The sequence below is a fragment of the Microcoleus sp. w1-18aA5 genome (assembly GCF_036701705.1).
Lineage (GTDB): Bacteria > Cyanobacteriota > Cyanobacteriia > Cyanobacteriales > Microcoleaceae > Microcoleus.
Genome location: NZ_JAUPTE010000001.1, coordinates 57,672 through 115,342, shown reverse-complemented (window position 1 = coordinate 115,342; position 57,671 = coordinate 57,672). Strand labels below are relative to the sequence as shown.

Below are 57,671 nucleotides of genomic sequence, written 5' to 3'. Positions count from 1 at the left end.
GATCGAGCATCAGCGTGACAGAAACCGGGTTTCCTGCCGCGGGCTCACCTGAGTGCCTAAGTCTTTTATCAAAAAACCCGGTTTCTTAAATCCCGCGCGGGTTGAGAATGCTGCCCTTGAGTCAAATCGAACTTTCATCAACTGCAAGAAATCATCACAGAGGCGAAATATGACACTAGCACTAACCAGAGATAACGTCGAAACAGTTCTCGATGAAATGCGCCCCTACCTGATATCGGACGGTGGCAACGTCGAACTCGTAGAAATTGACGGCCCAGTGGTACACCTGAGACTGCAAGGAGCTTGTGGCTCTTGCCCGAGTTCCACAATGACTCTGAGGATGGGTATTGAACGTCGCCTGCGCGAGGCTATCCCAGAAATTGCCGAAGTCGAACAGGTAATGTAATTAGTCAGTTGGCAATTGGTAGTTGGCAGTTGACGGTTGACAGTTGACGGTTGACAGTTGACAGTTGACTTTGACTGTTACCAATTACCAGTTGACCGTTGACAGTTGGCAGTTGGATGTTAACAGTTGACTGTTACCAATTACCAGTTGACTGTTGACTGTTTCCAATTACCAAATTTAATTGCCAATTACCAATTACCAAATTTAATTACCAATTACCAAATTTAATTACCAATTACCAATTACCAATTACTAAATTCAATGTCTCATCCCCTTTATGTAGCCTTCATTTGGCACCAACACCAACCGCTCTACAAATCCAGAGTATCAGCTAGCCCAGGAGCAGCTCAGTACCGACTGCCTTGGGTGCGCTTGCACGGAGTCAAAGACTACTTGGATTTAGTGCTCCTCCTGGCAAAATATCCCAAGCTTCATCAAACCGTAAACTTGGTTCCCTCCTTGATTTTGCAGATAGAAGACTGCATCGCAGACAAAGCATTAGACCCTTACTTGACGGTGACATTAAAGTCAGCAGAAATTTTAACCCTCCCAGAAAAAGAGTTCATTTTAGAACACTTTTTTGACGCCAATTACCACACTCTTATTCAGCCGCACCCCCGCTACGCTCAACTCTACACTCAGCGGCAGGAAAAAGGCATTCAGTGGTGTTTGGGAAACTGGAAATTGCAGGATTTTAGCGACTTGCTGGCCTGGCATAATTTAGCTTGGATTGACCCGCTGTTTTGGGACGACCCGGAGATTGCAGCGTGGCTGAAACAAGGACAAAATTTTAGTTTGGTAGACAGAAAAAACATCTACTCAAAACAAAAAGAAATCCTCGCTCGCATCATTCCCCAGCACCGTAAAATGCAAGCTGAGGGACAGTTGGAAGTCTCCACAACCCCCTACACGCACCCGATTTTACCGCTGCTTGCCGACACTAATGGCGGCCGCATAGCTATTCCAAACATGACGCTGCCACAACACCGGTTTCAGTGGGCAGAAGATATTCCCCGACACCTGAGAAAAGCCTGGGAAATGTATCAAGACCGGTTTGATTGCCAACCGCGCGGTTTGTGGCCGTCGGAACAAGCAGTTAGCCCGGAAATTTTGCCCTACATTGCCAAACAAGGCTTTAAATGGATAGTCTCGGACGAAGCTGTATTGGGGTGGACAATTAAACACTTTTTCCACCGCGACGCGACAGGGAATGTCTACGAACCAGAATTCTTATATCGCCCTTACCGTTTAGAAACTCCTGACGGCGATTTAGCTATAGTATTTAGAGACCACAGATTGTCCGACTTGATCGGGTTTACTTACGGTTCGATGGAACCGGAAAAAGCAGCATCAGATTTAGTGGGACACTTAGAAGCGATCGGCAGAACTCTCAAACACCGACAACCCGACGGTCAAACCGCTTTAGAAAATCCCTGGTTAGTGACGATCGCCCTAGACGGCGAAAATTGCTGGGAATTCTATCCCCAAGACGGCAAACCCTTCTTAGAATCCCTCTATCAAACTCTCAGCGATAATCCCGATATCAAATTAGTCACCGTCTCAGAATTTCTCGACAAATTCCCAGCAACCGAAACAATTCCCGCAGCCCAACTGCACACCGGTTCCTGGGTGGACGGTTCCCTCACAACTTGGATCGGCGATCCCGCGAAAAATCGTGCTTGGGACATATTAGGGCCCGCCAGACAAATGCTGGCAAACCATCCAGAAGCCACAGAAGAAACCAACCCAGAAGCTTGGGAAGCGCTTTATGCGGCTGAAGGTTCCGACTGGTTCTGGTGGTTTGGCGAAGGCCACACGTCGAACCAAGATGCCATGTTCGACCAGCTATTCCGCGAACACGTAGCGACAATTTACGAAGCTCTCGGCGAGCCCGTACCCCCGGAAGTGCGGCGACAAGTAGAGGTGCACGAGGTTCAAGGCGACCACCTGCCGCTGAGCTTTATTCACCCGGTGATTGACGGTATCGGCAACGAACAGGATTGGGACAAAGCCGGTCGGATTGAAGTTGGGGGAGCAAGGGGTACGATGCACCGGAGTTCGGCAATTCAGCGTCTTTGGTACGGGGTTGACCACTTGAATTTTTACATTCGCGCCGACTTCAAGGTAGGCGTGCGGCCGGGAATTGATTGCCCGCAGCAGTTAAATTTGTTCTGGTTTTATCCCGATCGCACGATGAACAACAGTCTGATCCCGCTGTCAGGTTTGCCTGACGAAGCACCGCTAAACTATAGATACCACCATCAGTTAGAGATTAATTTGCTGACGAAATCGATTTGGTTTCAGGAAGCAGAAGAGGGCGATCAGTGGCAGCCCCGCATTAGCCGCGCTCAAGTGGGAGTGGATAAATGTTTGGAGGTAGCAGTGCCCTGGGCGGATTTGCAGATTATGCCCGACTGGCAGGTGAGGCTAATTGCGGTTTTATCGGAAGGAAGTCGTTACTCTAGCTGTATGCCGGAAGATGCTTTGATTCCGATCGGAATGCCGTAAAAAGTCATTAGTCCTTAGTCATTAGTCATTAGGCTGTAGGGGCGGGTTGCACCAGCTTTCATAGAACTGCCAACCCAAATAAATATAAACCCGCCCCCTGAATTAGTCCTTAGTCCTTAGTCATTTTTTGAACCAACAAACAATTAAATAATTATCAAATTATATTAAATTGGGGCTTCAACTCTGGCTACTTAATGCCTTAATAACTTCGATCGCGTCCGGTCTATCTAAGGCTATAAAATTTGTTGTAGTGAAGGCTTCATTGCCTCCTAGAAAAGAGGACTTAGGTCCTGACTACCAAACATATAATGGTTAATTTACCGGACATCATATCATTAGTCATGGGGAAATTAACAAACTAATGAGCCGCATTTTACTCTTGGTCGATCGCCACCAACAACTTAATTTGCCGATCGCCCACCTCAACACCGAGCATGAGGTGATCGTACTCGATCGCGCTTTAGATCCCAACTCCGAATTTCCCATTCCCCAAATCGCTTTTGACTTGTGCATTCTTGACGAGGCAAATTTCGATCGCATCGGGCCGCTGGTAGAATCATTAAAAACAGCCGCCGAGCCGATATTTTTACCGTTCTTGCTGGTTAGTAAATCCCAAACGCCTGCTCTTGCTGAGCAGCTATTTTCGCAGCAGATCAAACAACTCGAACGCAGAATAGACGATGTGATAGTAAGTCCTGTCGAACCCACCCAACTGCACTTGCGGGTAGAGAATTTGTTGGCCCGAAGGCGACTGTCGGTAGAACTCCACAGACTTCAAGAAGTAATTAAAGAACGGAATTTTACAGAAAGTTTGTTAAAGGACTCGCTGCAAACGGCAAACGAAAACCTGCAACGGGAAATCGCCAAGCGGGCGGAGGTAGAAACTGCACTGCGAGAAAACTCCTATCTCGACTTGCTGATGAATGCCATGCCAGATATTGTCTGTTTCAAAGATGGCGAGGGCAGGTGGCAGGAGGCAAATCAAGCGATATTGGAAGTGTTCGAGCTAGAACAAATAGACTACCGTGGTCTTAAAGATTCTCAGCTAGGAGAACTCAGCATTTTTTACCGCGAGGCGCTACAGGCGTGCGAGGTGAGTGATCAAGAAGCGTGGGAAAAAGGTGAGCTTTCTAGGGGAGAAGAAGTGATTCTCCGCTCAAACGGTACTGTGAAAATCTACGACGTGATTAAAGTACCCGTATTTCACCCCGACGGCAGACGCAAAAGTATAGTGATTTTGGGTCGCGACATTACCGAACACAAGCAAACTAGAGACGAACTCGTGCGCTTGGCGTCGATTGTCGAGTCTTCCGACGACGGCATCGTCGGCAAAACCCTCGCCGGGACAATTCAGAGCTGGAACGCAGGAGCAGAGAAGATTTATGGCTACTGTGCTGCGGAAATCAAGGGGCAGTCGATCGAGATTTTAGCCATACCCGAACGCCCCAAGGAAATGCCCCAAATTTTGGAAAATATTAGGGCTGGAGCCACCATCGACCATTACGAAACCGTACACTTGCGGAAAGATGGTCAACAGATAGATGTGTCCCTGACGATTTCTCCGATTAAAGACGCGACTGGAGCGGTAACGGGGGTTTCGACAATCGCTCGCGACATCAGCGACAGCAAGCGAGTCGAAAAAGCCTTTGAACAACTCCGCCACCAAACAGAAATGATTTTGTTCTCCGCAGGAGAAGGAATTTGCGGGTTGAACAAACAGGGAAAAGTAACTTTTGTCAATCCTGCAGCGGTGAGAATGGCTGGGTGCGAATCGAAGCAATTGATCGATCGACCACTCTATGAAAGTTTACACCGTTCACAGCAAGAATGCTCAAGGGCGATCGAGCAACTCTCACCTGCAACAGACATCTATTCAGGCTCTGAACTTGTCCCACACTGCGCCGCACCGCAGGCGGACAAACGGCTGCCGCCGAGGGTAAGTTCTCAAAGGGTAAGTTCTCAAATTTTAGCCACATTGGAAGACGGAGAGGCGCGCCGCGTCACGGATGAGGTTTTTTGGCGGCGAGACGGCAGCAGTTTTCCGGTTGAGTACGTTGTCGCTCCGATGCGAGAAGAAGGCGAAATTATTGGAGCTGTGGTGACTTTTAAAGATATCACGGAGCGGCTTGCCGTCGAGCGCATGAAAGATGAATTCATCTCTGTTGTCAGCCACGAACTGCGGACGCCCATGACCTCGATTCACGGTGCCCTGGGCCTCCTCAACAGCGGCCTGCTTGACGCTTACCCCCAGAAAGCTAAGCGGATGCTGGAGATTGCTGTCACTAACACTGACCGTTTGGTGCGCTTGGTCAATGACATCCTAGATTTAGAGCGGATGGAGTCGAGTTACAGCACTGCCATCAAACAAACTTGCAATGTGGCTGACCTGATGTTGCAGGCGGCTGACGAGATGCAGGGAATGGCTCAGCAGGCGGGAGTTACTCTGTCGGTGAAGCCTGTGGGGGCGCAATTGCAAGCTGTTCCCGATCGGCTAATTCAAGCCTTGACAAATTTACTCAGTAATGCTATAAAATTTTCCCCCTCCGGCGCTACGGTTTGGCTGAGCGGGGAGTTGACCCACAATCCCGATTTGGCAGAAAAAGCAGCGCACAAGTCGGTGTCGTCTCCGTCTTTGTTATCTCCTGAGCCTGCCGCCGCGCCTCCGCATTTGCCAGTTCCGAGCTCGTGGTACATCGTGATTGCTGTGAAAGACCAAGGGCGGGGTATTCCGCCAGACAAACTGGAGATGGTTTTTGAACGCTTTCAACAGGTTGATGCTTCTGATTCTCGCCAGAAGGGAGGTACTGGTTTGGGGCTGGCTATTTGTCGCAGTATTGTGCAGCAGCACGGGGGGCGGATGTGGGTGGAGAGCGTTGTGGGGGAGGGCAGCACTTTTTTCTTAAGTCTGCCACTTCTGAGGGAGGGGCTTGCAACTGAAAGTTAATTTCTACCTAGGTGTACCCAAAGTTACTGATTTGGTGCAGATTGTTCGATCGAGTCATCGACAAACAATCTCAGCCTTTTCGGCAGTTTGGGGACTGGGGGCAAAAAGCACAATTTGAGGTCGAAAAGTGGCTGTTTTTGGGTGGGATATTTTACAGCAACCGCGCCAGACGGTTAGGATGTTCTTAGTTGAAATCCTGCAGCTCGATTGCAACTTCGGTCTTCCTTGTTCCTTCTTCCTTCAACATCTGCTATACAGTTTTGAAAATTTACTGTAAAGTCCGATCGGGTAAGATAATTTGCTTTACAAAATATTCGCATTTCGCATCTAATCTATGATCAGTTCTCATTCATAAAAAAATGTTAATTTTGACTGCCAAGCGCATCTTGGTTATTGACGATGCGGAAGATATTCGGGAAGTAGCTCAAGTCAGTCTTGAACTGGTGGGGGGCTGGGAAGTCCTGACAGCGAGTTCGGGCCGCGAGGGTGTTGCTAAGGCTCTTGCCGAACAGCCTGATGCTATTCTATTGGACGTGATGATGCCCGACCAAGACGGGCCTACTACTTTTATACAGTTACAAGCTAATAAGGCTACGCAGCACATTCCGGTAATTTTATTGACAGCTAAGGCTCTGGCTGGCGACAGGCGGATGTTCGCGGATTTGGGGGTGGTGAGTGTGATTGCTAAGCCTTTTGAACCGATGTTTTTGGCGGCTCAGGTCGCTGAAGCTTTGGGCTGGGAGCAAGAATAGATCGATCGCCCGCATTGAATTGTGCAGCTTTTCAAGCAGTAGTTTTGCAGGCAAAGAGAGTTAAAAAAACTTGGTTTCTTTGCTAGGGTTCCTTAGAGAAAATCCGGTTGATCGGACAGGATATATGTAGCGACTTAGGCGCCGTGCCTATCGTCCTGTCAGCTTCAGACTAAAAACCGCAGTCCCGAAGGCGTTTAGGCGTTTCAACCCTGCCGATATTTGAGGTGAAATTGACACAGATAGATGATGCCTAAGTCCCTATTTCTAGTGCGTTCATTTAACCGAATTCGGCCTCAGCCATGAGAACAGTATTCCTACTGATGTATCGGGAAAATATAAGCTAGCAGGATTATTTTACTTTTTGTAACAACTCACTCGTCTTCATAAGTTCTTCAGGTTTTAGTTTTATGTTTAAGCAGAACGTCAGGGATCGCTCCTGACTGTTGGCAGACACATTGGGAGAAGACGACTATGCCCTCAGCTTACATTTTGCTACTAATAGTTTCTCTGGCAGCAGTCTGGGTTTACTGGCAAACCTCTCAAGATATTTTTGTTCTTGTGGCTTGGGCCGGGTTGGGTTGTTTTATTTGGGGTTTCTCTTGGGCTCCTTGGAGCGTTCAGCTTTTGATTGTGGTGTTACTGTTGGGCCTCCAAAAGTGCTACTTGCGCGACGCTCAAAGCTGTGAGTGAAAGAGATTTTTTATTTTTGTGCCTGGAATTGAGATGTGCAGGCATTTGTGAATCTCTCTAATGATTTGGTTATCGCTCCATATCTTCAAAAAAGGTTTAAAATATCATGAATAGTTGCCCTTGTTGCTCCTCTAAATTGCTCCGCCACGCTCGCCACAATCGCGTTTATTGGTTCTGCTCGCACTGCTGGCAGGAAATGCCGGATCTGTCGGAGATGATTTTACTTAAGGGGGGGCGGACTAACAAACGCGACGGTTTGGTGAAACATCCGGCTTTGACTCCTAAATTGAGGATTTTGGATTCCGTAGGAATTGCTTAGTTTGCTGGAGTTAGTCTCGCGATAAATATTGAGACGGAAAAGATTTTTGATTGTGCCATTTGTTGGATTTTTTGATTAAAAATGCAAAAGCCCCCTCCGTGTGAAGTGAAGGGGACTTATTAGCGGGGGGCTTTTGCACTTGTGATGGGGTCGATCGCCTGAATTTCAGCTATTAGTATGCAGTTAAGCTGATTACATCAAACCGATTTGAGAGAGAATGCCTTGACCGGTGAGGAATTCGGTAGCTAAGCCGATAACGAAGCCCAACATTGCCAAACGGCCGTTCCAGGTTTCAGCAAACTCAGTGAAGCCAACTTTTGCGTTTTTGTTTTCCATGACCAGAAACCTCGTTTAATTTCAACCTTATGTAACTAAACTTAACACAGCAGTACAAAGTTTGCAACATATTTTTACATTTACTGTTCAAATGCCGGAGATCAGCGGGATGATCCCGCAGGGAGATGGGCTCGCGGGCGATCGCATCGGAGGCGAGAAACCCGGTTTCTACGAGATTTTGCGACGAGCCACGAAAAATACAAGAAGAAACCGGGTTTCTGAGGTCAGGGCGCGTGGGTCGAAGGATGTCAGAAAAATAATTTTTAGTTAACATAAAATAGCAAAAATCTAGTGACACTCCGCCTGGGTTGCCCCGGAAGAGCAAACCCTAATTGTTTCGCACACAGCATAATTCCGGGGCACCATGCAATCTGAATCTATTAGATGCGAAGGTATTTCACAAAAATACTCATCACCTCACCACTTTTAGCAGTTGGTAGCAGGGGACTCCAGACACCAACCTCAGCGTACCCGCGCGCGTGGAGTAGGTAAATTGTACTCCTGACAGCTTGGGGAGAACCTATCAGCAGATGTTTGAGGGGTTCTTTCTCAGGATTTGCTGTGTCGGGAGTTAGCTGGGACGCGGGAAGTTGAATGGCGTCGCTGCTGGAATTGGATAAAAAACTCTGTGTCACAGTGATTAAAGGCTTTTGCTAGTTGAGTGCTACATCCAAAAAATACAACACCCAGCCCGCTTGACGCCACCAATTCAGTGTAAATATTCCCCTATTTTCTTAGATTTGTTTTTGATTCGTTCTAGTACCTCCTCCAAAAAATCTTCATTTTTGCCAGCAACCTCTATCATCTCTCGCAGCGTGTCAGCGTATGACAAGGTACGCTTGTGGTGGTCTGGCATTTTTTCAAAACTCGGCCCCCACCGCTTGACGGCATCAATATTAACGCCTAAAACCTTTACCAGAAGCAGGTTGCAACGCGCTTTGTAGCCTCTGGCTTTTTCTTCTTCTTGTGTGGCGTGGAACCACCGACGGCAAAAATCCCAAGCTTCCATTGACTCACTCAGCCAGCTAAACCATTTGTCGCGTCGCGACGTTCTGCAAGTTCGCAACATAGGGTAAAAATTACACTGTTTTAGGATTATGGTATCATCCCATTTGGTGTAAAATTTCCCCTAATAGACTATAGCTGAGAATTGAGACTTACCCACAAGTAGCCAGAAACCGGGTTTTTTTGCGAAAATACTTCGCTGCATCCCGCAGATTCGATAAAAAACCCGGTTTCTTTTGTCGGATCGCATAAGTCCCGTTCATAAAATCAAGCTCAAAAAATAAATCAGATTACCCATTGACATTTTAGAATTAATGTGCAAGCATCAAAGTAGTATAGCTGAGATAAACACCCTCATTCAAAAGCAAGGAGTGTTGGTTAAGTCGTCTCAGCGAGGATGATGGGTTTATTTCGGCTGGCACAACATTTGTTTAAATGTGTATATCAACGGGTTTTTAGAACCCCTAGCCGAAGTTTACACATCGTATCGCTGAGACGCTAACCAAACAACTACAAACTAAATTCATAGTTTCTTACTAGAGCCATTTGTTAAATGGGCGAGCTCATTTTTGAGCGAACCCAAAAACAATACTTCGTGCTAGATGGGTAATTTATTGATGCTGTCTGCTCACCCTTTTTTAGGAACGATTCAATGACAGACAATCATCGAACCACAGGCCAACAAAAAAGCCAGTCTCAGCCTTTAGTTTCCATTTATTGGGATCATCAGAACATCCCAGATAAAAAGCTAGCAAACAACTTCTTACTTTTGGGAAATTCATTGGGATATGTAGTCAACAGAAAAGCTTACGACTATTGGGAAAAAGACCACAAGGTTTATCAAGAAAAAAAAAGAACCTTAGTTAATCTTGGCTGGGAATGTGTTAATGTATATCAGACAATCAGAAATGCTGCTGACTTTAGTTTGTTGTTCGACTGTTCTGGTGAAGCAGCAATTAGTCCATATTCACATACATTTATCATTGGGTCTGGAGACGGCTATAACGAAATCTTGATTCCTAAGCTGCAAGACAAGGGTAAAAAGGTGATAATCGTGGCTCGACGAGATAGTGAAAATAAGAATCTGGAAAGGCTCGCCAATGAATTCTACTTTCTGGATGAATTACCGAAGTTGCTTGAAAGCTACAAACTAGCAGCCTAAATGTCCCTGAAATTTACCTCGCCGCAGATAGCAAAAATCTAGTTTATTTGATAAACTAGATTCTCCCAACCTACCGCTATTTGCGGCTCTTTCATGTCCACATAATAACACCAAAGTCCACAAACAATAACCCTTACAAAACTCCCATGCAATTAACTAACCCAACAAAAGAAATACAAATGACCATTCCCGAATTCAACAATGAAAAACTGCTGCGCCAAGCACTAACCCATCGTTCCTACGTCAACGAAAACCCCACATTCCGCGAAGAAGACAACGAACGCTTAGAATTTCTCGGCGATGCTTTGCTGACTTTTCTCAGCGGCGAATATCTCTATCAGCGTCATCCAGAAATGGGAGAAGACCAACTGACTCGCCGGCGTTCTGCATTAGTAGATGAAAAACAATTAGCCAGATTTGCTACTGAAATAGGTTTAGACTTAAAAATGCGGCTCGGAAAAGGAGCTTATCGAGAAGGTGGGATTACTAATCCAAATTTGCTCAGTAGCACTTTTGAAGCATTTATTGGCGCTTACTATCTCGACACGCAAGACATGGACAAAGTTCGCAGCTTTGTCCAACAAATGTTTGATTCTGTTCCCGAAAATGTAGTGGAAACTCGATCGACTGTAGACTCGAAAAATCGCTTCCAAGAATGGGTACAGGCCAATGGTGACACGACTCCCCCCAAATACGTGACTATCCAAGCAGGAGGCACACCCCACAAGCCGGAATTTCTCGCTAAAGTTTATGTTGCAGAGAAACTCTATGGAGAAGGTAAAGGCAAAAGCAAAAAAGATGCTGAGAAAAATGCGGCAGAAGATGCACTAGCAAAGCTGAAAAAACGCGGATTGATCTAAATTTGAAAACATCGGTAAAAACTACTAACTTTTTTGTGCGATACGGGCATTGGCGAAGTCCTCGAAGACGATCGCCCGAATTGATTGCCAGAGCACACAATGGGCTATAATCAGAACTTGTGCAAGTGTTACCGCCGTCGATCGAGGGTCGCAATGGCAGAAATTCGTTGACGAGTACCCCAGTGTCGATCCTAATTTTGGGAAATATCAGAGCAATTCATGTCTACTCAAAACCCGACTACCCTAACTGTTGAAGAAGCACAGCAAATCCTCAAAGATTTCACTTGTCTGGATATGCAATCTGTAGCATCGCCGTTGGAAAAAAAGGCACTCCGTCAAGCGATTTTGCTGGTAGCAAGTTTGTCGGATTATCAAATGTTGGGAGTGTGCGCTTCTTCGATGGATGAGGGGTTTTTAGCTTTAGAAGCTTATTTAAAAGCTTTGGGATATCAAGCTGTTTTAGAGCCCAATGCTGTCTCGACCTTTGCGGGTTCCGTTTATATTAAGTTCAATACTTTGAAGGGGTCGTATTATGTTGACGGCTATCCCGGAACTTACCGGGGCGTTTTGATTTCGTGTCAATCTGCCTCAGAAGATGGAGTTACTGGCACTTATGGTCATTTACCTCTCGATTTATTTGATTAATTGGTCATTAGTCAGTAGTCATTAGTCAGTAGTCAGTCGATCAACTAAATTGAATCAAAAACCGACTGAAAGCATCCAGGATACAAGCCCCCGAATTTATCCGTGGGGTCAATGCTTCAATCTAAAATCTAAAATCTAAAATCTAAAATCGATTGACTGACTGCGGACTAAGCTGTAGGGTGCGTCAGCCGATCGCCCTTCGATTCAGTCGAATCAAACACCGACTGACGCACCTTACTAAGATTAACCCTTACCAACGATCAATTCTGGCTCTTGTTCCGGTGCGATTCCTTCGGGTGGCAGTCCCAAAATATCGCTGTACAAGTTGACGTATTTCCGGGCCGAAATATCCCAGCTAAAATCTTCTCTCATGCCGCGCTGTTGCAGTTCTCTCCACTTATCTTTGTAGCGGAAACCTTCCCAAGTTCTGATCATGCAGGTGAACAAGTCCAGGGGTTCGTAGCGATCGAAACAGTAACCGGTACCGGTATTGTCGATCGGGTTGTTGTGGGAAACGGTATCGACTAAACCGCCGGTGCGACGAACCATTGGCACGCACCCGTAGCGGAGGGCGAGCATTTGACTGATGCCGCAGGGCTCGAAACGGCTGGGCATCAGGAAGCTGTCGCAGCCTGCGTAAACGCGCCGGGAGAGGGCCTCGTTGTAAAGTAGTTGGGTGGACATCCGACCGGGATAGCGGGCTGTCATTTGCCAGAGTTGGGTTTCGTAGTAGCGATCGCCCGTTCCGAGTACAATAAATTGAGCGTCGGTATAGGCCATGAACAGATCGAGCATTTGAATTATCAAATCCAATCCTTTCTGTTCTACCAGCCGCGTCACCATGCCGATCAAAAAGGCATTTTTATTTACTTCCAAACCGACTTCTTCTTGCAGCGCAATTTTATTAGCGGGGCGCTTTTCAATAGTATCAACACTAAATTGTTGATGGAGGTACTTGTCAGTTGCTGGGTTGTAAGATTCTGTATCAATTCCATTCAAAATGCCCGATACTTTACCGCCGAGGTAAGACAGCAAACCTTCCAAAGTTTCCCCATAAGCTGGGGTTTTGATTTGCTCGGCGTAAGTCGGTGAAACTGTATTTACTCGATCGGCAAACTGTACTGCGGCAGCCATTGTATTGTGACCTTGCATATACCAAGGACACCAAGTCATCTGCTCCAAACGCCAGCGCCACGGCCCTTGATAAGCTAAATTGTGAATAGTAAAAACCGTGCTGATATCGGGGTCTTGGCTCATCCAAACAGGTATCATCCCCGTATGCCAGTCGTGACAGTGAATAATTTGAGGCTTCCAATGATTCCAGGCAAATTCAGCCGCAGCATTGGCAAAGAAAGTGAACCTCCAATCTTCATCTACACCGCCGTAAACGCGGCGCGGCAAGAAAGATGGATGTTGTAATAAGTATAAAGGTACATCGGTTCCCGGCAAAACAGTTTCAAACACCGAGAAGCTTTGGAACATGGCAGACCCATCCCAAACAGGTTTTTTGGGAACGTCCATTTTGTCGGGGACGAAACCGTAGTAGGGCATGAAGATGCGGACATCGTGGCCCATGCGCCGCAGAAATTTCGGCAAAGCGCCGACGACATCGCCCATACCGCCGACTTTGGCGAGGGGTGATGCTTCGGCGGATACAAATAAAATACGCATTATTTTTTTGTGTTCCTTGAGATTGTTAGTCTAGATTAAGTTTAAATGGCGAGTGGCACAATATTAACGCGCCTGCCAAAAACAAGTATAAATCTGAGTTGCTGTAGCGATCGCAGTTTACTCAAGAATGCGATCGCCCTTTTTCCATCCGCGTCGCTGTGCAGTGAAAAAAATAGTCCTCGCCCCGACTCCCCTCCCGCGACAATTTTCAGGTTCTAATCAAATTTATATGTCACTTTCTGAATGACGGTAAACATCAAAAATGGTATGCTGTTTGAGATTTTTTACGCATTAGTAAAACTGAACGCAAAGCCCTCAATATGTAATTCAGTATGTAATTAAAAAAATAGCGATCGCCTTTTCCATCCCCTCTGAGAACAAGGGCGATCGCCCGAATCACATATTACGGATAACTCCCGACTAATTCTGAGAATTCTCCTCAAATGTCTCCTCAAATCCCGCTAGAAAATCATCCAAAGCTTCAGAGGCGATCGCCAAATTAATACTGTCGGCATCTTCCAATCCCCAGGTATTCACACCAACCACTTGACCAGCCATATTAATCAACGGGCCGCCAGAATTTCCCGGATTAATCGCCGCATCAGTTTGCAACACCTTCACCTCAGCAACATCATCTTCATCGTCGCCTTCCTCATATTCCTCTGGTTCGCGAATTGCACTCACAATACCTTGAGTTACAGTTGAAGCAAACTGCCCCAAAGGATTGCCGACGGCAATTACTCTATCTCCCACTTTCACATCAAAAGACAACTCTAGGGGAGGATATTCTTGGGGAGAGTCCACTTGTTCCCCTGTATTCGGGTCGAAGGTAAAATCGCTAATTAAGAGTAATGCTAAATCTTCTTCAGCATTACCAGTAAACACCACCTCGGCCAATCTCAATTTTCCGTCGTGAGTTTCGACTAAAACCTGTTCGATTTCATCTTCTTCATAGAAGTAATCTTGATCGGCAATATCTTCTACGACGTGATAGTTCGTAACAATTATGTCCGGCGATACAAAGAACCCACTTCCTGAAGAAATCTCTTCTTCTGTATCCCAATCCATGACGTAAATTGAAACTAAGGACGGCAAGACTTGCTCGACTACATCAGAAAAATTTCCTGCTTGAGTTTTGAACTCTTTCAATTGCTTCTGCAAAGCTTGTTGGTCTGCTTGCATTTTTCTATATAGTTGCTGAACCTTTTTCAATTCCAGCTTTAATTGAATTTCTCTAGCGCTCATATTGGGCCTTTACCTGAAATAAATTGCTGATTAATTTTGGATGTTTGATTGTAGATTGTGGATGGGGATGTTAAGAATTATAGGACTTACGAAAAAAAAACCGGTTTTTACCATAAATCTTGGGCTATACAGCGAGACTTACATCAGAAACCGGGTTGCTTAACACCCGTGCGGATCGTCCTAAATTAGTCAGATATTTTTGAAATCTATCGCACAAGTCCTACCTAAAATCCCATCAAAAATCTACAATCAGACTGCTACTCTACCTGTGAAAGCCAAAGCAAACCGCCTGTTATTTTTATTTTACAAAAGGCGATATATTGCGTCTCAAAGCATTTACAAACAGATGCGAATCGGTTTTATGAACCACGTTGAACTTCGACAAATATTTCCTCCAAAATTGCACTAGCACCCTGTTGGCGCAGTCGGTGAGCGAGGTCAATTCCCAGCATTTCAGCAGTCTCGGCGGCGCCGGAAACAGTATCTTTGACGAATCGCTGGCCGTCGAGACTCGATACCATTCCGGTTAAGGTTAATTGACCGTTTTCTATTTTGGTATTGACGCCGATCGGCACTTGACAGCCGCCTTCTAATTCCCGCAGAAATGCGCGTTCAGCATAACATCTTTGGGCGGTTTCCGAGTGTTCAAGAGCTTTAATCACTGCCATGATTTCGGTGTCTCCGGCGCGGCATTCGATGCCCAAAGCACCTTGTCCGACGGCGTGAAGGGAGATTTCAGCAGGGATAATTTGGTGGATGCGATCGCCCATTCCCAATCTTTCGAGGCCGGCAACTGCTAAAATAATCGCGTCGTAACCTCCCTCATCTAATTTAGCGAGTCTAGTATTGAGATTGCCGCGAATATCTTTAAATTCAAAATGAGGGAAATGGTGTCGCAGTTGAGCTAGCCGCCGCAGGGAAGAAGTGCCGATTACTGAACCTTCTGGGAGGGTGTCGAGTTGCTTGTCTTTGTGCTTGGAGTGAACTACCAGGGCGTCAGCGGGATTTTCCCGTTCGGTGACGCATCCTAAAATTAAACCTTCGGGCAAATTGGTAGGCAAATCTTTGAGGGAATGAACGGCAAAGTCCGTTTCATTGTTAATCATCCCCGTTTCTAATTCTTTGGTGAAAAGTCCTTTATCGCCAATTTTAGCGAGGGCGACATCAAGAATTATGTCCCCTTGGGTGGACATGGTGTGGACTTCAAAAGTGTGTTGCGGGAAGTGTTTCTGTAGCTGTTCTTGCACCCAGTGGGTTTGCACGAGAGCGAGTTGGCTTTTGCGGGAACCGATGCGAACGGTTCGGGAAGGGGCAGATGTGGTTGGGGACATAAGATCGATCGGAGGATAGCTTGAAATCAGCCAATATATTCACCTGATCTAGCGTACCGCAGGTGGGGACTTTAATTGCTGGTTGGGATAATTCGGGCGATCAAATAGAAATACCAGATTTTGACCGCCTGTTTGAAAAAAGGATGCAACGGTAGGCAAGCTCCAAACCTTTACATAATAAGCCCTTGCCAATCTAAAATCTAAAATCTAAAATCTAAAATCTAAAATGGTATGACCGCCAGTAGCAGTGAGCGTTGATGATGTTTCCCATCCAGCATTGGGCGTCGCTGGCATGGGGGCGATCGACATTCCGAAGCAAAGGCTGCCGATGATGTACTATTCACTGAGAGGTTGCACCATTGTCAATAAGCCTTTTAGGAACTGGCAAGATGCCCGTTCCACAAGAAAATCTACTCTTTGTGGAACAGGCATCTTGCCTGTTCTTGAGAATGGTGCAAGATGTACGATTTACCTAGGGTCGATCCGGATGAACCTGGTTGGCATGACGAGTTAGCTCAGCAGCAGCGAGAAAGAATTAGCTCAAAGGTTGCGGGATTTGGGGAGAGAAATGTAGTTGCGAGGGGAAAAGGGCGATCGTAATTGCGATCGTACTTCTAAAGCCACCAAATAGCTTAGCATCAAAAGTGAATTTGTCAAATTACTAAAATCCTAAAACTATGAAAAGTGCTCTTGACGTAGCTCGTTACTTTTTATGTCGTGTCGATCGAGAAGCAGGCGATACCATTTCTCCTCTGAAACTGCAAAAGCTCGTGTATTATGCACAAGCTTGGAGTTTAGTCTTTAGAAGCCAGCCGCTATTTGAGCAAGATATTGAAGCTTGGGTTTCCGGCCCCATTGTCCGCGATGTTTGGGATGAGTACAAAGCTTACAAATATAGCGATATTCCAGCTCCAGATAATTTTGAAGAAGAATTTGATGAAGATGAGATCGAGGTTCTCGAAGAAGTTTGGAATGCTTATGGAGAATTAAGTGCTAAACATCTTGCAGAATTGACGCAATCAGAGACACCTTGGCTCAACGCCCGCAAGGGATTAGAACCTGCCGAAACCTCAACTAAAATCATCTCCCGCGAGGATATGAAATCCTGCTATGCACCTTTGGTGGAGGCGTAAGTGGGGAAAAAAAGTCAAATACCAAAGCCATCTCAAAAAAAGCAACAAAGTAGAATTCCAGAGCAAGCAACTCAGTTAAATCGACCAAGCAGTACAGATGATGAGCATCCTAGCTTCAGATTTACCTATGCAGATAAAAATCGTTGGCTTTTGTCTGACTGGACATCATCAGAAATCAATGACCTAATTGAAGGACTAAAGAAAATTGATAAATATACTTGGGGCCAAATCAAAGGTCACGGATCAAAAAAACGAGGTGAATCAGTGGGAACTGGTTATAAGTTGATTAACCTTCATCCGACTTTGCCTGACAATATTCCTGAAGATGAGAGGTTATCCGAAATGCGAATTGATGAGAAAAAACGGATATTTGGGTTTCGCGTTCAGTCTGTTTACTACATCATTTGGTTTGACCGCGACCATTCAGTTTGTCCAGAATAAAGTTTATGAGGAGTGAAAAAGGTCGATTCCCTACCCTGCGGGAACGCACGCGCGTTCGGGATAGCTTGGCTCGCCCGTACCTTTTCCATTTATCACCCAAATTTAACGTTGGCCTGCTTGAAGTGCAGAATTTGCTATCTGGACAACTTCTTGCTGCCGTGCGTTTTTCCTTGTGACTCGGTACAGCACCCCCAGCCTTTGCCACTCAACAAAAGCAGTGCAGTAAGCACCGCAATTATTGAAATAAATCCCCCTGAATCCGCCCGCCAATTCAACGCTTCTGTAAGTATCCTGCGGCAATCGGGAAGGAGGCGAAAACGGTTCATTTCTTTTAGCTTCGATTGTGCCGAAATAACAGGCTCCGGCGCGGCATCCTTTGCCTAAATACATTCCCACAATGTAACCGTTGGCACCGGCTTGCACATCAAAATCAAGTTGCTGAATGTCTGATAAAGGAAGTCTACTCGGAAGAAAAACAGGCACTCGCGTTTTGCCTTTGATTTGTCTGAAGATGTTACTCGCAGGAAAACGACTGTTAGCCTGTTTTGCGCCTGAATAATCGGGGATTGAGGGAAACTTTTGCACAAACTCTCTCCACTGCACAACTCTATTTTTAGCAATGTTGAGAGTGGGAATCGAGTATTTTTCTAGTGCAAAAGAAGGGCGACCGTTGTTCAGGTTGAAGTTGCGGCGAATCACTGTAATTTCGGGTTTTCCTAAGCCGTAAGCTGTGGCTATGGAACGGGCGAGATTGCAGGTAATTTTGAAGCGTCCCATCTCAATACTGCCATTTTCTGCTTGATAAGACCAATTGTAACCCTCAGAAGCACGATCGCGATCGCACAAAAAACGCGAAATCTCAAACATCTTGGCAATATGAACATCGTACAACCGCAACTTGCGGCTGCCGGCAGATGTTGCAGTGTTGCGATCGGGTACAATAAATTGTATCGGTTGCCAGCTATCTTCAGGGGAATAATTAAACCAGCGGATTTCTGTAATCGGGACTTGAGTCCTTGCTAACGCTGAGTTTGGTGTCAAAGGTGCGTGAAGCGAAGCTATCCCGTTCCCCGCAGGGGTTCCCGAAGGGTAGGGAATCGTAAAAGCAGTCACCACACCAGTAAAAATCGCCGCCAATAGCCATTTTCCCCTCATCCTCATTTCTCCCTAAGTAGGTAAGCGCAAAAAAATATAGCATCTTGTAAGGGGCGAGTGCGAGTTAAGATATATCATACAATAAACGTAAGGTGCGCCCTTACGCACCCTACATATAGAAGTTGTGCCTCTCCGACTGCCAAACTTAACGCTTCCCACCTTGAATAGCAGAATTTCCTATTAAAATTAAATCAGATTCTCGTCCGTTCTTAATGGCGACGGTATACATAAAACCCTGAGTTTTCCATTGAAGAGTTGCTGTGCAGTAAGCCCCGCAACCGTTATGATAAACTCCTTTCACTCCGCCCGCAAGTTTGACATTTTTTAACGTCTTAGTTACCCCTTCTAGTTTTGTAGTAAACTCCCCGCCTTTTTGACCTAGAATTGACCCAAAAGAGCAAACTGTCGTACCGCCGCAATCTGGTTTATGATCGATTGAAATAGCATAGCTGTTTGCTTGTGCTGTAGTTGGATAGTACATTTTTCCCGAAAGCGGAATCCTGCTGGGAATAAAAATAGGCACTTGCGTTTTGCCTTTTAACTTTTGCAAAATTTGATTTACCGGAACCGCAGTGCCTCCTTGAGCAATTTGTGTTGTTCCCGATTGTCGCTGCGACAATTGCGAAGAGCCAAAAACAACCGAGAGAGGTACTAAAGCAGTCAATACACCAGCAGAAGTAGCCAAAAGTAATAATTTCTTCTTCACGGTCTTTTTCCTTAATATTCCAAGAGTTTAGTTGGGCGGCAAACCGCATTCACCTATCTACAACCCTAATTCAAAATACCAAATTAACACTCGCTTTTCCGGGAAAAATGTTTTTTGACTATCTTGACAAGGTTGCCAGAATATGAAGTCATCTATAATATAGAGAAGGCGAGCAATTTAGGAGTCGATCGTGGAACTGCAAGAGTATTTGCGCCAGTACGGATTGGAAACTTTGTCCGAAACTTATCATATCAAAGTTACCCGCCACCGCCAATATCCCGATTTAGTCTGTCTGAAATACTCGCAGATAGAATCTCCCCTGGGCGAAAAAATAGTCCAGCAGTGCCGAGGCATTATTTTAGATTCATCTCAAAATTGGCAGATAGTTTCTTATCCCTACGACAAATTTTTTAATTACGGAGAAATTCACGCCACTGCAATTGATTGGACAAATGCCAAAGTTTACGAAAAACTAGACGGTTCTCTGACTGTACTGTATTTTTACAAGGGAGAATGGAGAGTGCAATCTAGCGGCACTCCCGACGCCGCCGGCGAAGTTAATGGTTTTGGGTTCAGCTTTGCCGAACTTTTTTGGAAAGTCTGGCAAGAATTGGGATATCAATTGCCACAAGAAACCGACCAGTGTTTTATCTTTGAGTTGATGACGCCTTACAATAGAATAGTTGTCCAGCAAACTAACAATCAAATCGTCTTACACGGCGTTCGCAACACTCAAACACTGCTAGAAACCGACCCCAGTCTTTGGGCCAATAAATACGGCTGGGAATTGGTAGCATCCTATCCTTTAACTAGCTGGAAAGAAGTTATAGAAGCGGCTCAACATTTAGATCCGATGAATTCGGAAGGGTATATTATCTGCGACGCTAACTTCAACCGAGTTAAAGTTAAGTCTCCGCAATATGTCGCAATTTCCCATCTCCGCGAAGGGTTTTCGACGCGCCGCCTGATAGAAATTGTTTTAACTAATGAAGGAGAAGAGTTTTTAGCTTATTTTCCTGAGTGGAGTGAGTTGTATCAACAAGTTAAGGACAAATATCAATCTTTGGTTGAAGAAATCGAGGAAGCTTACCGACAGCATGAACATATCGAAGTTCAGAAAGATTTTGCCTTAGCTGTGAAACATTTGTCGTATTCCGGGATTTTGTTTTCTTTGCGGGCCAGAAGAGTTGCGGGAGTGAAAGAAGCTCTCCGCGATGTTACTATTCATAAAATAGAGGATCTATTGGGTTTAGATTACATCCATCTAGGTTTGTAGAAGAAGGCACGACACGGATTTTGACACGGATAGACGGATTAATTATCGAGCGTGAGGCAGATGTTTAAGGAAGAGGGAAAAGGGAAGTTCGGCAACGGATTATGTAACGGATGTAACGGATGTCAGGAAGAGGTAAGTATTTAAACAATGCCCAATGCCCAATGCCCAATGCCCAATGCCCACTGCCCAATTACCAATTACCAATTACCACTTACCAATTGCCATGAAAAGAGTTATTGTACTTGTCGGTTTACCTGCTTCGGGAAAATCTCAATTTGCTAGGGAATTGCTGCTGTCTGAACCTGCCAAGTGGGTGCGTAGCAATAAAGATTTGCTCAGAGAAATGGCTCACGCTTCTCATTGGTCGCCGGCAAATGAAAAGTTTATTGTGAAATTGAGAGATACGATTATTTTGATGGCTTTGGAAAGTGGCAAACACGTCATTGTTGATGATACTAATTTTGATCATCACATCGAGCATATCAAGGAGTTGGTTAAAGGTAAAGCTGTTGTCGAAGTTAATGATTCTTTCCTGCAAGTTCCGGTTGAAGAATGTATTAAACGGGATTTGAAAAGGCTTAATTCGGTGGGCAAAGATGTGATCATGAAGATGTACAATAAGTATGTGCGGGTTCCGGTTGGGCCGCCGGAATATAACCCGGATTTGCCGGATGCAATTATTGTTGATATGGACGGTACGCTGGCACTTCTCAACGGCAGAAATCCTTTTGATGCTTCAACGTGCCATCGCGATTTACCGAATCAGCCCGTCTTAGATACCGTTCGCAAGTGGCAAACCAGCGCCCATATTATTGTAGTGTCGGGCCGAACAGATGACTGTCAGCCTCAAACTGAAAAATGGTTGCAGCAGTATGAGGTTAATTATGCTGCCCTTTATCTGCGGAAAACCGGAGATATGAGGAAGGATGCGATTATGAAAGAAGAGTTGTATCGGCAGCATATTGCAGGGAAATATAATGTTAAGTTTGTGTTGGACGATCGCCAGCAAGTTGTTGATATGTGGAGAGGCTTGGGATTGACGGTATTCCAAGTAGATGAAGGGGATTTTTGACCTATGGTTTTTCTGACAATTGTCCCATGCCTAATGCTATAATCAAAGTAACATTACAAAAAATTTTGTTATGATAGCCATTCCCCAAGCACCCCAAAAAATGACGGTTGAGGAATACCTAGAATGGGAAGCTCAACAAGAGATTCGCCACGAATATGTCAACGGCGAAGTTTTTGCCATGACAGGCAGTACAATTCCTCATAACGATCTGGCACTTAACTTTTACAGGAACTTGTACCCGCATCTGCGTTCCAGAGGCTGTCGAATGAACGTGTCAGATGTTAAATTGCAAGTTAACTTTCAAAGCCGTTACTACTACCCGGATGTGATAGTCAGTTGCGATCCAGAAGACATTAATTCACGCAATTTCATTCAGAATCCTAAAATCATTGTGGAAGTTCTTTCTCCCAGTACAAGTGCTAAAGATCGGGATGAAAAATTCACTTGTTACCTAAAAATTCCGACTTTGCAAGAGTATATCTTGATTGATTCACAAAAGATTTTTGTTGAGCGTTACTGTCGGGGCGAGGGCAGAATGTGGCTGTACTATTCTTACACTGCTGGGGAGATTATCACTTTATCAAGCATTGAGTTTGATTTGCCGATCGCACTTTTGTATGAAGGTGTGGGATTTGAAACAGAAACAGAAACAGAAGCATAAAAACACACCTCAATTTTTCACCTTTTTTATGAACAGGCATCTTGCCTGTTCCACAGAGAGTGAATTTTATTTTGTGGTGGGCTTCGACGCCGCCCATAAACGCCGATAATGAACAGGCAAGATACCTGTTCCACAATTATTTATCTATCGCGTCCAAGCCAGCCAGCGATTAAACAAATTTTTCACCAACGGCGTCAAACGAGTGCGATTGTAAGCATCTCCTGCTTTCCGAATTGCATCAGCTTGTGTCGGATACGGGTGAATTGTGCTAGCAATCTTTCCCAAACCAATATTGTTAACCATTGCCAAAGTAATCTCGCTGATCATATCCCCAGCGTGTCGGGCTACAATAGTTGCACCTAATATTTTATCGCTGCCTTTTTTGACGTGAATTTTTACAAATCCTTCCTCTTCGCCGTCAATAATTGCCCGATCGACTTGACTGAAAGGAATTAAAAATGTATCGATATCAATGCCTTTTTCCTTAGCCTCGTGTTCCCCAATTCCGACGCGCGCAATTTCCGGGTTTGTGTAAGTACACCAAGGTATCGTCAAAGCGCTGAGTTTTTTGCGCCCTAAAAATAGAGTGTTTTGAATCACCATCCTCGCGGCAAAATCAGCAGCGTGAGTAAATTTATGTTTCATGCAAATATCACCTGCGGCATAAATGCGGGGATTAGTAGTTTGCAAATTGTCGTTGACAAATACGCCAGTTTGTGTATCGTATTCGACGCCGATCGCCTCCAGATTCAGCCCTTCCACATTGGGCGATCGCCCTGTACTCACAATAATTTCATCTACTGTTACCGATGCTTCCTTACCCTGAGATTTATAATAAATTATTTTGCCTGCATTTGTTGGCTCAACGCGCTCTATTGTGGATTCTAGTATTAGTTGAATTTCTTCGCGTACAAAAGCCTGCTGCACGATTTTAGCAGCATCCGCATCTTCTTTGTCTAAAATCTGAGCATTTTTGTGCAGCAATACGACTTCCGAACCCAGCCGCCGAAAGGCTTGACCCAATTCGCAGCCGATCGGCCCTGCGCCAATTACTGCCAAACGCTGAGGTCTTTCCGTCAGGTTAAACACAGTTTCATTTGTCAGATATCCAGCTTCTTGTAAGCCGGGAATTTGTGGTTGTAGCGCCCTTGCACCTGTGGCAATTACTGCTTTTTTAAAGCGAAGAGTTTGACCTGCAACTTCTATGGTATTATTGCTAGTAAAACTACCCGAACCTAAAAAAACATCAACTCCTAATTTGTACTGGTAGCGTTCAACAGAATCAACATCGCTGATTCCCGCCCTGATGCGGCGCAGCCGTTCCATCACAGCGGCAAAATCCACTTCTACACTGTCAGAAACATTAACACCAAATTTATTGGCTTCCCAGATATCGCCAACAGTGCGAGACGATCGAATTAAAGCTTTTGACGGCACACAACCGACATTCAAACAGTCGCCGCCCATCAAATGTTTTTCAATCAAAGCAACTTTCGCGCCCAAACCCGCGGCACCGGCAGCAACAATTAATCCAGCGGGCCCCGCGCCAATTACTACTAAATTATAAGAACTAGCCGGCTGCGGATTTACCCAATCGGGGGGATGCAAATAGGAGACTAATTTTTGGTTGTGCTCGTCCATCGGGGGGACAGTTACGCGATCAACTTTTGACTGCGACATTGGCCAATTCTCCTAATTAAATACTTTTTTCCAAAGCTTTTCTGGCTATGCGAGTGATCAAGATAGTAACAGCGACAGTAGCAAGAAAACTGATAATATTAATCAACCATTTTACTGCGGAATCTTGAGGACTTGCATACACAGTTGCCGTGCCTATCGCAGCCACCTCTCCCACCAAAGAACCGGAGTAAACGTACATAATTGTACCCGGTATCATGCCAAAGGAACCTAATACGTAATCTTTCAAAGAAACTTGAGTGATTCCCAGAGCGTAATTCAATAAATTGAAAGGAAATAAAGGACAAAGACGAGTCAAAAAAACTATTTTTAATCCTTGTTGGGAAACTGCGCGATCGAGAGCTTTAAACTTGGGGTGAGATTCCATATATTTTACCACGCGATCGCGGCACAAATAGCGCCCGATCGCAAAAGCAAATACAGCACCTAAAATGGACGCCGCAAAAACGTAAACAGAACCCCACCACAAACCAAAAATCGCCCCCCCTCCCAGCGTCAGTAGCGAACCCGGTACAAACAGCACAGTAGCCAAGTTATAAGTAGCTACAAAAGCCACTGGCCCCCACCACCCTAAATCCTCGATCCGCATTAACAGAGTTCTCAAAACATCTTGAACGTAGGCAGATCTAGTTGCTACAATTAAGATAGCAAGCAAAAGTGCGATCGAAAAAAACAACAGTATGCGTTTAAATTTTACCCTAGCATAATCTTGGATTCGTGCTTTTGCCATGATTCACCCGCAAATATTGATCAGCATTATACTCCAAACTTAAATTATTACTGTCAACTACCATAAAAGCGATAGGTTATGACACCAAAAGCCCAACTCCCAATCCCCGAACATTTTGACCCCAAAAAAATAGGCGAAGTCTGGCGAGTCCCCTACCAAGAACGCGCCACCCAAGCGAAAGATTGGGCAAAGCAGCACAACATCCAACCAGCATCCAGCGACAAAAACCGCATTTGTTTGATGATAATCGATGCCCAAAATACCTTTTGTCTGCCCGAATTTGAATTATTTGTGGGCGGGCGTTCGGGTAGCGGTGCTATCGATGACAACCTGCGGCTGTGCGAATTTATTTACCGCAATTTAAACGCGATTACAACCATTGCGCCGACAATGGACACCCACACCGCCATGCAAATTTTTCATCCAATTTTTTGGATAAACGAAGCTGGCGAACACCCCCTACCCGCCGCAACTTCTATTACACTTGAAGATGTCGAAAAAGGCATTTGGAAAGTCAATCCAGCCGTCGCCGCTAGCATCAGCGGGGGCAATTTTTCAGCACTGGAAAAACAGGCTTGCCACTACGTCAAAAAACTCAGCGCCGATGGGAAATACCCCCTGACAATTTGGCCCTATCACTCGATGCTGGGTGGCATCGGACACGCGCTGGTTTCTGCGGTGGAAGAAGCAATATTTTTTCATACTATAGCCCGCAACAGCCAAGCACTTTTTGAAATCAAAGGGGGGAATCCACTGACAGAAAACTATTCGGTTTTGCGGCCGGAAGTTTTAGATGGATTCGACGGCAATCCGATTGCGGAAAAGAATGCTAAGTTTATTGATAAATTACTCGATTTTGATGCGGTAATTATTGCCGGACAAGCCAAAAGTCACTGCGTTGCTTGGACAATTGATGATTTGTTAACGGAAATTTTGGCGCGAGATCCGAATTTGGCAAACAAGGTTTATTTGCTGGAAGATTGCACTTCGCCTGTGGTTGTTCCGGGTGTTGTTGATTTTACGGAACAAGCAGATGCAGCTTATCAAAAATTTGCGGCGGCGGGAATGAATATTGTTCAATCTACTCAGTTAATTCTGGGGGATTAAAGACGTTTGTTTTCTGTTGAGGTTTTCAGTGCAAAAAAGTATACCTTATTCACCAGTGACGGTAATTTTTGTTAGCTGGGAAGTTTGCTGCGATCGCATTTAACGGATTACTTATGATATCATATCCGAAAAATCACTTACTGTAGAAGTGTAATCAAGGAGTTTCCTGATGGCTGCAAGCGAAATTTATAGTGTTGTTCCTTTTCGGGATGCGAGTGTGCGAGCAATTTCAAAACTCTCGGTAGCCATCGCCACGACTCTTCTGAGCACAGTTGTCACTGCAACCCAAGCCTACGCAGTTCCCGTAACCTACGATTTCACCATCACTGTTACCAAAGGCGGGTTAGCGGGCAATTCCTTCGACGGTTCTTTCAGCTACGATGATGGCAAATTGAAGGGAACGGGAGTCGAAGAATTGGGAATTACTGAGGGATTAACTACCTGCCTAAATTACCTGGGACGCACTTATCGCGAAACCGATGATACCAGTTATCCTAACTTTCCCACACTCAGATTTGAGGATGGTAAGATTACACAACTAAACTTCTGGATTCAGCCGAATCAGCGAGTTAATTGGTGGAATTTACCTGGATGGGAAGTCAAGCTGTCTGAGCCTAAAATGAGCGACTCAACTGTTCCCAATTGTCAAAAACGGTGAGGCGTACTCAAGGTGCAATCGAGGGTAAAAATATACGAGAAATTAGATGCAACTGCCTACGCTTACGGTAATTTCAGGCAGCCATGCTACCAAGGTGCGATCGCCGATCATCTGCTGGGGCGATCGAATATTTGCGATATCGAGGAACGAATGACTCAAAGATTGTTTGAAAAAAACCGCATGATTCCTCTTCTCTGTCGGTCAATAGTTCCTCTGCAGTTGACGATTTTCAATAACTATTTCCCATCTAATCTGGGGACTTCTTGCAAAAAACTGCCGCTCAACATTAACTCAGTCATTCGGTCTAATTTGCCGCTGACCTTTAACTTTTTCTCTGTTTGAAAGCGCTCGATATCTGCTTGCAAATTACCAGAATTATATCCTAATTTACTCAAATAGTCAACAGCTTGTTTGTCACTTAACAAGATATCCGCCGAACGAAAAATCGGCACGTATTCTTCGCGCCAAATCTGGGTAAAAGTTGCCCTATCTAAATAGAAAATCCTGCCCCGCGCCGGGTCTCCAATGGCAGCTACACTGTCATTCATGCCCAGCAAAGCGACCGCGTGGGGTAGCTTCCGAGGGCCGTCAAATAGCCAAACTGCTAGCACTCCGGGGCGATTAATTTGCTGAATTTGCTCCCAAGTAGGCCTTAGTTCGATCGCATTTACGCCCAAAGCTCTTGCTGCTATAATTAACTGCGGCATGGAAGTTCCCAAGCGACTCGTCCGGGCAAAACGCGCTACACTCGATTCCGTCGCCTCGATTCCCCAACGCCTTAACACTGTTGCTAGGGCCGCGGGGGCGCAACTGCTGTTAGATGTTTGCCGAAATACACCGTTTGGCTGCAAATTATCTATTAAATCATCGTAAATTGGCGCCATGAAATAGTTTTCAGCGCCTGTAAATCCTCCCAATCCCAACAAGCAAATTAAAATTACTGCGATTACTTGGGGTCGCGCTGTCAACCAACTTATACTAAAGCCAATACCGCAGACTCCCATCAACATCACTCGTAGCAAAGTCCAAGTAACTTGCATCCCGTGAAAGCGCCACTCGATCGGCAAAACAGGCATTTGAGGCATATTTAGAGCCAGTAGCAGCAAGGCAATATAAAAAACCAAAAAAGCTAGGGCGATCGAATTTCGACCCTTAAACAAATCATTAGCCGTCACTCCCGATCGAACTAACACCCGCCCAAACCGCATTCCCCAAACAAACAGCACCGAACCCAGCACCAGCGTCACTACTATTTCCATGAACTCAAAATTTTGTTGCTTAACTAGGTTGTAACATTTATGCGATCGACTTGAACCCCAATCAATAGTAGGAGAGAGGAAGAGTGGGAGAGAGAATTTGACGATGTTTGGGTTTCGTTCTTCAATTTCCCGCTACAATCGAATAAACAAGATTTATCCAACCAAAATCGCAGCAGGTAGAACAACCGTTAATCCTAAAGGCTTGGCCTGCATCGCTTGCTCGACATTAAGTTTTGCCAGGTTTTTATTGATGAGTGTGAATCAATGGTTGACAATCAGATAATTCAGCTACCTAACCCCAAAGGAGAGATTGCTATGTTTGTCAACTTAAAGCTGAGAAACCAGATGTTACTCGGATATGCAGTTCCCATTGCTTTATTTGTAGGATTAGTAGCGCCAGTTTTCTCTAGCGCCAGTAAGATAGCCGAGTCATATAAACAAACAAAAAGCTCGCTTATTGCCATAGAAGGGACAGATTCTATGAGTTTTTACATGGCCAAGATGGTGGGAGATACTAGGGGCTATATTCTGATCAAGGATGGAGATTATTTAAATGCTTATCAGAAAAATTTACAAACATTTAAAGAAACAGCAGCATCTCTAGGCAAGACGATTGAAAATCCCAGACAAAAAGAGCGATTGCAAAAATTAATGGGCTTACAAAAACAATATGATGATTTTGCTGGACAAATGATTAATTTAGTCAAGCAAGGAAAGCAAAAAGAAGCGCTAGAAGTTTTTGCCACGAAAAAAGGGACATTAATCATCAATGAATTCAACGAATTAAATCGCTCTTTTAATGAAAAAGAGCATGAAATTTTGGACGCTGCAACTTCCAAGGCAGAAGAAAATATCAGATTTTTAGTCGCTGCCGTTTTGGTTGGTGCCGTCTTAGGCATCACGATCGCCTTACTTGCTGCCTTTTTAATCTCTTCAGGTATTGCTAAAACAATTAGTGACGCAGTGAATGCGATCGCCAGTTCTTCCACAGAGATTGCGGCCACAGTGGAAGAACAGGAACGCACAGCCGCACACCAATCGAGCTCTGTAAATCAAACTACAATCACAATGGATGAGTTGGGCGCGGCTTCCCAACAATCAGCCCAACAAGCCCAAGCTGGTGCGGAATCTGCACGGCAAGCTTTAAAGAGCACTGAAAAGGGAACCCTAGCCGTGGAGCAAACCCTGGAATCGATGATAATATTGAAAGAAAATGTCGGGGCAATCGCAGCACAAATTCTGCAATTGAGCGAACAGACCCATCAGATTGGCAATATCTCTACTGATGTCACAGATTTAGCCAATCAAACAAATATGCTGGCACTGAATGCCTCAGTAGAAGCAGTCCGGGCCGGCGAAAACGCCAAAGGTTTTACTGTCATAGCCACAGAAATCCGCAAACTAGCAGACCAAAGTAAGAAATCAGCCGAGAAAATTAACCGCCTAGTCGATGATATCAAGAATGCGATAAATTCCACCGTAACTGTGACAAAGGAAGGTACTAGAACAGTAGAATTAGGAACAAAGATTAGTCAAGAAACGGCAGCAGCTTTCTCGGAAATAGCAAATGCTGTTAACAATCTGGTATTGAACAATCAACAAATTTCTCTAACTGCTCAACAACAAGCAGTGGCTATTCAACAAGTAGTGGAGGCGATGAACAGCCTCAACCTATCGGCACAAGAAACTGCTAGTGGTATTACTCAAACCAAAGTAGGCACTCAACAATTGAACGATGCAGCCCAAAATCTCAATTCAATTGTCTAAGTTAGTGGGTAGATGCTGGTTTTCTGTGGATGTCAAGTAATAATATTTATGGGAGCATCTCAATGAAAGCAGCCAAGGTAGAAATGGGAGTTGGGAGTTGGGAGTTGGGAGCCAGGAGCCAGGAGGAAAGAGTCAGAAGGAAGGAGCCAGAAGAAGTGTTTTTACAAATATGAGATGCTCCCATATTTATTATATTCCCCATTAAACCCGCCCCTAGAGTCGCTAGTGAAAAACCCTACTAAGATCGACGGATATATGCGTAAAGAAATAGGCTAATAACGCAAGTTGCTAGTTATTCCCCCTCATCCCCCATCCCGCAATTTTGCACCAGGGGATAAGGGCAGTAAGAGTAGGATTAAAGCTTCTCGCCCATCTATAAAATTTTTTCCTTTTCCCCTTGCTCTTTTAGGAGGGGCAGGCGGAGGTGGCAGAAGGCTTGGGAAGAGGGTGAATCAATGTATAGGACATAATTAGCAACTTATTTTAATAGGACTTACGCAAGGAATCATTTTTCACACTATCTATTTTGCCAAAGTAAATAACTAATCAAGGAGTAAAAAGGGCAATGTCGCAAAATATTATTCGGCTGAGTAAAGTAGTTCCGTTAGGCTTCGGCTCAATTTTTTTGTTAATGATTAGCATCGGATTGGCTACTAAATTGAGTATGGATAATTTAGCCGAAGCTATTGAGTTGCAAACGCACACCTATGTAGTCAAGACAAACTTGCAAGCTATAGAAAAAGGTTTATTGGATGCTGAAACAGGACAGCGGGGGTTTATCTTCGCTGGAAATGAGGAATTTTTAGAACCTTACAACAAGGGGAGAGTCGCCTTTTATAAAACAGTAAATGATACAAAAGAGTTAATAAAAGATAACCCGGAGCAAGTTAAAAGGTTGGAGCAAGTTGAAAATTTTGCTCAGCAAAAACTAGATGAATTAGCGGAAACTATATCCCTGAAAAGGGCTGGAAACGAACCCGAATTAAGAGCCTTGGTGATTTCAGGTAAAGGCAAGATATTTATGGATGAAATTAGGGATAAGCTGGCAGAAATGCTTAAGGTAGAAGATACTCTACTGGTTCAACGAACAAAAATAGCAAAACAGTCGGAGCAATTAGCGACGATTGTTTCTATAGGGGGTACGGTTATTGCTGTAGTATTGGGTTCATTTATTGTCTTGTTTATTTCAAATAAAATTATCCGACCAATCAATCAGGTAGCAAATACGATCGCCAGTTCTTCCACAGAGATTGCTGCTACAGTTGAACAGCAGGAACGTACAGCAGCACAGCAATCGAGATCGGTAAATCAAACTACAACCACAATGGATGAGTTGGGCGCTGCTTCCCAACAATCAGCCCAGCAAGCCCACGCTGGTGCGGAATCTGCACGGCAAGCTTTAAAGATCGCTGAAAAGGGAACCCTAGCAGTGGAGCAAACACTGGAATCGATGACAATCTTGAAAAAAAATGTCGGGGCGATAGCGTCACAAATTCTGAACTTGAGCGAACAAACCCATCAGATTGGCAATATCTCTACGGATGTCACAGATTTAGCCAATCAAACAAATATGCTGGCACTGAATGCCTCAGTAGAAGCAGTCCGGGCCGGCGAAAACGCCAAAGGTTTTACTGTCATAGCCACAGAAATCCGCAAACTAGCAGATAAAAGTAAGAAATCAGCCGAGAAAATTAACCGCCTAGTCGATGATATCAAGAATGCGATAAATTCCACCGTAACGGTGACAAAGGAAGGTACTAAAACAGTAGAAGAAGGAACCAAAATCAGTCAAGAAACGGCAGCAGCTTTCTCGGAAGTGGCAAATGCTGTTAACAATGTGGTATTAAACAATCAACAAATTTCTCTAACTGCTCAACAACAAGCAGTGGCCATTCAACAAGTAGTCGATGCGATGAACAGCCTCAACCTAGCGGCAAAAGAAACCGCTAGTGGTATTACTCAAACCAAAGTAGGCACTCAACAATTGAACGATGCAGCCCAAAATCTCAATTCAATTGTCTAAATGGCGCTCAGTCTTTTGGGGATAGCAGACGAGCAATTGATAGCATTGAGTCATGAATTGAGCTCCCTGCCCTCCCAGCTTGTCAAACAGTCGGCATCCAAGTCAAAGTGTTCGCAGGCGATCGCATCGCCAAAGCCAGGGCGATCGAATTTCTGCCCTTAAACAAATCCTAAACAGTAACGGACGATCGAACTAACACCCGCCCGAAGCGCATTCCCCAGACAAACAGCACCGAACCCAGCACCAGCGTCACAAGTATTTCCATAAGTTCAGAATATGGTCGCTTAACTAGGTTGTAACACGCTCTGCGATCGTCCGTGGGGCAGCGGAGGAGGAGGAGAGAGGGAGCATTTTTCTTTTGCCTCCTGCCTTCTTCCCTCTTTCTTCAACCACACCTAAAATTTGCAAAATGTCAAGGGATTTGATCGACTTTTCCCCACCTTAGCCACCAAGTCCCAAACAAGATTTAGCGCCGGAAAAAATCCCCCAAATCTCTTGTCACAAACGGCCACATCCGTTGTAATATAGATGTAAGTCACAGCCCGTTAAAGTAATCAACCAAAAATTAAGCCGCTCAATATATTCACGCTCCAAAAAGCGCTGAGTTGTATTGAGCGTGCCTATTAAGGAGCGATCGAAGCTCGTCAGACACCTCAAATATTCAGGAAGAATCATGCCATCAAGATCCGCCAACGATGTAGACGTAGCAGAGCAATATTGGCACTACCTAGAAATATCCAAGGTTGCAACAATCTTAGAAACCAACCTGGAAAGCGGTTTAGAACCGACAGAGGCCAACCATCGCCAACAGAAATTCGGGCCCAACGAACTAACGGTTAAAGCAGGGAAACCAGCCTGGTTAAAATTTATCCTGCAATTTAACCAACCGCTCCTGATCATCTTGCTGAGTGCAGGTTTAATCAAAGCAGTGATCGGAGAATGGCTCAACGCTAGCGTAATTTGGGGCGTAACAACCACCAACGCTACTATTAGTTTCATCCAAGAAGCTGGAGCTGAGAAAAAAATTGAAGCCCTAGCACAAGCTGTCACCACCGAAGCCACAGTAATTCGGGGCGGCAAAAAATTAAGAATTCCCTCCAAAGAACTCGTTGTCGGCGACTTAGTAACCCTGACTTCCGGCGACAAAGTACCGGCAGACTTGCGCTTAGTGAAAGTCCGCGACTTGCAAATCGACGAATCGGGACTCACCGGGGAATCAGTTGCTGTCGAAAAAGAATTAGGACAGTCTGGAGACATAGTTCTGCCAAAAGAAACGCCACTAGCAGAACGCGATAACATGGCCTATGCCGGCAGTTTTGTCACTTTTGGCCAAGCTAGCGGCATCGTAATTGCGATCGCCAATAAAACCGAAACCGGCAAAATCTCCCAACTATTAGATCGACACATCGACCTCACCACTCCCTTAACCCGCAAATTCAACCAATTCAGTCAAAACTGGCTGCTATTCGTGTTGGGAATGGCAACCTTGACGTTCGCCGTCAGATTGGGCAGACCTGTCCCAGAGGGGGTTTCAGCCTTTAAAGAAGCAGTCGAACCCGCAGTCGCCCTGATTGTCGGCGCAATTCCCGAAGGCTTACCCGCCGTCATCACCGTCACCCTAGCCGTAGGCGTTTCCCGGATGGCAAATCGCCACGCGATCGTCCGCAAATTGCCCGCAGTCGAAACCCTCGGCGGCGCTACAGTCATCTGTTCCGACAAAACCGGAACTTTGACGGAAAACCAAATGACGGTGCAAGAAATCTATTCTGGCGGCGCATCCTACTCGGTTACGGGTACGGGATACAGCCCCGAAGGTGAAATTCAACTCAACCAACTGCCAATTACTGTCAGCCAAGCTCCAACTTTGCAAGAATGTTTACAAGCTGGACTTCTTTGCAACGACTCTCAGTTGGAATTCAAAGACGATAATTGGATTGTCGTCGGAGATCCGACAGAAGGAGCGTTAATTGCTGCGGGCAAAAAAGCTGATTTGAGCCAGCAAATTTTGTCCAAGTCAATGCAGCGGCTGGATTCAATTCCCTTTGAATCTCAGTTTCAATACATGGCGACGCTGCACCGAACTCCCACTGGCAAAATTTTGTACGTCAAAGGTTCCGTAGAATCAATTCTCGGCCGCTGCGGTTCCAGTCTCGACACTCAAGGAAATCCGGTAGAAGCCGATCGGGAACAAATCCACCATCAAGTCGATGAAATGGCAAAGCAAGGCTTGCGCGTCTTGGCTTTAGCGAAAAAGCCAGTACCCGAAAGCCAAAATTCCGTCGATCACTCGGATTTGGAGTCAGGGCTGGTTTTCTTGGGACTGCAAGGCATGATTGACCCGCCGCGGGCAGAAGCGATCGCAGCCGTCCAAGCTTGTCAAACCGCCGGCATCCAAGTCAAAATGATTACCGGCGACCACATCGCTACAGCCAAGGCGATCGCCCGCCGCATGGGATTCCGCAAAACTAAACACCACAGAGAACTTGTAGCCTACACTGGCGCCGAGCTCGCCTCCATGAGCAAGCAGGAACTCGGCGAAGCCGTAGAAGCCGGCTCAGTTTTTGCCCGCGTCGCCCCCGAACAAAAACTCCGCCTGGTAGAAGCTTTGCAGCAAAAAGGCGAAATTGTGGCGATGACGGGAGACGGCGTTAACGACGCGCCGGCGCTGAAACAAGCGGATATCGGTATTGCGATGGGCAGCGGTACTGAGGTTTCTAAGGAAGCCGCCGACATGATTCTTACCGATGATAACTTTGCGTCGATCGAATCTGCTGTCGAAGAAGGGCGATCGGTTTACAAAAATCTGCTCAAAGCAATCAGCTTCATTCTCCCAGTCAACGGCGGAGAATCAATGACAATTTTGCTCAGCACCCTCCTAGGTCGAGAATTGCCGATTTTGTCGCTACAAATTCTCTGGCTGAATATGCTCAACTCGATCACCATGACAGTGCCTCTGGCTTTCGAGCCCAAGTCAGCGGGAGTCATGAAACAGCAGCCCCGACCGGTAAACGAACCTTTCCTGACTCAAAATCGGATCAAGCGGATCATCGCTATTTCTCTTTACAACTGGACTCTGATTTTCGGAATGTTTGAATGGGTACGCCAAGCTCCTTGGGGAACCTTGGAACTGGCCCGCACGATGGCGATTCAAGCTTTGGTAATGGGGAGAATTTTTTACCTGTTGAGTCTCAGCCAGTTGTTGCCTTCTTTGATTGCTAAATTTAGCGGTTCTAAGGAAGAAGTTAGTGGCGCCCCCGCCCTCGGTGTGGGAATTGTCCTGGCAATAATTTTGCAGATTATCTTTGCTAACTCTCCCTTTGTCAATCGCATATTTGAGACGGCTCCGATGAATCTGGATCAGTGGCTGATTTGCTTCGGTGTCGCTCTGCCCATGATCGGTGTTGCTCTCTCCGTCAACCGCTTTGATCCACCGAACTAATCGAACTTGTAGGTACTGCGACCGATTAGTAATTTCGGGTGCTTAGAAACCGGGTTTCTTCAAGAAACCCGGTTTCTCTGTTTTACAGAAATCGCAACTGAAAGCCCACGTCATATCATATCCGGTAAATTACTTACGATTAAGCGCCAATTTTAGTCCACCACTGAAAACCAGTTAACCCTTTGAAAATAGGCGAATCGTACAATGTTAATTTTTTCTGTATAAAAGACTACAATAGCTCTGAAGAAAAATAGACATATATTAACAAAGTAAATGTGCGGTAGCTGCGATGTTGGCAACTTATTGACAATAGAGTTGAAGGCTGCCCGATCGGCCTTCGTTACAACCTTTACCCAGCAAGTCTTAGTTTGAAGCAGTTTTGATAAGCCAACCAGCTCGCCCTTTCCAACGGTTCGTTATCGATAGCGTGATCCTAAAAGATTTACTTATCAATCAAATTTAATAATTGTTTTAGAATTTCTGCAATAGTACGGTAGAGTTAATTATCAAGCCAAGAAAATGTGCTGCTCGCTTTTTGGGAGATCGCACCGCTCGGCCGATCGTCGAGATATTGAGTTAATCAAAAGTGTAAAATCAGCAGGGATAGTTTAAAGACTTATGCTAGCTATAAATCTTTTGATCCCTCCTGCGAACCAGCGCCCAAAACAGTTCGCTAAATTCCATTAACGAACAGAAAAAAAGCGCATTGATAAACTTCAGTGATGTCGTTACAGAAGATTATGAATTGCAGCGAGGCTAGACTATGACAAAATTTTCAGAGCAATTTTCTCGGCGTAAATTTATCGTTACAGCAGGTGCATCTGCTGTCAGTTCAATACTGCTCAAAGGCTGTTTGGGAAATCCTCCAGAACCCGGTGCCACTGCTGGTGCTGACGGCGCGATACCCGCAGCTACCTCAGTAATGGCTGTTGCCAACGAGAAAAGAGTCGAAGGAATTGAAAGCACTAAAATCACATTGGGATACATCCCGATCGTCGAAGCAGCACCTTTAATCATTGCCCAAGAAAAAGGCTTTTTTGCCAAATACGGCATGACTGAGGTAACAGTTGCTAAGCAAGCCAACTGGGGTTCTGCCAGAGATAACCTAGAAATTGGATCGGCAGGCGGCGGCATTGACGGTGGCCAGTGGCAAATGCCGATGCCTTATCAAATTAGTAAAGGGTTGATTACCAAAAACAGCGTCCAAATCCCCATGTATGTTCTAGCCCAGTTGAACACTCAAGGAAATGGAATTGCGATCGCCGGAAAACACAAAGGCAAAGGCATCGGGCTCAAACTAGACCAAGCGGCCCAAGACTACATGAAAGGCCTCAAAAAAGCAGGCACGCCCTTCAAAGCAGCCTACACCTTCCCCAAAGCCAATCAAGACTTTTGGATTCGCTACTGGCTAGCAGCTAACGGCATCGATCCCGACACAGAAGCCGAGTTGCTAACAGTACCGTCAGCGCAAACCGTAGCCAACATGAAAACCGGCAGCATGGACGGTTTCAGTACCGGCGACCCCTGGCCCCTGCGGATCGTCACAGAGGACATCGGCTTCATGTCCGCCCTGACTGGCCAAATCTGGAAAGATCACCCAGAGGAATATCTCGCTATTCGTGGCGACTGGGTAGACAAACACCCCAAGGCCACAGAAGCCCTGCTAGCAGGACTGATCGAAGCGCAGCAGTGGTGCGACAAACCAGAAAATCGCCCAGAATTAGTAGCCATTACTTCTGGCAGAAACTACTTTGACGTAGCTCCGGCAGTTTTGACACCTCCCTACCAAGGCAAGTACCTCATGGGTGACGGCCAACCAGCGATCGACGATTTCAAGATGAGTCCGCTGTACTGGAAAGACGACCTCGGCAACGTTTCTTATCCCTACAAGAGTCACGATTTGTGGTTCTTAACCGAAAGCGTGCGCTGGGGTTTCTTGCCAACTAACACCTTGGCCGATTCTAAGACAATCATCGATAAAGTCAACCGAGAAGATTTGTGGAAAGCCGCAGCAAAATTAGCCGGAGTTGCTGATGCTGACATTCCGAAAAGTACGTCTCGGGGTGTTGAGAAGTTCTTTGACGGCACAGAATTCAACCCGGAAAATCCAGAAGCTTATCTCAAGAGTTTGGCAATTAAAAAAGTGTGATGGGGTCTTAGCTTCCCATAATTTACTCTCAAAGTTTAGTCTCGAAAATACACAGCACCAGACATAGGAGATTAGCAGCATGGCTGTAAGTACAAGTCGGAGAGGCGGCAATGCACAAGGAGCATTTGGCGAATTTTGGAAGAAGAATTCCCCAAATATCTTGCCGCCAATTTTAGGAGTTTTGGGCTTTCTGTTGGTTTGGCAATTCTTGTCAAGTACGGGACTGATCAAACTGCCGGGGCCGATCAGCATTTGGACTGACGAACGGACGCGGATTTTGTTGCTGTATCCTTTCATGAACTCCAAAACCTACGGAATTGGATTATTTTGGCAGACTTTGGCGAGTTTGGAACGGGTGGCAAAAGGCTACACTCTCGCGGCCGTTGTGGGAATTGGTACGGGTGTTTTGGTAGGTACAAATCCTTTTCTAAACCGCGCTTTAGATCCACTTTTTCAGTTTTTGCGGATGGTGGCGCCTTTGGCTTGGGTGCCCATTGCCCTGGCTGCACTGCAACAAAACGAACCTGCTGCTTTGTTCGTGATTTTTATCACTTCAGTTTGGCCGATTTTAATCAACACGGCTGAAGGTGTTCGCCAAATTCCCGACGATTACAACAACGTGGCGAAAGTGCTGCAACTTTCTCGTCAGGAATATTACATGAATATTTTGTTTCCGTCGGCGCTTCCTTATATCTTCACAGGATTGAGAATTGCGATCGGTTTGGCTTGGCTGGCGATTATTGCTGCGGAAATCGTGATGTCTGGGATTACGGGTATCGGCTTCTTTATTTGGAATGCTTACCAGCAAAACTACATCAGCGAAATTCTGTTAGCGGTGTTCTACATTGGGGCTGTTGGTTTATTGCTCGATCGCATGATGGCTTGGTTGCAGCAAAAGATTGCTCCTTCTCAAGGAAAGTAGCTAATTAGATATGTTGACTGTTCACAGTTGACTGTTCACAGTTGACTGTTGACGGTTCACGGTTACAGCAATTACGAACTCCCTGGCTGAGAAACCTTTTTTTTTAACTGTTGTTAATGGATTAAAAAAAGTTTTTTGGTTGATTTAAGAAACAGGTTGCTGTCTCCAGTCATATATTAACTATTAGCTGTTATATATCAACAGCGAACAGTCAACAGTCAACAGTCAACAGTCAACAGTCAAATAACAAACTTACAAAAAAGGCAAGAAAATCATGTCTGTTTTGATTGCAGTAGAACAAGTCGGAAAAGTATTTAATTTAACAGACGGCGGCACATACATAGCCCTCAAAGGCATCGACTTAGAAATTAAAAAAGGAGAATTTATCTCCTTAATCGGACACTCCGGCTGCGGTAAATCTACGCTACTAAATATGGTGGCAGGTTTGGATCTACCCACAGAAGGATTGGTGACGATCGACGGACAAAGAATTACCCAGCCAGGCCCCGATCGCATGGTAGTATTCCAAAACTATTCGCTGCTACCTTGGCGGACGGTCAGAGAAAATATTACCCTAGCCGTAGACTCGGTAATGAGCGGCTTACCCAAAGCCGAACGCCTCGAAATCATTCAAAAACACATCGATATGGTGGGCTTGACGCCCCACGCCGAGAAGCAACCCGCACTGCTATCAGGCGGACAAAAACAGCGGGTGGCGATCGCCCGTGCTCTGGCCCTGCGCCCCAAACTGTTACTCTTAGACGAACCCTTCGGCGCTTTGGATGCTTTGACTCGCGGCAACTTGCAAGAAAAGTTGATGGAAATTTGCCAAGAGTACGAAATTAGTGCTCTGATGGTGACTCACGACGTGGATGAGGCGGTGTTGCTGAGCGATCGCATTGTCATGCTCACCAACGGCCCAGAATCGAAGATTGGCGGGATTCTCGAAGTAGACATCCCCCGCCCCCGCAAACGGATGGAAGTCGTCTCACACCCCAGCTACTACGCTCTACGTAGCGAAATGATTTACTTCCTCAACCAGCAGAAGCGCGTCAAAAAACTGCGGGCGCGGAAAGTACCCGCGATCGCCCGCCACGGCCTAGAAAAAGTCAACCTCGAACTCGGCTTTATTCCTCTGGCAGCCTGTGCTCCCCTCGCTGTCGCTAAAGAAAAAGGCTTTTTTGCCAAGCACGGTCTCGATGAAGTCCACCTCGTGCGGGAAACAAGCTGGCGCGGCATCGTAGACGGCATCGCCGCAGGTTACTTAGACGCAGCCCAAATGCCCTCTGGGATGGCGATGTGGTTGAGCTTGGGGGGCCACCAAGAGCAGCCGATTCCGACGGTTACAGCCCTCACCATGAGCCGCAATGGTAACGGAATTACCCTCGCGAGGCGCTTTTACGACCAAGGGATCTACACTCTGGCAGACTTTAAAAAAATGCTCCAGAGAACGCCCGCGCAAACCCACCGTATGGGCATCGTTCACCCTTCTTCGATGCACAACCTGTTGCTGCGTTACTGGCTGGCTTCCGGTGGCATTGACCCGGATCGCGATGTGTTGCTGAAAAATATCCCACCAGCTCAAATGATCGTTGACTTGCAGGGCGGCACTATTGACGGTTTCTGCGTCGGCGAACCTTGGAACTTGCGGGCATCGATGGAAGGAGTCGGCTTTACAGTGGCTACAGATTTGGAACTGTGGCCCGGACACCCCGGCAAAATTCTCGGAGTTCGGGAAGACTGGGCAAATGCTTATCCCAACACTCACATTGCTCTAGTCAAAGCTTTGCTGGAAGCTTGTCACTACTGCGCCGATCCAAATCACGCCGCCGAGGTTTCGGAAATTGTCGCGGGAAGGGAGTACGTCGCTACTGATAAGAGTTACATCCAACTAGGCGACCCGAGATCTGTTGCTTGCAACCTCGATACTCCGATGCGGGAATACGCCCACCACTTGTTTTCTGGAGATGGGGTTAATCGCCCAAGCCGCACCGAACAACTCTGGCACATGGTGCAGATGGCGCGCTGGGGCGATACTGTGTTCCCGCGCAACTGGGTGGAAATTCTGGAGCGGGTGGTGCGAGTCGGTGCGTTCAGCACGGCTGCGCGAGAGCTGGGGATGGCTGATATTACTTATACTCGCGGTTCTCTCAGCTTGTTTGACGGCTCGGTGTTTAATGCTGACGATCCGATCGGCTATCTCAACAATCTGGCGATTAAACGCGACTTCACGATGGCGGAAGTTGTACTCGATTCCGGCCGCCGAGCTGCTTAGAGCGGTTTTTAGTTAGATAAAAACAGGGTAATTGCTAATTGTTAGTTGTTAGTTTTTAAGTGCTAATTGCTAGTGAGCAATTCCCTCTTCATGACCTCCGTTATATCCGTTACATCCGTTACATCCGTTACATAATCCGTTGCCGAACTTTCCTCGCAAATCACCCAATCACAATTTCCTAAACCCATGCTCAACACCACTAAAAACCAGACGAACACCAAAACTCAAATCCAGCCGGGAAAAGGCCGCCGCCAACCTTTTTTGGTGATGGACAATGTTTATAAAGTATACCCAAACGGTTACAGGGCTTTAGAAAACGTCAATCTGAATGTAGCTGAGGGAGAGTTTATTACTCTGATTGGACACTCGGGCTGTGGCAAATCAACACTGTTAAATATGGTGTCGGGTTTTAGCCATCCCAGCCAGGGCACCGTGTCGATTAACGGAGAGCGGATTACGAAGCCGGGCCCCGATCGCATGGTGGTGTTCCAGGGTTATGCTTTACTACCTTGGCGCACGGTGTTTGAAAATGTTTATCTGGCGGTTAATGCTGTATTTCCTGAGAAGTCGAAGGTGGAAAAAAATGCGATCGTCAAAGAGCATTTGGCGATGGTGGGATTGACAGAAGCTGCTGAGAAAAGACCGCCACAAATTTCGGGGGGGATGAAGCAGCGGGTTTCGATTGCCCGCGCTTTGGCAATTCGCCCAAAAGTGCTAATTTTAGACGAACCTTTTGGTGCTCTGGACGCAATTACTAAGGAGGAATTGCAAGAAGAGTTGCTGAAAATCTGGAACGATCACCGCTGTACGGTGTTGATGATTACTCACGATATTGATGAAGCGCTGTTTTTGGCCGATCGACTGGTGATGATGACTAACGGCCCGTCGGCGACAATTGGCGAAGTTTTGGAGATTCCTTTTCCGCGTCCGCGCGATCGGGTTCAAATGATGGAAGATCCGGAATACTACAATTTGCGGAACTACGCCCTAGATTTCCTGTTCCGTCGTTTTGCACACGATCACGATGCCTAATCGGTTGGCAAATCAAAGTTAAAGAGGAGAATTAGGAGACTTCTCGAAAAATTTGAATTCTTTTGCGGAGTAGGGGTTAGGCATCCTGCCGCCCCAAGACGAGCTTTTTTTGCAGAAGTCTATTGAAAAGTTTAAGCCCCAGTGTTCCCCGATGTCCGGGGCACATCGCTGCGGGCGCAATTTTCCCGATCCGGTTGGGTAAACTGAAGCTTAATGGTGGACGAGAAGTTTTTTCGGACGTTCGGATCTTTTTCCGATATTTTACGTCTACCAGCGAAGAGACCCGATTGCCTAGCTGTCGGTAAGCTGGCATGAACTGAGCCCACCTTCGATTCGAGGGTGGGCTTCTTCTTCATGTTATTAAAAGTTTTTGGGCGATCGGTGGTTGGTGCATTCCACCCTGGGAACTGGCACACTGCAGGAACGTTTATGGGTGTTTCATGGGTTAAGGCTGTTGTCAATATAAAGGTTTTCAGTTGAGTGAACTACAGATGCTCGGCTAGGGAAACGGCTGAGCCTAAGTCCGGCGCGGTGTTCTGTGACTTTTAACAATTGGTATAAGAGTGATGATTGTAGCAAGACTTTTTTAAATTTGTATTACTCAGGTTTGTACGGAAAACTCCTCTGGGTCAATATCCCAATTTACCCAGCGAATTGCTTCTTGAGCCGAGCGCATATCAGGTGGCACTCGCAAAGCGTGAATGAATCCCGTGCTCGGACAGGTCATTTTTAATAAATAAATATCTTCTTTTTTCGGAGCATCTCGATCCCCCTCGAAATCATCAGAATCGAAGCCGTCAATATCAGTATTAATTCTGAGCAGCGTGTATTCTTGCCAGCAATCTAACTCTGTTGCTTCCAGTTCTTCGCAAATTCTAGCATAACCAATTCCCTGAATTAATACTCGTCTTAATTCAGCATTGTCTTCTTCTAAAAACCATTGCGATCGCCAGTTGGCGGGGTGAATTTTCCCGTATTTTTCAGGTAATGTTACGCCGTGATAGGAATAGAGTTTGTAACCATCGGGGAATTCCAGTGCGCTTTCGGCATCTGCATGAAGGCGGTACTTGCTGTCAAGCCGAAACTGGCAAGGGCGCGAACACACATAACAGACATTCTCAAACGCAAAAATCCAGCCGCATTCTGCTAAAAGCTGCTTGACTGCTTCAAAAAATTTCTGTGCCTCTGGTTTGAGAACAATGCCCAAGCCAGAAACATAGAAATCTAGAAGAGTTAGAGCCTGAACTAAGTCTTGCGTAGTAACTTTAGAGCTTGAGTATTTCCAATAGTCATAAAATTCTTTATACAATTGTTGTTCTAGCTGTCCCCATCTATTGGTAAAAATATTGAACCTCGAAACTTCACTCAACAATTCATTTATTAAGGAAAAGGGGCACACCGCATCTTTTACCTGTTTGTCAAGTCGCTCGTTAAACTCAGTTTTATTTGACGTTTGCAGCATTTGTATTTGTGCTAGCGCTTCGTTAGGGCTACTGCAAAAAGTTATTTCTGGAGCTTCTAAACCGAGGAGATCGTAGGCAGCTTTAACGGCGGCTGTGGCTTTGGGAGCATCGATGGGTTTGGTAGAGTTGGCGAGAGATTCCCACGAATGACGACACTCTTCAATGAGAGCCTTCTGTTCTGGTGTAAAGTTTACCCATAGCACAGTCAAATTAGTCAGAGATTGCAGGGGCGTGATATCTGATATTTGATTGTGCCTCAGATCCAGAGAAGTCAAATTAGTCAGAGATTGCAGTGCTGTGATGTCTGATATTTGAGTATCGAACAGAGTCAGATGAGTCAAATTAGTCAGAGATTGCAGTGCTGTGATGTCTGATATTTGATTGTCGAACAGAGTCAGATGAGTCAAATTAGTTAGAGATTGCAGTGCTGTGATGTCTGATATTTGATTGTTGTAGTACAAATTCAGCTCTGTCAAATTAGTCAGAAATTGCAAGGGTGTAATCTCTAATATTTGATTGTTGAATAACAAAGTCAGCTCTGTCAAATTAGTCAGAGATTGCAGAGGTGTGATGTCTGATATTCGATCGCAGCCCACAGTCAACTCTGTCAAATTAGTCAGAGATTGCAGAGGTGTGATGTCTGATATTCGATCGCAGCCCACAGTCAGCTCTGTCAAATTAGTCAGAGATTGCAGAGGTGTGATGTCTGATATTTGATTGTCGTGCAGAGTCAGATGAGTCAAATTAGTCAGAGATTGCAGAGGTGTGATGTCTGTTCGATCGCAGTACAGATTCAGAGAAGTCAAATTAGTCAGAGATTGCAGGGGTGTGATGTCTGATATTTGATTGTGGCTCAGATCCAGCTCATTGCTACTTGACAGTATCTGGTTCGCTTCATAAATGTCAGAAGTGCCAGCTTTTTTTAACAGCATCTCAACTGTATGCCTTGCCTCTCTTGTCAGACGATTTTTGTGCTTGCACCAGTCCGCAAAGGTACTGAGATTAATTGGTTGGTTTGCTTGTTGTTCTGGCATAGTCAATTTTGATTCAAGTTTGGTAAAATGTCAGTTTTTCATGTTTGTACGCTAAACTCCTCTGGATCGATTTCCCAATTTACCCAGCGAATTGCCTCTTGAGCTGATTCTAGATCAGGCGACACTCGCAAAGCGTTAATAAATCCCGTGCTCGGACAAGTCATTTTTAACAAATAAACAGGCTTTGGATTACCCGCGTTATCAAAATCATCGTCAAACTCGATGCTTAAGAGAGTGTATTCCTGCCAACTATCTAATTCTTTCACCGCTAATTCTTGACAAATGCGATCATAAGTAATTCCCTGAATTAACGCGCGCCGAACTTCCGCATTCTGTTCCTTCAAAACCCACTTAGACTGCCACTGGTGCGGGTGCAGCCTGCCGTACCATTCAGGTAAAATCACGCCGTGATAGGCATAAATCGAAACACCGTCGGCAAATTGTACCGCTGGTTTTCCTTCGGCGTGCAAGCGGTGGTTGCTGTCTGCAGAAAGTGCGATCGGCTTTTCGCAGACAATACAAACTTTGTCATAGGGATAAATCCAGCCGCAATCCCGGACAATCGATTGAAAAACAATCCAATTTCTGGCGTAGGAATGAGGTAAATTTAGAACGGAAATGCAGAAATCCAACAAACTCCCATAAGCACCCCACAATTCTGGTTGAATGCAATTACTGAGGTGTTTTCCTAATGTTGGCCGGATTTCTCCACTCCGCTCATCGATCACCTGTTGCGGTGGCAATTGGCTTGATATTTCGCCAGCTAAATAATTTTGCTCCGGCTCCCACAATTGCGTTTTCAGTTGAGTATAAAGTCGTTGTTCCAGTTGAGTTGGCAGTTGGTTTTGCAGTTCGGTTTCTAGTTGGCTTCCCAAATAACCCCGCAGTTGTTTTTCTAGCGGGCTGCGAAGTTTTGTCTCGAATTGGCTCCGCAGTTGGCTCCTGGGATTGTCAAATCGACTGACGATTAGATCCGCAGCTTCGTAGGGGCGATCGACAAAAATGATTTCCGGTGCTTTGAGGCCGATCGCACTGTAAGCCGATTTAACTGTTTCCGCAGCTTGCGATCGATTTATCGGGCCAGTGGAAAGCGATCTCGCTCTCCACTTTTCCCGATAAACTGGAATCAAAGCTGCTTGTTCTGGCGTCAGTTTTTTAACCTTAGTCTGTGACATACCTCCAACCTTGCGGCTCATATTCCCGCTGAATTCGCACCATCCAATTACCTTCGGGAATTGCGATCGCATGGTGTTCTTCGTGACTCAATAAAGCTGTCGGTGAAAGCACCCGCAAGTACAGAGTGCCGTCTTTTTCGTAAAGTTCAGCTTGCCCCTCAATAATCTGGTGAGAATGTCCGGTGACTTCACCTTCGGCGAGAGTGAGGTGAGGTTTTTTTTCCCCTTCGATTTTCGGTACGGGGGTGAGAATCACGTCGCCTTGTCGGATGGGTTGCATAGGTTTTTTCTAAATTTTGTTTACTGGTGTCGATCGATCGAGCTTTTCTACCGTAACTCAATACTACATTGGTAATACACGGGAGTCAAGATCCACAAACCACATTCCATAACTCTTTGCTGCAGTGACAGGCGTTATCTTGGATCGTGAAAGTCGCCTGGGTGAGGGCGGGTTTATAGATATTGTCGATGTGAATGAAAGATTGTTCGTGAAACCCGCCACTACAAATATTGTGGTTAATTTATGGAATCACTTATTACTTGACATATTTGGCATTGCAACCTATTAACCTCGTCTGTGTTGACGACAGAAGCAAAAAGTTGTTCGTATTGGCTGGATATGACGAGGAAATTGAGATTGAAATTGCTCCAAATGGGGAGGTAGTTTAATGAGCCAAGTAGATTATACTGCAATGTCAGATGGAGAATTGAAGCGTTAGTTTCTTAAAAATTGCGGGAATAAAGCTGCACTACAAGCCTACTTAGACAGGCAGAAAAAGCGCTATAATTCAATCATAAAAAAAGTGGAAATTCGGTCGATACTAAGATTGAGGCAGCCATTCGCCAGCAAATGCAAGAATATAAAGGTTAGTCTTCAGTCCGCGCACTTGGACGAAAGTTGGTGTAGGATAGGTTTCAACTACCGACTCTTATCAACTAGGTTTCTAACTTGCCCTAAATTTCAAGTTGGAACCCAAAAATCCTCATAATCGATATCCTAATTCACCCAGCGAATCGCTCCCCTTGCAGATTGCATCTCAGGCGGAGCCAGCAAAGCATGAATGAATCCGGTACTCTGGCAAGTCATTTTTAACAAGTAGATTGCCTCTTTTTCAGGAACATCATCATCAGGATCGAAATTAGCAGGATCGAAGCCATCAATATCAGCATCAATTCTTAGCAGGGTGTATTCTTGCCAGCAATCTAATTCTGTGGCTTGCAATTCTTGGCAAATTCTGGCTTAACCAATTCCCTGAATTAACACTCGCCTTAATTCGGCATTTTCTTCTTCTAAAATCCAGGTAGATTCCCACTGATTGGGGTGAATTTGTCCGTATTTTTCGGGCAAGGTGACGCCGTGGTAGGAGTAGAGTTTGTAGCCGTCGCTAAATTCGATCGCGCTTTCTCCTTCTGCGTGTGGCCGATGTTCGCTGTCGAGAGAGAGTTTTAAAGGACGATCGCACACATAGCAAACCTTGTCAAACGCAAAAATCCAGCCACATTCAACTAAAAGCTGCTTCAAGCATTCAAAAGCTTTTTGTGCATCTGGGTTGAGAACAATTCTAAGTACAGAGACACAAAAGTCAGCCACACAGATTTTATCCCACAGGGATGCCCGATTAACGATCGACGTTGAGTTGTCTCTACAATAGTCCCAAAAATCCCGTTGCAATTCTTGTGTGACCTGCCGCTCCCATTCTATTAATTGTGGCAAATACGAACTACTATATCTTATTAAGTTAAAAGGCTTATAGGCTGATTCTAGCTGTTCGTAAATAAGCTGAAAAAAAGCTGTTTTTGGCTGTGGTTGCTCACTTGTTAGTGCGAAATAATACACGCACAAAAAAAATATATACCTAAACGGCAGACAGGCTGGTTCTAGCTGTTTGTAAATACGCTGAAAAAAATCATTTTTCTTAGTGGGAGATTTCAATTTTTTTAACTGTGTGATGGCCGAGTGGGGACTCGAACAAAAAATAATTTTCGGGCAAGTCTTGCCGAGAGCTGTGTAGGCAAATTCGATCGCGGCTGCGGCACGAGTGCGATCGACTCGCTCTGTGGAATTGGCAATAGCTTTCCACAGATATTGGAGTGGTGTTAAGTCTGATAAAAGATTGTTAGGCAGAGACAGCTTTTTCAAATCGATCAGAGAGTGCAGGGGGGTGAGGTCTGATATTTGATTGTTGTCCAGATTCAGCTCTATCAAATTGGTCAGAGATTGTAGGAGTGTGAGGTCTGATATTTGATTGTTGTCCAGATTCAGATATTTCAAACTGGTTAGAGATTGCAGGGGTTTGAGGTCTGATATTTGATTGTTTACCAGATTCAGATTATTCAAATTGCTCACAGATTGCAGGGGTTTGAGGTCTGATATTTGATTGTTTACCAGATTCAGATATGTCAAATTTGTGACCAGAGACTTCAGCGGTGTTAAGTTTGATATTTGATTGTTGTCCAGATTCAGATATGTCAAAATCGTCAGAGATTTCAGTGGCGTTAGGTCTGATATTTGATTGTTAGACAGATTCAGATTAATCAAACAAGTCAGAGATTTCAGGGGTGTTAGGTCTGATATTTGATTGTGGGACAGATTCAGATTAGTCAAACAGGTCAGAGATTTCAGGGGTGTTAGATTTACTATTTGATTGTGGAACAAGTTCAGATATTTCAAACTGGTTAGAGAGTGCAGGGGTGTCAGGTCTGATATTTGATTTTTTTCCAGATTCAGCTCTATCAAATTGGTCAGAGATTGCAGGGGTGTTAGGTCTGATATTTGATTGTTGCCCAGATTCAGATTAGTCAAATTGGTCAGAGATTGCAAGGGTGTTAGGTCTGATATTTGATTTTTTTCCAGATTCAGATCGGTCAAATTTGACAGTATTTCTTCTAATTTATAAAAGCCAGACTTTCGTGCTGTTAACAACAGCACCTTAACTGTATGCTTCGCTTCTTGTGAAAGGCTGCCAAAGTGCAAGCGCCAGTCAGAAGTGGTCGTAGGGTTTGGTTGTTGAGAGGACATAGGGCAATAACCTCCTAGAAAAGTTGCTAAAATCTGATGTCGGTATCTACCTTAAATAACATATCTCTGGCGTTTCGGGGATTATGCCAGCGATCGCACGCACTTATTAACCACCCGATCGCGATCGCCAGTATTGCAATTTGTAACTCGGACTGCGGGCGATGTCGCACTCACAAAACACTTTTCATCTAATCTCCCGAACTGCCTCGCCTCCATTATTTAACCGCTTCCACCCTTGAAGCAATCAGCAGACAGCGAGACAATAAATTAATATCTAAATCAGGCAATATTTCGCTTTGGTCAATTTTTTCATATCCGTGCGATCGCAAATGATACAGGCTAAATACTCCCTCCTGCCAAAACCAAACTTCGGGGAATGCCAAGGCTTGGTAACGATGCAACTTGCTTTCGTTGCTGCTAGTAAATACAACTTCGAGCGAGAGGTCTGCCATGCCTCCCGATTCTGTGCCAATTAAGTAACATTAGTCTGCTTGTGCGGAGGCTTTTCCTTCTTTTTCCTGGGTAGAACTTCGTGTGAGTAGAACTTCCTGTGGGAGTAAAAGCGATTTCTTTTTCTACAAAATACGTACCCAGCAACAGGGCGATGACACCGCTGAAGACTTCATGTTCTTGCGAAACTGCCAAGATTCATACCTCACATTTGAAATAAAAAAGTCGGAGGTCGGGGGAGTCAGAAAACCCCTGCTCGATTAGCTTGAATTGTTGCTCATCAATCCCGGAGTGAATTAGGCGCTGGTCTTTTGGTTTGTCTAAGGTTGCTGTCATGGCACGACCTCGTTTAACTATTTTATAGTAATTTGAATTCGCCCAACTTTGGAATCACATTGGTATGGTGCGTCTGACACAAAAAAATTGTTTAAATCGAAACGATAGATTTCTGACGCACCATACAAGTGGATTTAACTATTATATTATCCTTGAAATGTGGCAACCGAAACCCGATCGCGCCCTGCTTCTTTAGCCCGATAAAGTGACTCATCGGCCATCGCAATTAGCTCCCCCGGCTGCGATTTCGCCCCCGGAATGCAGCAAGCTACACCCAAACTCAGCGTCACATATTCGCTGACAGCAGACTTAGCGTGAGCTATGTGCAAACCCCGCACCTGTTGTGCGATCATTTCAGCTACGCAAGTGGCACCTTCAATATCCGTATTCGGCAAAACTACTACAAATTCTTCTCCACCGTAACGCGCTACTAAATCTGCCGCTCGCTTTACCGAATGCTGGATCACCCCCGCCACTTGCCGCAAACATTCATCCCCCGCTTGGTGACCATAAGTGTCGTTGTAAAGTTTGAAATAATCAATGTCGCACATAATTAAAGACAGCGGTGCTTCTTCCCTAGCCAAACGCCGCCATTCCGTATTGAGGTATTCATTAAAAGAGTGGCGGTTTCTTACCTCAGTCAAACTGTCGTAATTTGCCAAATACTGCAAGGCTCGATTCACTGTTTCTAACTGCTGTTTCTGCTGCTGCAACTGACGGTTGAGCTCCGCCAACTGCTGTTCGGCTGAGTGCGATCGCAACAAATTTCTCACCCTCGCCAGCAATTCCCTCTCGTCAAAAGGTTTTGAAATATAATCGTCAGCACCCGCATCCAAACTTTCGATCCGAGCGTCCATCCCCGATCGCGCTGTCAAAAAGATTACCGGAGTAGATTTCAATTCTGGCGTGTTCCGAATCTCCTTGAGCAAATCCAGTCCATTTTGTCTTGGCATGATTTGGTCGCTCACAATCAAATTTGGCTGCAAACTTTTGGCTCTTTCTAAACCTTCAACGCCGTCCATCGCCACAGCGACTCGATAGTACGGAGTTAATAAAGTTTGGAGGTAAGCCAGCAGAAAATTGTTGTCTTCTACTACCAGCAACAACGGTAATTCTCTACTGTCACTTGTTAATTGTTCCAGATAATTTTTGTCGTCAAAACTGTTAGGTTCCGGCAGCGTGGCCTGGGGTGTGGCCGCCCGGATATTTCCCGAACCCCAATCTCCGGAGCCGAATCCAGTCAGTCCAGCCAATTGGGCGATCGCCCTCACCAACTGATTCGCTTCCACCGGCTTCGACAAATGCCTCTGAAACCCCGCCTCCAGCGCTTCGGCCGAATCTTCTTCCTCAGTGCCTCCCGTCAGCGCCACGGCTGGCAGCAGTTCCCTGTGCTCGGACATTTCCATTGCTCGGATGCGGCGGATTAAATCGCCGCCGTCGGCTCCCGATACCGTCATATCGCTGACCAACACGTCGGGGCGGGACTGTTGCAACTCCGCCATCGCTTCGGCGGCGCTACCCACCGCTGTTACCTTGGCTCCAAATGCTTCGAGGCCAGTTTTGAGAAATTGCCGGATCTCGGCGCTACTTTCCACCACCAGGACTTGCTTTCCCGCTAGGGGTTTGGAAACCGATCCGGGTCTGCTTTCTCTTTGGGCGATCGCAGCAGTGTGATCGTCGGGTGCATTTTTGTTGGCAATCGGTAGCAGCACCCCAAAGGTCGCCCCCTGACCGATACCGGGACTCGAAGCCCAAACACTTCCCCCGTGCAGTTCCACCAACTGCTGCACAATTGAGAGCCCCAGCCCCAGCCGATTTTGTTCCTTGGTCTGGAAGTTGTCTGCGGGGCGGAAGTAGTCAAAGATGTGCGGCAGAAATTTCGGATCGATGCCACAACCGCTGTCGCTGACCTGAATCAAGACGCCCGACTCAGTAGGCTCGATTCGCACTTGAATTGGGTATGGTGTCGCTTCTGGGGTGAATTTTATGGCGTTTGCAAGGAGGTTCCAGACTACTTGCTGCAAGCGTTCTGCATCTGCCAAAACATAGGTGATGGCGGGGTCGAAATGTTTTTCTACGCGGAGGTTTTTGGCATAGGCGGCGGGACGGAGGGTGTCAATCGCAGATTCTATGATAGACGGGAGGTGAACTTGCCCGATGTTCAGGCACATTTTCCCTCGCAGCAACCGCGAGAGGTCGAGGAGATTGTCTATTTGTCGGTTTTGTAATTTGGCGTTGCGCTCGATGATTTCCAAAGCGTGGCTGGTGGTGGCTTCGTTTAAATTGCGCGATCGAGCTAGCTGTGCCCATCCCAAAATCGCACTCAGGGGCGATCGCAGTTCGTGGGAGGCGATCGCCAGAAATTCGTCTTTTGCCCGGTTGGCTTCGGCTTGGGCTGCTTCAACGGCTTTGCGATCAGTGATGTCGAATCCGATCGCCAAATACTGATAGGGTTTTCCCTTACAGTCCAACAGTGGAACTACTGCTGCGTACACCCAATAATCACTTCCATTCTTGGCTTTATTCTGAATATCTCCTTGCCAAATTTCACCTTTGGCAACTGTTGATAGCAGATTGTTGATGATTTCCGAAGATTTATATTCCGAATGGAGGATGCCGAAGTGGCAGCCGATGAGTTCGGCTTGCGAATAGTTGGTGATTGAGCAAACTCGTTCGCTGACATAGTTGATAATTCCTCGCGCGTCCGTCCTCACCGCAAGTGTCGATCGGTCGATCGCTCTTTTAAAATCTAAACATTCTTGTAGCGACCAATCTAGTTCTTTTGTCGTAGAAATTTGACCGAGCCGATCGGACGCTTTTTGTTGCTGGCGATCGGGCTTATCCTTACTCCGTTGTTGGATTTCCATTGCTTCTATCTTCCCCTGACGGCTGACACCTAATCTACTCGCATCCTGATTCATTATCACAATTTTCTTTCCCGCACCGGCGGGTGTAATATTTTGTATCTCTTCATCTTCCTGAAAAATTGGCAGGCACCACATCCACTCGGGAGTCACCTTAATTTTTGTTTATAGTTGGCTAAAGTTTGTCAATCTGAGGACTGATTTTTTCATGTCTAGCCGATCGTCGGTTGGTGGCTCATTCCTTTTTATCTGGTATCTTTTATATTTTACTAAGGGGAATCACTGAGAATTTTATGGTGTGGATCACACACCGACAGTTGCATTCTTGTTTGAAACGGGTATCATAACCGTCAACTTTTTGCTCACAATTACTCCTAGTATCTGGCACAAAGTCTCGTCTTCGGCAGGCTTTCGCCTCTGTGGCATTCTGCCTCATCTGCACTGAATGAGATATATGTGGATGGCTAGACAGTTCCCAAATCAGGGGCGGGTTTGGGCGCACAAAGTCCCTATCTGGCGATCGTCCCTAACTTCTTTTAAATTATTTTCTTCAACATCTTGACAAGCCTGTATATTTTTTGTATTATAAAATGTAATATGCCTTCAGAGAAGAGAATCGGCTAACTGCCTTGACGCACTCAACTATTAACAATTTGAGGAAAATCGTCTGTGAATTTAGACGCTGTACGCGAGCAATTTGAACAAAGAGCCTTTGATTATGACGGCTTAATTCCCCGCATCATTCCGCGCTATGGCGAGCAACACGATGTAATATTGCAGTTAATCCCTTCTGAAACTAATGGTAACATAAAAGTTCTGGATTTAGGTGCGGGAACTGGCATACTGTCGGCTATGATTCTGCAAACATTTCCTCAAGCAAAAGTCCTAGCCTTTGATATGGCCCAAAATATGCTGAAAACTTGCCAAACAAACTTGTCCGCTTTCCGAGAACGGCTGACCTTGCAGCAAGGAAACTTTGCCGAAGATGATTTCGGCAGCGGTTACGATTTGGTAGTTTCAGGCTTGGCAATCCACCACCTCGACAGCCCAGGTAAACAACAGCTATTTCACAAACTTTTTCACTCCATGAATCCAGGGGCAATCTTGCTAATTCGAGATATTGTGACAGGTGCTACTCCCCGGCTGACTGAGCAATACGAACAGTTGTGGCGGCAGTACATGAAAGCTAACGGAGAAGACGATGCAGCCTGGTTTCAAAAATATCGAGAAGAAGATATTCCCTCCTCTGTTGAAGAGCAGACAAAGTGGCTTGCAGAAGCTGGTTTTGCCGACGTAGGATGTCACTGGCGCTATCTAAATTTTGCTGTTTTTGGCGGAGTTATCCCAAGGTAAAAAGCATTCGGCAGAATGCAGAGTTTTTGATAATTATCAAAAGATAAATCTAGTGAAAAATCGCACAATGAAAACTTTTTCATTACCGGACGCAGAACCTAATTTTGTAGGTTCTTAATGGCCACTTTACCCCTCTAATTCGTGCGTAAAACCATTCATGTTTTGCGATATGAATAAGTTTCAACAAACCTGTAGAGGCGGGTTCCCTCAAGCGCTCTCTGGCAGTGCCAACAGATTCAATAAACCCGCCCCAACCCCACAATATAACCCGCTAGTGACATTTGGCAAAATGTGATTTAAAAGTAAATAAATAAAGTAAAATCATGAGGGATTCTCGCTTAGTCAAAATTAGCAAATACCTGAGCAGACATCTGCGCCACGCGCCAGGGCGCATCGGCGTTGAACTCAATCCAGGTGGCTGGCTTCCTGTTAGCGAACTCCTCGATGCCTGCCAAAAAAATAAATTTCCTGTTCAGCTTGCAGAACTCAAAAAAGTAGTAGCGGAAAACGACAAGCAGCGCTTTTCATTTGACTCCACAGGCACTCTAATTCGTGCTAATCAAGGACACAGCGTAGAGGTTGACTTGCAGTTAGAACCCAGTGTTCCCCCGGATATTTTATATCACGGAACAGGTAGCACAGCCGTCGAGTCTATTCTCAGTCAAGGAATTAAGAAAATGTCGCGGCATCATGTTCATTTGTCGGTGAATATTCAGACAGCGCGCCAAGTAGGTGCAAGACATGGTATCCCGGCAGTCTTTACTGTAGATGCCGCAGCCATGCAACGCGATGGTCATACATTTTACTGCTCGGAAAACAAAGTTTGGTTGGTAGATTTTGTGCCGCCCGCTTATCTAAAAATAAGTTGAGATTTTTCACTTTTTTTGTAGAATGTGTACCACAAAAGCAGTAAAATAAGAGTAAGTAGGAGTTGTGTAAAATGAGTGCGGAAGATATGGGCGATCGCGAAAACAATTTTCATCAAAACAATTCTCAAAATAGAGGTCTGCTAGGCTCTGGTTGGCGACCTTTTTACCGTCAATTTGATTGGGAACACCTGGTACATTTAGCGTCTAGCGATCCCTTAGAACTAGCTCAAAAAACTTTAGGGGTAGCTAGCGACCTTGCCGACGCAATGGGACGACACCAATATACTTGGTGGGCAAATATGTTAAATGTATTCTCGGAAAATACTCGCTACGAAATTGATGAATTTTGGGATTACATTACTCCGCAGCCAGTTTACCCGGATTACCGCTACAAAGACGTTTTAGTTACCGAAACGCCTGTGGTGCAATTAGTCAGCCGCGCTAGCATTCCCATCGACTACGTTCTCAACAAACTCCAAGAGATTACTGTTTTCAAAGTTCTGGATTTGCTAGGGAAACCGGATGCAATTACCCAGTCTTTTATGGAGCGACATTTTTCTTATCCCCCAGAGCGGTTTGTTAGCTGGGAACGCTTGGAAGTTTTGGGTACTGTTTATGCTTCTTGGGTTCGATTCGGCTGCTGGCTACAAATTGACAGCTACGACAGGGGAAGACGCTGCTACACTCTAATTTGCCAAGATATTGCGCCTCTCGTTAGCAAGGCAACTTACAATTTAGCGGTGATTCTGGGCGGGTACAAAAGCCGCGTCGGACAGGTTCACAGCCAGTTCTCAATTCGCACGTTTTCTGCAGAGGTTCAAAGTTTTACCGATACAGTTCAGCAGGCAATTTTGGATCAAAATCAGTTGGCTGTTTTGGTTAGTGGCGAACCGGGCACGGGCAAAACTGCTTGGACGCAAGCGGTAGCAAAGGAAATTTTAGTGCCGCTGGGTTATGTGATTTTTATCTTAGACCACGATGCTGTGGAAAATTTTGTGCCGCCGAGTTATTTAGAGCGGATTTGTATTATTATCAATGAGGCTGATAATTTGGCTCAAGATCGATCGACTGCTGAAGCCCAACGCACTAACAAAACTGAACACATTTTGAGTTTGCTGGATGGAACGTTGTATCAAAGCGTTATCGACGAAAACGGCATTCAATTTCAGCAAAAACTCGTAGTTTTGATGACTTGTAACACGACGGAAAGATTAGACCCTGCAATGTTACGGAAAGGGAGAGTGGATTTTACCAGTGAATTTACGCACAAATTTGTTTGAGCGCTCTCTTGCATTCTCAAGCTATTTGGCGATCGCACTGGCTACAGGATCTCATACCATGTTCGATGTGGGATTTTCAATTAAAGAATTGGGAATGACTGAGGAAGCTCATGGTTTGGCTCACGGGCCTACAGTTGCATTCTTTTGGGAACTTGTCTAAAATACCCAACAATCACTAGGAAATCTTCTGACTCTCAAAGTGTGGGGGAAAATTTCTTGAGTACCTATAGACCCATTGGTGTCACCAATCGTCTAAAACCCTTTGTATCTCTCGTTTTTGGCCTAGTGTCGCTGCCATGTTGCGCCCCGGAATAGTCGGGGCAGGCAAGAGATCACTCCAGTCTCCTCCAACGATTCCGGGGGCGCCGACGTGATCTATGCCTCATCGTCACAGAGCAGGCGGGCACTACCTTTAGCCTTAAGCTGATAGCAATGCCTATAGACATATCCCCATCAAAAATGATATCAATGATGGGTGATACCCTCTAAGGGTATTGTCCGAGAGAGCAAATCAGGGGAAAACAGCATTTTTGGTGTAAAACAGAGTTTTTCAAACTTGACAGCTATGGAGGAAATCCCAAACCGTGCAAACTAAGCCAGTTCAGCAAAAAAGTCAGGGACTGGGAAGGTACGTTGACGGGAATGTCCCTATCGCCCAACAACCCGCAGAGGCAGCAGTGTCGGAGAGTAAAGAGCGATTTCGGCGGTTTGTGGAGCGCTCCGCCGAAGCCGTGGCAATGGTAGATTGTGAAATGCGCTATCTGTCGGTTTCCCGTCGCTGGGAAACAGATTGCGGGTGGGGCGACGGCGAGGCGCTCGGCCGCTCTCATTGGGAACTGTTCCCGAATCTCCCGGAATATTGGGAGCAAAATGCCCAGGCTTGTTTGACAGGAGTTTTGGAATATAGCGAGTTTGTGGCAGGGCGATCGATCGCATCTGTATCAGGAAAAACCGCAAGCGGCTCTGTCAGCAAGTCGGTAAGATGGGTATTTCAGCCTTGGAAAAATAACGAAGGTGCGATCGGCGGTTTGATTTTGTTTGCATCTAAGATAGGTGAGGCTCCCGCTCAAACCAATTGCTATAATAAATTTCAGTCCGAGGTTAAAAGAAAGCAGTTAGAAACAATACCACAACTAACTCAAATTGCCCTCGAAAATGCTGCTGATACAATCTTTTTTAGTACCTCCGACGGTCAAATTTGCTACGCGAACAAAGCCGCTTGCCATCTTTTCGGCTACTCGGAATCGGAACTGCTAAACATGAGAGTTAGCGACATCGATTCGCATTTGCCCGCATCGGATTGGCGAGAACACTGGGCTCAACTAAAGCAGCAAACCAACCTGACTTTTGAAACCAGCTACAAAACCAAAGACGGCGCCAGTTTTTCCGTCGAAGTTAAAGTCAATTATTTAGAATACGGCGGCTGCGAATACCGCTGCGCGATCGCCCGCGACATTTCTGCTCGCCTCGCAGCAGAATCAGCGCTCGTACAGGCAAAAGAGCAACTTCAAGCCGTTTTAGACGCCGTGCCCGGATTAGTTTCTTGGGTAAGTTCCGATTTGCGCTACTTGGGAGTAAACCGACATTTAGCTAGCGCTTATAAAATGCCGTCCGAACTATTTATCGGTCAAAAAGTAGGTTTTTTAGATACAAGTCCCACATTTAACGATTTAGTATACGATTTCTTTGCCAACCATAAAAAGAAGACATCTCAAGAAGTAACAGCGAGCATCAGAGGAGAAAATAAAACTTATCTAATAGTAGCTCAAAAATACCATAACAATACGGCGGCGGTATTTGTGGGATTGGATATTACAGAAAGCAAACAGTCTCTTTTAGCTTTGCAAGAATCAGAAGAACGCCTGCGACAACAAGCGTCTAAATTAGAGCAGACGCTGTTAATTTTGCAGCAAACTCAAACTCAACTGATTCAAACAGAAAAAATGTCATCTCTGGGGCAGTTAGTAGCAGGAATAGCGCACGAAATCAACAATCCAGTTAGTTTTATTTCTGGCAATGTCAGCCACGCCACTGGCTACATTCAAGAACTGCTGCGAACGATCGACCTTTACCAAAAGTATTATCCCCATCCCGTGCGGGAAATTCAAGATTTGATAGAAGAATTAGACTTAGACTTCATCAAAAAAGACTTGCCAAAACTGCTAAATTCCATGAAAGTCGGTTCGGAAAGGATTCGCGATGTCGTGCGATCGCTCCGCTTGTTCTCGCGTACCGACGAAGCCCAAATGAAGCCTGCTGATATCCACGAAGGTTTGGACAGCACTTTGCTGATCTTGCAAAATCGCCTGCAAGCTAAAGGGGGACGACCGGGAATTTCTCTAGTTAAAGAATACGGGGATTTGCCGCCAGTTCGCTGCTATCCGGGACACTTAAACCAAGTGTTCATGCACTTGTTGACAAATGCGATCGACGCTTTGGAAGAAGGGGGGA

48 protein-coding genes (1 of these 48 only partly in view) are annotated in these 57,671 nt (G+C 45.6%); 30 read left to right on the top strand and 18 right to left on the bottom strand.

The window, feature by feature from the left end; all coding sequences use genetic code 11:
* Positions 1 to 169 precede the first annotated feature (169 nt).
* The 6 genes from Q5691_RS00510 to Q5691_RS00485 all read left to right on the top strand — a co-directional run bounded on the left by Q5691_RS00510 (position 170) and on the right by Q5691_RS00485 (position 7,619).
* Positions 170 to 406 (top strand): NifU family protein, encoded by a 237-nt coding sequence (locus Q5691_RS00510; RefSeq protein ID WP_006632519.1) that lies wholly within the window; start codon positions 170 to 172, stop codon positions 404 to 406.
* Positions 407 to 667: 261 nt separating this feature from the next.
* Positions 668 to 2,914, top strand: coding sequence for a glycoside hydrolase (locus Q5691_RS00505; protein WP_333210873.1), 2,247 nt, complete (start codon positions 668 to 670; stop codon positions 2,912 to 2,914).
* A 361-nt stretch (positions 2,915 to 3,275) separates the two neighbouring features.
* On the top strand, positions 3,276 to 5,858 hold the full coding sequence (locus tag Q5691_RS00500) for a PAS domain S-box protein (protein WP_333309898.1): 2,583 nt from the start codon (positions 3,276 to 3,278) through the stop codon (positions 5,856 to 5,858).
* A 359-nt stretch (positions 5,859 to 6,217) separates the two neighbouring features.
* Positions 6,218 to 6,610, top strand: coding sequence for a response regulator (locus Q5691_RS00495; RefSeq protein ID WP_333104178.1), 393 nt, complete (start codon positions 6,218 to 6,220; stop codon positions 6,608 to 6,610).
* 471 nt (positions 6,611 to 7,081) lie between these two features.
* Positions 7,082 to 7,300, top strand: a complete 219-nt coding sequence (locus Q5691_RS00490; RefSeq protein ID WP_190655558.1) for a hypothetical protein — start codon at positions 7,082 to 7,084, stop codon at positions 7,298 to 7,300.
* A 106-nt stretch (positions 7,301 to 7,406) separates the two neighbouring features.
* Positions 7,407 to 7,619: a hypothetical protein gene (locus tag Q5691_RS00485; RefSeq protein ID WP_333210878.1), complete on the top strand. Its 213-nt coding sequence runs from the start codon at positions 7,407 to 7,409 to the stop codon at positions 7,617 to 7,619.
* Positions 7,620 to 7,811: 192 nt separating this feature from the next.
* Here the strand turns inward: Q5691_RS00485 and Q5691_RS00480 are convergent, their stop codons facing one another.
* The 3 genes from Q5691_RS00480 to Q5691_RS00470 all read right to left on the bottom strand — a co-directional run bounded on the left by Q5691_RS00480 (position 7,812) and on the right by Q5691_RS00470 (position 9,024).
* The gene (locus tag Q5691_RS00480; RefSeq protein ID WP_333082210.1) at positions 7,812 to 7,955 is read right to left on the bottom strand and encodes a chlorophyll a/b-binding protein; all 144 of its coding nucleotides are present in this window, start codon (positions 7,953 to 7,955) and stop codon (positions 7,812 to 7,814) included.
* Between the two features lie 380 nt (positions 7,956 to 8,335).
* Positions 8,336 to 8,590 (bottom strand): hypothetical protein, encoded by a 255-nt coding sequence (locus tag Q5691_RS00475; protein WP_333210880.1) that lies wholly within the window; start codon positions 8,588 to 8,590, stop codon positions 8,336 to 8,338.
* A 74-nt stretch (positions 8,591 to 8,664) separates the two neighbouring features.
* Entirely contained in the window at positions 8,665 to 9,024 is a 360-nt protein-coding gene (locus tag Q5691_RS00470; protein ID WP_333172864.1) for a hypothetical protein, read from the bottom strand.
* A gap of 588 nt (positions 9,025 to 9,612) precedes the next feature.
* Between Q5691_RS00470 and Q5691_RS00465 the strand changes: the two genes are divergently transcribed.
* The 3 genes from Q5691_RS00465 (at position 9,613) to Q5691_RS00455 (ending at position 11,627) form a co-directional block, all read left to right on the top strand.
* Positions 9,613 to 10,122, top strand: a complete 510-nt coding sequence (locus tag Q5691_RS00465; protein WP_333210882.1) for an NYN domain-containing protein — start codon at positions 9,613 to 9,615, stop codon at positions 10,120 to 10,122.
* A 146-nt stretch (positions 10,123 to 10,268) separates the two neighbouring features.
* Complete coding sequence (gene rnc / locus Q5691_RS00460; RefSeq protein ID WP_333210884.1) at positions 10,269 to 10,982, top strand: ribonuclease III; 714 nt, start codon at positions 10,269 to 10,271, stop codon at positions 10,980 to 10,982.
* A 219-nt stretch (positions 10,983 to 11,201) separates the two neighbouring features.
* Positions 11,202 to 11,627 (top strand): DUF1824 family protein, encoded by a 426-nt coding sequence (locus Q5691_RS00455; RefSeq protein ID WP_333210886.1) that lies wholly within the window; start codon positions 11,202 to 11,204, stop codon positions 11,625 to 11,627.
* Between the two features lie 243 nt (positions 11,628 to 11,870).
* Here Q5691_RS00455 and glgA read toward each other — a convergent pair whose 3' ends face one another.
* From glgA to hemC, 3 genes are all read right to left on the bottom strand, one after another.
* Positions 11,871 to 13,298: a glycogen synthase GlgA gene (gene glgA / locus Q5691_RS00450; RefSeq protein WP_333210888.1), complete on the bottom strand. Its 1,428-nt coding sequence runs from the start codon at positions 13,296 to 13,298 to the stop codon at positions 11,871 to 11,873.
* A 420-nt stretch (positions 13,299 to 13,718) separates the two neighbouring features.
* Positions 13,719 to 14,543 (bottom strand): S1C family serine protease, encoded by an 825-nt coding sequence (locus Q5691_RS00445; RefSeq protein WP_333210890.1) that lies wholly within the window; start codon positions 14,541 to 14,543, stop codon positions 13,719 to 13,721.
* A 359-nt stretch (positions 14,544 to 14,902) separates the two neighbouring features.
* Positions 14,903 to 15,874 carry a hydroxymethylbilane synthase gene (gene hemC / locus Q5691_RS00440; RefSeq protein WP_333210892.1) on the bottom strand — a complete coding sequence of 324 codons (972 nt, stop codon included), beginning with the start codon at positions 15,872 to 15,874 and terminating at the stop codon, positions 14,903 to 14,905.
* 459 nt (positions 15,875 to 16,333) lie between these two features.
* On the opposite strand from hemC, the gene Q5691_RS00435 reads away from it, so the two are divergent.
* The 3 genes from Q5691_RS00435 to Q5691_RS00425 all read left to right on the top strand — a co-directional run bounded on the left by Q5691_RS00435 (position 16,334) and on the right by Q5691_RS00425 (position 17,448).
* Positions 16,334 to 16,474, top strand: coding sequence for a hypothetical protein (locus Q5691_RS00435; protein ID WP_333343715.1), 141 nt, complete (start codon positions 16,334 to 16,336; stop codon positions 16,472 to 16,474).
* A gap of 77 nt (positions 16,475 to 16,551) precedes the next feature.
* Positions 16,552 to 17,007 (top strand): type II toxin-antitoxin system antitoxin SocA domain-containing protein, encoded by a 456-nt coding sequence (locus tag Q5691_RS00430; protein ID WP_333210895.1) that lies wholly within the window; start codon positions 16,552 to 16,554, stop codon positions 17,005 to 17,007.
* A complete protein-coding gene (locus Q5691_RS00425) occupies positions 17,008 to 17,448 on the top strand; it encodes an MAG6450 family protein (protein ID WP_333309912.1) in 441 nt (146 codons plus the stop codon).
* Between the two features lie 102 nt (positions 17,449 to 17,550).
* On the opposite strand, the gene Q5691_RS00420 is transcribed toward Q5691_RS00425, so the two are convergent.
* A complete protein-coding gene (locus tag Q5691_RS00420; RefSeq protein ID WP_333309914.1) occupies positions 17,551 to 18,603 on the bottom strand; it encodes a hypothetical protein in 1,053 nt (350 codons plus the stop codon).
* 145 nt (positions 18,604 to 18,748) lie between these two features.
* On the bottom strand, positions 18,749 to 19,309 hold the full coding sequence (locus Q5691_RS00415) for a hypothetical protein (protein ID WP_333210901.1): 561 nt from the start codon (positions 19,307 to 19,309) through the stop codon (positions 18,749 to 18,751).
* A 190-nt stretch (positions 19,310 to 19,499) separates the two neighbouring features.
* On the opposite strand from Q5691_RS00415, the gene Q5691_RS00410 reads away from it, so the two are divergent.
* From Q5691_RS00410 to Q5691_RS00400, 3 genes are all read left to right on the top strand, one after another.
* The gene (locus Q5691_RS00410; protein ID WP_333343714.1) at positions 19,500 to 20,585 is read left to right on the top strand and encodes a T4 RnlA family RNA ligase; all 1,086 of its coding nucleotides are present in this window, start codon (positions 19,500 to 19,502) and stop codon (positions 20,583 to 20,585) included.
* A gap of 175 nt (positions 20,586 to 20,760) precedes the next feature.
* Positions 20,761 to 21,657 (top strand): phosphatase domain-containing protein, encoded by an 897-nt coding sequence (locus Q5691_RS00405; RefSeq protein WP_333343713.1) that lies wholly within the window; start codon positions 20,761 to 20,763, stop codon positions 21,655 to 21,657.
* 70 nt (positions 21,658 to 21,727) lie between these two features.
* On the top strand, positions 21,728 to 22,318 hold the full coding sequence (locus tag Q5691_RS00400) for a Uma2 family endonuclease (protein WP_333343712.1): 591 nt from the start codon (positions 21,728 to 21,730) through the stop codon (positions 22,316 to 22,318).
* A gap of 144 nt (positions 22,319 to 22,462) precedes the next feature.
* Here the strand turns inward: Q5691_RS00400 and Q5691_RS00395 are convergent, their stop codons facing one another.
* Both Q5691_RS00395 and Q5691_RS00390 read right to left on the bottom strand, forming a co-directional pair.
* Positions 22,463 to 23,998, bottom strand: coding sequence for a mercuric reductase (locus Q5691_RS00395; protein WP_333343711.1), 1,536 nt, complete (start codon positions 23,996 to 23,998; stop codon positions 22,463 to 22,465).
* Between the two features lie 16 nt (positions 23,999 to 24,014).
* Positions 24,015 to 24,746: a TVP38/TMEM64 family protein gene (locus Q5691_RS00390; protein ID WP_333210911.1), complete on the bottom strand. Its 732-nt coding sequence runs from the start codon at positions 24,744 to 24,746 to the stop codon at positions 24,015 to 24,017.
* Positions 24,747 to 24,824: 78 nt separating this feature from the next.
* Here Q5691_RS00390 and Q5691_RS00385 point away from each other — a divergent pair, with 78 nt between their 5' ends.
* Both Q5691_RS00385 and Q5691_RS00380 read left to right on the top strand, forming a co-directional pair.
* On the top strand, positions 24,825 to 25,853 hold the full coding sequence (locus Q5691_RS00385; RefSeq protein WP_333309933.1) for an isochorismatase: 1,029 nt from the start codon (positions 24,825 to 24,827) through the stop codon (positions 25,851 to 25,853).
* 169 nt (positions 25,854 to 26,022) lie between these two features.
* Positions 26,023 to 26,511 (top strand): hypothetical protein, encoded by a 489-nt coding sequence (locus Q5691_RS00380; protein WP_333210914.1) that lies wholly within the window; start codon positions 26,023 to 26,025, stop codon positions 26,509 to 26,511.
* Positions 26,512 to 26,747: 236 nt separating this feature from the next.
* Here the strand turns inward: Q5691_RS00380 and Q5691_RS00375 are convergent, their stop codons facing one another.
* Entirely contained in the window at positions 26,748 to 27,770 is a 1,023-nt protein-coding gene (locus Q5691_RS00375) for a cysteine peptidase family C39 domain-containing protein (protein WP_333210916.1), read from the bottom strand.
* Between the two features lie 264 nt (positions 27,771 to 28,034).
* On the opposite strand from Q5691_RS00375, the gene Q5691_RS00370 reads away from it, so the two are divergent.
* From Q5691_RS00370 to Q5691_RS00340, 7 genes are all read left to right on the top strand, one after another.
* Positions 28,035 to 29,537: a methyl-accepting chemotaxis protein gene (locus Q5691_RS00370; RefSeq protein WP_333309936.1), complete on the top strand. Its 1,503-nt coding sequence runs from the start codon at positions 28,035 to 28,037 to the stop codon at positions 29,535 to 29,537.
* Positions 29,538 to 30,102: 565 nt separating this feature from the next.
* Complete coding sequence (locus Q5691_RS00365; RefSeq protein WP_333210920.1) at positions 30,103 to 31,560, top strand: CHASE3 domain-containing protein; 1,458 nt, start codon at positions 30,103 to 30,105, stop codon at positions 31,558 to 31,560.
* 673 nt (positions 31,561 to 32,233) lie between these two features.
* Positions 32,234 to 34,999 carry an HAD-IC family P-type ATPase gene (locus tag Q5691_RS00360; RefSeq protein ID WP_333210923.1) on the top strand — a complete coding sequence of 922 codons (2,766 nt, stop codon included), beginning with the start codon at positions 32,234 to 32,236 and terminating at the stop codon, positions 34,997 to 34,999.
* Positions 35,000 to 35,762: 763 nt separating this feature from the next.
* A complete protein-coding gene (locus tag Q5691_RS00355) occupies positions 35,763 to 37,148 on the top strand; it encodes a CmpA/NrtA family ABC transporter substrate-binding protein (protein WP_333210925.1) in 1,386 nt (461 codons plus the stop codon).
* Between the two features lie 79 nt (positions 37,149 to 37,227).
* Positions 37,228 to 38,070: a nitrate ABC transporter permease gene (gene ntrB / locus Q5691_RS00350; protein WP_333158843.1), complete on the top strand. Its 843-nt coding sequence runs from the start codon at positions 37,228 to 37,230 to the stop codon at positions 38,068 to 38,070.
* Positions 38,071 to 38,344: 274 nt separating this feature from the next.
* Positions 38,345 to 40,345, top strand: coding sequence for a nitrate ABC transporter ATP-binding protein (locus Q5691_RS00345; protein WP_333207146.1), 2,001 nt, complete (start codon positions 38,345 to 38,347; stop codon positions 40,343 to 40,345).
* Between the two features lie 186 nt (positions 40,346 to 40,531).
* Positions 40,532 to 41,377, top strand: a complete 846-nt coding sequence (locus Q5691_RS00340; RefSeq protein WP_333082180.1) for a nitrate ABC transporter ATP-binding protein — start codon at positions 40,532 to 40,534, stop codon at positions 41,375 to 41,377.
* A 601-nt stretch (positions 41,378 to 41,978) separates the two neighbouring features.
* On the opposite strand, the gene Q5691_RS00335 is transcribed toward Q5691_RS00340, so the two are convergent.
* The 3 genes from Q5691_RS00335 to Q5691_RS00325 are packed head-to-tail and all read right to left on the bottom strand — an operon-like array spanning position 41,979 to position 45,329.
* Positions 41,979 to 43,874 (bottom strand): leucine-rich repeat domain-containing protein, encoded by a 1,896-nt coding sequence (locus Q5691_RS00335; RefSeq protein WP_333343710.1) that lies wholly within the window; start codon positions 43,872 to 43,874, stop codon positions 41,979 to 41,981.
* Between the two features lie 38 nt (positions 43,875 to 43,912).
* Complete coding sequence (locus Q5691_RS00330; protein WP_333343709.1) at positions 43,913 to 45,049, bottom strand: DUF6745 domain-containing protein; 1,137 nt, start codon at positions 45,047 to 45,049, stop codon at positions 43,913 to 43,915.
* Complete coding sequence (locus Q5691_RS00325) at positions 45,036 to 45,329, bottom strand: hypothetical protein (RefSeq protein WP_190661966.1); 294 nt, start codon at positions 45,327 to 45,329, stop codon at positions 45,036 to 45,038. The genes Q5691_RS00330 and Q5691_RS00325 overlap by 14 nt, the downstream gene beginning before the upstream one ends.
* Before the next feature lie 230 nt (positions 45,330 to 45,559).
* Between Q5691_RS00325 and Q5691_RS27645 the strand changes: the two genes are divergently transcribed.
* Positions 45,560 to 45,718 (top strand): DUF6888 family protein, encoded by a 159-nt coding sequence (locus Q5691_RS27645; protein ID WP_445304776.1) that lies wholly within the window; start codon positions 45,560 to 45,562, stop codon positions 45,716 to 45,718.
* 328 nt (positions 45,719 to 46,046) lie between these two features.
* Here the strand turns inward: Q5691_RS27645 and Q5691_RS00320 are convergent, their stop codons facing one another.
* From Q5691_RS00320 to Q5691_RS00305, 4 genes are all read right to left on the bottom strand, one after another.
* Positions 46,047 to 46,271 carry a hypothetical protein gene (locus Q5691_RS00320; protein WP_333210930.1) on the bottom strand — a complete coding sequence of 75 codons (225 nt, stop codon included), beginning with the start codon at positions 46,269 to 46,271 and terminating at the stop codon, positions 46,047 to 46,049.
* Positions 46,272 to 46,289: 18 nt separating this feature from the next.
* Positions 46,290 to 48,068: a leucine-rich repeat domain-containing protein gene (locus Q5691_RS00315; RefSeq protein WP_333343708.1), complete on the bottom strand. Its 1,779-nt coding sequence runs from the start codon at positions 48,066 to 48,068 to the stop codon at positions 46,290 to 46,292.
* A gap of 215 nt (positions 48,069 to 48,283) precedes the next feature.
* The gene (locus Q5691_RS00310; RefSeq protein WP_333343707.1) at positions 48,284 to 48,520 is read right to left on the bottom strand and encodes a hypothetical protein; all 237 of its coding nucleotides are present in this window, start codon (positions 48,518 to 48,520) and stop codon (positions 48,284 to 48,286) included.
* Between the two features lie 480 nt (positions 48,521 to 49,000).
* Positions 49,001 to 51,871, bottom strand: a complete 2,871-nt coding sequence (locus Q5691_RS00305) for a diguanylate cyclase (RefSeq protein ID WP_333343706.1) — start codon at positions 51,869 to 51,871, stop codon at positions 49,001 to 49,003.
* Positions 51,872 to 52,387: 516 nt separating this feature from the next.
* Here Q5691_RS00305 and Q5691_RS00300 point away from each other — a divergent pair.
* From Q5691_RS00300 to Q5691_RS00280, 5 genes are all read left to right on the top strand, one after another.
* The gene (locus Q5691_RS00300) at positions 52,388 to 53,071 is read left to right on the top strand and encodes a methyltransferase domain-containing protein (RefSeq protein ID WP_333210941.1); all 684 of its coding nucleotides are present in this window, start codon (positions 52,388 to 52,390) and stop codon (positions 53,069 to 53,071) included.
* 323 nt (positions 53,072 to 53,394) lie between these two features.
* On the top strand, positions 53,395 to 53,940 hold the full coding sequence (locus Q5691_RS00295) for an RNA 2'-phosphotransferase (protein ID WP_333343705.1): 546 nt from the start codon (positions 53,395 to 53,397) through the stop codon (positions 53,938 to 53,940).
* 71 nt (positions 53,941 to 54,011) lie between these two features.
* Entirely contained in the window at positions 54,012 to 55,220 is a 1,209-nt protein-coding gene (locus Q5691_RS00290) for an AAA family ATPase (RefSeq protein WP_333309961.1), read from the top strand.
* On the top strand, positions 55,195 to 55,380 hold the full coding sequence (locus Q5691_RS00285) for a hypothetical protein (protein ID WP_333210945.1): 186 nt from the start codon (positions 55,195 to 55,197) through the stop codon (positions 55,378 to 55,380). The genes Q5691_RS00290 and Q5691_RS00285 overlap by 26 nt, the downstream gene beginning before the upstream one ends.
* Before the next feature lie 424 nt (positions 55,381 to 55,804).
* Positions 55,805 to 57,671, top strand: the 5' portion of a protein-coding gene (locus Q5691_RS00280) for a PAS domain S-box protein (RefSeq protein ID WP_333210947.1). 344 nt of this gene lie beyond the right edge of the window; 1,867 of the gene's 2,211 nt are visible here — the first part of the coding sequence; its start codon is at positions 55,805 to 55,807; its stop codon lies off the right edge, out of view.

What these genes read in the sequence shown, in the direction of transcription:
- Q5691_RS00510 (WP_006632519.1), top strand. Translation starts at nt 170, where the DNA reads ATGACACTAGCACTAACCAGAGATAACGTCGAAACAGTTCTCGATGAA.
- Q5691_RS00505 (WP_333210873.1), top strand. Translation starts at nt 668, where the DNA reads ATGTCTCATCCCCTTTATGTAGCCTTCATTTGGCACCAACACCAACCG.
- Q5691_RS00500 (WP_333309898.1), top strand. Translation starts at nt 3,276, where the DNA reads ATGAGCCGCATTTTACTCTTGGTCGATCGCCACCAACAACTTAATTTG.
- Q5691_RS00495 (WP_333104178.1), top strand. Translation starts at nt 6,218, where the DNA reads ATGTTAATTTTGACTGCCAAGCGCATCTTGGTTATTGACGATGCGGAA.
- Q5691_RS00490 (WP_190655558.1), top strand. Translation starts at nt 7,082, where the DNA reads ATGCCCTCAGCTTACATTTTGCTACTAATAGTTTCTCTGGCAGCAGTC.
- Q5691_RS00485 (WP_333210878.1), top strand. Translation starts at nt 7,407, where the DNA reads ATGAATAGTTGCCCTTGTTGCTCCTCTAAATTGCTCCGCCACGCTCGC.
- Q5691_RS00480 (WP_333082210.1), bottom strand. Translation starts at nt 7,955, where the DNA reads ATGGAAAACAAAAACGCAAAAGTTGGCTTCACTGAGTTTGCTGAAACC.
- Q5691_RS00470 (WP_333172864.1), bottom strand. Translation starts at nt 9,024, where the DNA reads ATGTTGCGAACTTGCAGAACGTCGCGACGCGACAAATGGTTTAGCTGG.
- Q5691_RS00465 (WP_333210882.1), top strand. Translation starts at nt 9,613, where the DNA reads ATGACAGACAATCATCGAACCACAGGCCAACAAAAAAGCCAGTCTCAG.
- rnc (WP_333210884.1), top strand. Translation starts at nt 10,269, where the DNA reads ATGCAATTAACTAACCCAACAAAAGAAATACAAATGACCATTCCCGAA.
- Q5691_RS00455 (WP_333210886.1), top strand. Translation starts at nt 11,202, where the DNA reads ATGTCTACTCAAAACCCGACTACCCTAACTGTTGAAGAAGCACAGCAA.
- glgA (WP_333210888.1), bottom strand. Translation starts at nt 13,298, where the DNA reads ATGCGTATTTTATTTGTATCCGCCGAAGCATCACCCCTCGCCAAAGTC.
- Q5691_RS00445 (WP_333210890.1), bottom strand. Translation starts at nt 14,543, where the DNA reads ATGAGCGCTAGAGAAATTCAATTAAAGCTGGAATTGAAAAAGGTTCAG.
- hemC (WP_333210892.1), bottom strand. Translation starts at nt 15,874, where the DNA reads ATGTCCCCAACCACATCTGCCCCTTCCCGAACCGTTCGCATCGGTTCC.
- Q5691_RS00435 (WP_333343715.1), top strand. Translation starts at nt 16,334, where the DNA reads ATGTACGATTTACCTAGGGTCGATCCGGATGAACCTGGTTGGCATGAC.
- Q5691_RS00430 (WP_333210895.1), top strand. Translation starts at nt 16,552, where the DNA reads ATGAAAAGTGCTCTTGACGTAGCTCGTTACTTTTTATGTCGTGTCGAT.
- Q5691_RS00420 (WP_333309914.1), bottom strand. Translation starts at nt 18,603, where the DNA reads ATGAGGGGAAAATGGCTATTGGCGGCGATTTTTACTGGTGTGGTGACT.
- Q5691_RS00405 (WP_333343713.1), top strand. Translation starts at nt 20,761, where the DNA reads ATGCCCACTGCCCAATTACCAATTACCAATTACCACTTACCAATTGCC.
- Q5691_RS00400 (WP_333343712.1), top strand. Translation starts at nt 21,728, where the DNA reads ATGATAGCCATTCCCCAAGCACCCCAAAAAATGACGGTTGAGGAATAC.
- Q5691_RS00395 (WP_333343711.1), bottom strand. Translation starts at nt 23,998, where the DNA reads ATGTCGCAGTCAAAAGTTGATCGCGTAACTGTCCCCCCGATGGACGAG.
- Q5691_RS00390 (WP_333210911.1), bottom strand. Translation starts at nt 24,746, where the DNA reads ATGGCAAAAGCACGAATCCAAGATTATGCTAGGGTAAAATTTAAACGC.
- Q5691_RS00385 (WP_333309933.1), top strand. Translation starts at nt 24,825, where the DNA reads ATGACACCAAAAGCCCAACTCCCAATCCCCGAACATTTTGACCCCAAA.
- Q5691_RS00380 (WP_333210914.1), top strand. Translation starts at nt 26,023, where the DNA reads ATGGCTGCAAGCGAAATTTATAGTGTTGTTCCTTTTCGGGATGCGAGT.
- Q5691_RS00375 (WP_333210916.1), bottom strand. Translation starts at nt 27,770, where the DNA reads ATGGAAATAGTAGTGACGCTGGTGCTGGGTTCGGTGCTGTTTGTTTGG.
- Q5691_RS00370 (WP_333309936.1), top strand. Translation starts at nt 28,035, where the DNA reads ATGGTTGACAATCAGATAATTCAGCTACCTAACCCCAAAGGAGAGATT.
- Q5691_RS00365 (WP_333210920.1), top strand. Translation starts at nt 30,103, where the DNA reads ATGTCGCAAAATATTATTCGGCTGAGTAAAGTAGTTCCGTTAGGCTTC.
- Q5691_RS00360 (WP_333210923.1), top strand. Translation starts at nt 32,234, where the DNA reads ATGCCATCAAGATCCGCCAACGATGTAGACGTAGCAGAGCAATATTGG.
- Q5691_RS00355 (WP_333210925.1), top strand. Translation starts at nt 35,763, where the DNA reads ATGACAAAATTTTCAGAGCAATTTTCTCGGCGTAAATTTATCGTTACA.
- ntrB (WP_333158843.1), top strand. Translation starts at nt 37,228, where the DNA reads ATGGCTGTAAGTACAAGTCGGAGAGGCGGCAATGCACAAGGAGCATTT.
- Q5691_RS00345 (WP_333207146.1), top strand. Translation starts at nt 38,345, where the DNA reads ATGTCTGTTTTGATTGCAGTAGAACAAGTCGGAAAAGTATTTAATTTA.
- Q5691_RS00340 (WP_333082180.1), top strand. Translation starts at nt 40,532, where the DNA reads ATGCTCAACACCACTAAAAACCAGACGAACACCAAAACTCAAATCCAG.
- Q5691_RS00335 (WP_333343710.1), bottom strand. Translation starts at nt 43,874, where the DNA reads ATGCCAGAACAACAAGCAAACCAACCAATTAATCTCAGTACCTTTGCG.
- Q5691_RS00330 (WP_333343709.1), bottom strand. Translation starts at nt 45,049, where the DNA reads ATGTCACAGACTAAGGTTAAAAAACTGACGCCAGAACAAGCAGCTTTG.
- Q5691_RS00325 (WP_190661966.1), bottom strand. Translation starts at nt 45,329, where the DNA reads ATGCAACCCATCCGACAAGGCGACGTGATTCTCACCCCCGTACCGAAA.
- Q5691_RS00315 (WP_333343708.1), bottom strand. Translation starts at nt 48,068, where the DNA reads ATGTCCTCTCAACAACCAAACCCTACGACCACTTCTGACTGGCGCTTG.
- Q5691_RS00310 (WP_333343707.1), bottom strand. Translation starts at nt 48,520, where the DNA reads ATGGCAGACCTCTCGCTCGAAGTTGTATTTACTAGCAGCAACGAAAGC.
- Q5691_RS00295 (WP_333343705.1), top strand. Translation starts at nt 53,395, where the DNA reads ATGAGGGATTCTCGCTTAGTCAAAATTAGCAAATACCTGAGCAGACAT.
- Q5691_RS00290 (WP_333309961.1), top strand. Translation starts at nt 54,012, where the DNA reads ATGAGTGCGGAAGATATGGGCGATCGCGAAAACAATTTTCATCAAAAC.